Here is a 55,717-nt window from a genome sequence, read left to right on the forward strand (position 1 = left end):
CCGTTTGGTGCCGCTGACTTGTGCGCCCCAGGACCACTGATCCATATTGCCGGTGTAAGTCAGACTCGGCCTGAAATCCAAAGTACCGCTGCCGAGCTGCATGCCGTAATCCATCAGTCCCCCATCCACCTGATGATTGCGCCGGAACTGGATGTCCACGTCGCCGAAAGGGATGCTTAATCCCAGACCCACATGCATATGATGGTGAGGCGAATCAAACAGTTTGAACAAGGCATAGACGCCCATGTCGCCGATACCGCCCGTCTCATGGTCATCCTCGACGTGATGAGGAATATGCACGCCGCTGCCCGGAGGAGAATCGGCATCCGAATCCGGCGGCGCTCCGGCCAGGCGGCGCATCGTCATTTTCATATCGACGTACTGCGGCATCACCATCAGGTTCAGCCAGTCGGTCGGCGCATACATGATGTCGAGCATGTGCATGTGCATGGCCATGCTGTTTGGCGTGAGAAAACAAGGATTGCCGGAGCAGCCGCCCGCCACGATCGCCTGATCGCCGACCGGATTCGAGCCGTTCAGCATGTCGCCGCTCTGGCTGCCGTACATGTAACGGTAACCGAACATCCACTCGCCCGCCTTTTTCAGCATGTGGTCGAACATGACGCCGGCCGGTGCATAGGCTCCGTGCCGGTGAACATGAGCATCATGACCTACATGACCGCCTGCCGCGGCGGCGAGCGCTCCGAGATTGACTTTCAATGCGCCGTTGGCCACCCAATAGTCGAAATCGGCAAAATCGCCTTCGCCGCCCGAGCCCAGCTTCAGGCTGCCTTGATGGGTGTAATATTCAAAGCCCAAATCCAGGGACACGCCTTTGGCAAATTGTTTGCTCAAGGTCAAGCCGCCGCTGAGCGAGCCGAAACCGGAAAGCCGGTGGTCGCTGGAAAAGTTTTGAGGCAATTTGCTGCGATCGAAATTACCCGAATTATAGGCCTGCATCGATATCAGATAAGGCCGGTAAAAATCGGCGGCATCCTGCGTGTAGTAACGCACTCTGGGCGTCAGGGTCCAGCCGTGGCCGAGCGGCTGCGCCCAGTCGGCTTCGAAGGTATGGGAATCGATGCCCCAGTCGTCGTGATAAAAACGGTAACCGAAATGCAGAGCGGCATCGAAAGGATCGATGTACTGCACATAGCGCAAATTGCCGGTCCATTGATTGCGGATGTCAGGGCGCTGCTCCAGCAATGCCTGGACATTGGCGAAATAACCGCCCGGCGGAGCCAGGAACTGCTGCGAAGGATCGATGAAGCCGACCTCGACGACCTTATAGGGATTTTCCTGGTACCCGATGCTGTAGGTATAGCCGAAGCCGGTCTCGATCAGGGCGTTTTTGTTCAGCACCTGCGTCAATCCCAAGCGGGCACTCCAATCCTTGCGATGGCCGTCGATGATCTTCCCTCCTTCGGACGTCAGAGTGATCTGATCGGTATAAGCGCCGGTGTTAATGTAAGGCAGCGCGTCGTGGTCGATTCGGGCATTGGTATCGCTGGCGGTATAGCTCACCCCCCCGGTCAGGGTGGTCAGCTTCTGGTTGAAATCGAGCCGCCCCCCCAGATTGACGAAACGGGACTCGTAATCGCGTTCCAGGGAAATGCCGCCGCCGACGTCCAGCGCCGCCTCGTCCCACTCGTAGCCGAGCTTGAAATCGCCCTGCTTGCGGGTTTCGGGCGAGGCTGAAGACAGCGTATGCACCAGACGGTTGTCGACCTGATTGCTGACGTTGCCAAAGCCGTCCGTCTTCAACACGTTGAGCTGGGAGTCCAGAAACAATTGCCCGTTGATATAAGGCGTCGCGCCGGACACGCCGTCGGGTGACGTGGGACGATTGCCGCGCATGTCCCAGGGAGCGGTCGCAATCGGCGTCGCGCCCGACCAGGTATCCTGGGTATAGTTAAAAGTAAATTTGATCCGGTCCGACAATTTGAGATTGCCGCTGCCTTGCAGAGTATCGACTTCGATGGGACGGAAGTTGCTTTCCACTCCGAACAGATTGCGTTCGCCTTCCTGATAGTGGCCGTATTGGACGCCGAATTCGTCATCCGCCGCCTGAACCGGGGAGAGCGCCAACCCGGGCAAAGCCAGGGCGGCCGCGGTCAACGCCTGTAAGGCGGAACCGGACGAGGCGACCGCATCCTTGAAGCCCTTGCTTCCTTTAGTAGCAGCCACAGCCGCCTCCTTCCGCCGAACTGCCGCCGGCAGACGCTTCGCGGCTTCCGTAATTATGGGCGCGCAGCGCGTTCTGCATCGGATAAGGATCCAAAGCCATCTGCGGCTTGGCCAGATTGCCCCGTTCCCACGGAGCGACCGGCGCGCAGCCCATGAGAGCCATAATCAGAAAAAAAATTAAAAAATACTGCAATTGTTCCGATGTTTTCATGGTTGCCTGTATCGCTGCCCTGATACCTGACTGCCGGCGCGAAGCTTCGGCTTACTTGGAAACTGGGGGATTTTCCGCCAGCAACTGTTCCACCCACTGATAAAGCTCTTTGGTTTCACCGCCTCGAAAACCCTGATGAACGTGACGAACGGTGCCGTCACGGCCAATCAGATACGAAGTGGGCATGCCTTTGACTTCGAATTTTTTGGCGCATTCTCCGTCCCTGTCGGCCGCCAGCATGAAATCAACCGGATACTTCTCCAGAAAGGCCCTGGCGTCGGCGGGATTTTCATCCAGATTCACGCCAATCAACTGCAAGCCTTTATCTTTTAGTTCATTGTGCAGTTGATTCATAAAGGGAAACGATTTGGCGCAAGGGACGCACCAGGAAGCCCAAAAATCCAGATAGACGACTTTACCGCGAAACCGGCCGGTATCGTATGCCGGAGCATCGCCCCCAATCTCGCTTAACGAACAAACGGGCGCCGGCCGTCCTGCGTCGACAGCCCACAGCGTTCGGGAGGAAAGACAAAGAAGGACGGATGCAAAAAATGCGGCAACGGATCGATTCATTGTAATTATATTTTTATGAGTTTTATTTTATTGGAGCGTTTCCCCATCGCCGATAGGGGCGAATGAATTCGCCCTTACGCGGGAGACCGTATATACGAACCGAAAGCTCTAGAACCCACCGCCCGGAATGGCCGATACTCGGGTTATTCCGACGCCTTGCAACCCGAAACGGGACAACGCGGACTCCGTCACGTCCGGTTTGCAGCCCTTGAATTCGAAGCTCCGCCGCCGGCTCTCTCCGGCATGCGAAGAAAAAATAATCTTTCGGGCCGCAGAGCTTCAGGTTCGTCCGTTGGGGATTATGCCGGAGCGCAAAACCGCTTAATTTACCCGTTTGCCGGTCAATGTCCCTTTAGAATAACAAGAGTCCAGAATACCCTTGCGAAGGAACGAGGCTTTCAGGGATTTTGCGGAACCGTCTTTCTTGAATTTTATAACGCCGACCGCTTCAAAGTGATTGTCGGCATCGGCATAATAAGAAGTAACAAACGATGCCGCATTGGCAGCATACGAATCGATCGCTACATCCAGGGTCGCCACAGGAACAGTCAACTCGGCATCCCGATAAGCCGTTATTTGCGTGTCGCTATCGACATGAAACCATAAGTCGACGTCACTGGACGGACTGAATTTTACCGGCTTGGCTCCCGGACAATATTGAGTGCCCGAGGTATTGAGCTGAAAGACCGCTCCCGTAACCCCATCAGTGGGAGACGGGGCGGTCGTGGCGTCGTCTTCCAACACGGCAATCGAGGTATCGTCGCCGGTATGGAGTCCCGCCCCCGTCTTGCAGTGGAATTCCATGGAATAATTCAACGAGCCCGCGCCATCTTTAGTAAGCGTTACGGTATAGGGACCGTCGCCTGCGGTGACCGAAGCCACGTCGCTGTAGTTGCTGTCTCCGCTCACGGTATCGGTGACGGATGCGGACAGACCGTTCCGTTCAACCACCACGCTGAGCAGAGGGGACGAAGGCGTCACGTTAATTATGGAAACTTCAAGGCGTCCCGTAGTAGTATCGCCAGTGGCGCAGGTCACCTGATAAATGTCGGCCGCTCCGGCATCATCGCCCAAGGAGCCGGTCTGAGTATGCGCAAAGGCCAAAGCGCCGTAGCTTGCAAAAGCGGCTGCCGATGCAGCCGACATAAGGTATTTGAATAATTTCTTGTTCATAATAATCATCTCGCGTCATTCCCGGGCCCTGAATTCCCGAGAGAAAGGACATCACCCGGCGCACTCGCCGTCATGTGACATCAACCACTCGTCATCGCATCTCGGTTTTCCTGCATGACCCGTGAACCCATTCCGAGCTTGCTGGCACGAAGTTTCGACTCCTTCCGACGAAGAGAATGCGGCTTACTGAACTGCGAACTCAGGAAACGCAGCCATAACCTGGGGATTTTACCCAATTCAGGCGCTTTTTCATAGAATAATCGGCCTTCGCTCTGTTGCTCCCTGAGCCGCGTGGCCTTAGGCAATTCAGGCTCGACAGTGTCCGGCGCTTTTCGTTTTTTCCACTCTATCCCAAACGGCAAAATCCGGCATTCCTGAAAAATTAAGAACGCCGGATCTTTTTATGCGCGAGATAACGGCCGCTGCCGCTTCCCTTACAGCATCATGCCCTTATTTAGGCCAGTAGCCTTTGATCGGAAGATAGGTATCGATGTCGGTATCGGAAGGTTGAACCGCGATGTCGAATTGATCCGCTTCCGCGCAGGTATTGTCGCTAGTGCGGTTCACCGTCAGAGTCGGCCAGTAGGGACTGGTTTCCGAATCGTGCGGCATGACGCCGATGTCGTTAAACAAAGTGGTCATATGGCCAATCCAGACATCCATACGATTGTCCTTGTCGGTATTTTTGGTTTTGTTGCAATAGTTTGCGATGGCGATGCGAACTTTCAGACTCTTGGCACACGAGTCCGCCTTGAAGGTAGGAGCAGTGATCCGGAAAGGAACCAGGCCGACTGCCGTCGTATCCAGCTTGCCCGAGTTCAATACGATGGCACGGACTCTGCCGTTGGCATCGACAGTTTCGGCCTGTTTCTTGAATACGTTTTTGTCCTGTACCATGCCGGGAGACAGGCCTATAAGTCCGCCATCCGCACCTTCGATGTGATCGGCCAGATTGATCGCCGTCTCGTTGCCGTCCGCATCAATCTTGAATGCTTGAGAATCTTCGTTATTGGGGAACAAGGCCGATTGAGCCGCAACCGGCAGCAACTTCTCGGTGCCTTCGTTGTTGTTGCAGCCATGGGTGATCGTGAATGCGGTATAAAGGCTCTTGCCTTCATCCACCTGATCTTTGACGCCGGTATGGGCGTAAACAGACTGGCCGGCGCCGCAAATAACAGTGGTCAGCGCGCACAAGGTCAATTTCTTCAATTTTCTTGAGTTTCTCATTTGCTCTCCAATGGGATCAGTTTTTATTGTTGTGTCGTTATAAAGCAATTTGCATACGTGAGCTTCAGGATCAATTTCCTATCAAACAGCTCGGACAAATCCACTGCCAAATAACAAAGCACGATATATGCCAAAACGCGCTCCCTCGCCTCCTTGGCCTTATCCCGATGCATCAAACAACCCAACCAGAACACCTATCACATTGATAATAATTAATTTCTTTCCACACCGGGGATCTTGAAAACCGCTGAAAGCAGACTATGATAAAAAGCGGCTGATCGCTGTAAGTCTCTCCGACACAGGAAAAAATTCGTTTGTATTCCTGCCTGTGAGCCAATAAACGTCCATTTTCAAACAGTTAATCCCGTTTTGTCCGGAAATCGAGAGCTTTCTTTTATTTAAGAGAGTGCGGCATATGACGCAAAACAACTGCGTTAAATAACATAGTTTAATTAATTGCAGCAAAAACGCCGGATACCTATGGAGCACCAGTGCGCTCTGCCCTTCGACAAGACTCTCCTGAGCATGGGCGAAGGGCTCGGGGCAAGTTTATCCGGTACCCCTTAAATTTAACGGCCTCGGTCCATTCGTTCCTATCCTATAAAGTTGCCGCGCTCTGCCGAGTACGGCATCGGTCGCTTTTCTAGAGCATTTTCATATTGCGCGGGGCGAATGAATTCGCCCCTACTCCGTAATCGTTACAGAAAAACCGAAAATGCTTTAACGCTCCATATAGTCGTGCCACAGTTGCCCAACCTGCCGGCTCAGCGCGGCCACCTCGGTTTGGTCGATGACCGCGCGGTCGCCCTGCAGAACCAGTTTATGCCCGTAGTCCCGATAAGCGCAGTAAGCGGCTTTAAGAAGATCGGCATTGTCCTTCGAGATAAATCCGATGCCGGCCAGCGCTTCGAGCAGCCTGACGTTGTCGGTATACGTGGTCAGATCCGGCTGTTGATTGGCCAGGCTCAGAATGCCGAACTGCACCAGAAACTCGATGTCGGCAATGCCGCCTTTGCTTTGCTTCAGGTCGAACTTGTCCGTTTCTTTGATGGCCAGAGCGGCGCGCATTTTTTCGCGCATTTCCCGGACTTCGGTTTTTAATTTCCCGGTGTCTCTCGGCAAACTCAAGACTTCGCGCCGGACGGCTTCGTATTTTTTCTTCAGCCCGGGGTCGCCGGCAATGAAGCGTCCCCGGACCAGCGCCTGATGCTCCCAGGTCCACGCTTCGTTCAACAAATAGTTTCTATAGCCGTTGACGTGGTTGACCAGCACCCCGGAATCACCACTCGGCCTGAGCCTCATGTCCACCTCGTACAATACGCCCGACAACATTTTGGTATCGAGCATGTGCCGTACTTTCAATCCCATCCGGCCGTAGAACAGGGCCGCAGGAATCGGCTTGCCGCCGCCGGTCGGCGCATTGCCGTCCTCGGCGTCGTACAGAAAGACCAGATCCAGATCGGAGCCATAGCCCAGCTCGATGCCGCCGAGCTTGCCGAAACCGAGCACCGCAAAACCCATCGCATCGAGGGAACTGCCGGGCGGGCAGCCGTGCTTTTCGGCCAGCATCCGCCAGACCCGCTCGACGACTTTCTCGACAATGCTCTCGGCGATGTAGGTCAGGTAATCGCTCACCACCATCAGCCGCAAGACGCCCATGATGTCCGCGGCGGCCACCTTCAACACCTGCTGATGCTTGAACTGGCGCAACAGAATCATCGTCTGTTCGAGATCCTGAACGTCGACGTCGGTCAGCAGGGCATCCAGTTGCTGCGCCAGATCCTGCTTCTGCAGCGGTTCGAACAGGGAACGGGGATCCAGCAACTCGTCCAGCAGGATGGGATATTGCGCGATGTAATCGCTGATCCAGGAGCTGGCGGAAGTCAGTCGGAGCAACTGGGCCAGTGCGTCGGGATTTTCATAGAGCAAGGCCAGATACACCGTCCGGCCGGCCACCGCTTCGAACAGGCTGAGCATTCTTTTCAGCGTCTCGTCCGGATTGGCGACCTGCCCCATCGAATCGAGCAGGAGCGGCATCAATCGGTCCAGCACCCCGGCCCCCTTGGCGGTCAGGCGCTTGACCGCAACCGAACCTTTAAAGCTTCGAAGCGCCGCCAGCGCCGTCTGAGCATCGTCAAAGCCATGGCGCGAAAGACCATCGACCAGCTCCGCTTCATCGGCCGCGCCGTTCCAGATCCTGGCGCTCGATTGATTTTGCGTTTCCTGACGGGACAGCGAGAAAACCTGGTCGAAAACCTCGTGCACCCGCGCCCGGACCTGATCCAGTGCCTGTTTGAAACTGTCCCAATCCGGATAATGCATCGAATAAGCCAGCGCGTCGCGAGCGGCCTCCGTCCCGGGAAGATCGTGAGTCTGCCGGTCCTGATACTGCTGGATTCGGTTTTCGACCCGGCGCAAAAAGCGGTAGGACGCCTGCAACTGCTCGGCGTCCTGCGGCGTCAGCAGCTCCATCTCCCCGAGAAGCCTCAAGACATCGAGAATGCCTCGGGTCTGCAGGGACTTTTCGCTGCCGCCCCGGATCAACTGAAAAGCCTGGCCGATGAATTCGATTTCCCGGATGCCGCCCGGCCCCAGCTTGACGTTCTCCATGCGGTCCTTGCGCCTTAGCTCCTGGGTGATCTGCGCCTTCAGCGACCGCAGCTCTTCGAAAGCGCCGTAATCGAGATAACGGCGATAGACGAAAGGCCTCAGCATCGCCATCAACTGCTTGCCGGCGTCGAAATCGCCCGCGACCTGGCGCGCCTTGATCATTGCGTAGCGTTCCCATTCCCGCGCCTGAGTCAGATAATAATTCTCCATGCCGTCGAAAGTCATGATCACCGCACCGCTGTCGCCGAATGGCCTGAGCCGGATATCGGTGCGGAAGACGAAGCCGTCCACGGTCGTCTCGTCGAGCACCCTGACCAGGCTGCGGCAAAGCCGGGAAAAAAACTCGCCGTAACTGGTCTCTTTCCGGTCCGGCAACACGCCTTCTTCGGCAAACGCGAAAATCAGATCGATGTCGGACGAGAAATTCAACTCGTGCGCGCCGAGCTTGCCCATGCCGAGCACGATGATGTTCTGGGGCTTGCCGTTGGACAAAAGAGGCGTGCCGTAGCGCCGGCACAGCTCCCGGTAGAGAAAATCCAGCGCACATTGAATGCAGGCGTCGGCCAGCCAGGACAATTCGGACAGGGTTTCGGCCAGATCGGCCCAGCCCGCCAGATCCCGCCAGGCAATCCGGACCATTTCCCGGCGGCGAAAGCGCCTGAGTTCCGCCATCAGTTCGGCTTCGGTTGCGGCCGGTTTGGCGCCCAATCGATTGCGGTAACGGTCCGGGTCGTAGGCGGCCTTAAGATCGCCGGAATCGGCCAGATCGATCAACAGATCCGGCTGACGCAGGCAGCTTTCGGCGACAAACGGGCTGGCACCGAAAACCCGGACCATCGAAGCGCCTATTTCGGGCTCGGGATTGAATTCAAGCTTGTATTCGGCAAGACGGTCGGCCAATGCGCGCAACGAAGCGCTTACGGTTGCCCGCAATGTTTCGGGAAGAACAGTTAATTCGGATTCGGGCAGATTGAACAAGAGAGGCATTCCGGTCGATGAAGGGACGTTCATCATACCCAAAATCGAGAGCGAGTCAAAAGCGTTGCGCTTGTATATAAAGTATATCCGGCTCGGCAAACCCTCCATCCGGTCAAAGTTCCCTTAGGGAAACTCTTACAATGAATCCAGCGGGCTCATCACGCCCTTGCCGCCTTTGTTGAGCACGTGGGTGTATATCATCGTCGTCGAGACGTCGGCATGGCCGAGCAATTCCTGGACCGTGCGGATGTCGTAACCCCCTTCCAATAAATGCGTGGCAAACGAATGGCGGAAAGTATGCGGCGTCGCCGGCTTGGTCGAGCCGGCATCGCGCACTGCTTGTTTCACCGCTCGCTGAATCGCCTGCTCCTGCACATGGTGCCGGCGAACCGCGCCGGTACGAGGATCAGTGGACAACTTATTGGCAGGAAACACATACTGCCAAATCCATTCCTTGGCCGCATTCGGATATTTTCGCTCCAGCGCATACGGCAAATACACCTTGCCGGCTCCCGCTTCCAAATCGCTCCGATGCAGTTCTCGCACTTTCTGCAGATGAGCCTGCAATGGCGCGATCAGCGATACCGGCAGCATCGTCACCCGGTCCTTGAAGCCCTTGCCGTCGCGGATCAAAATTTCCTTGCGTTTCATGTCGATGTCCTGAACTCTCAGCCGCAGACATTCCATGATCCGCATGCCGGTGCCGTACAAAAGGCTGGCAATCAGCCAGTTCGTACCACCCAAGCGCGACAGAATCGCCTGGACTTCTTCGCGATTCAACACCACCGGCAAGCGCTTGGGCGCCTTCGCCTGCTCGACATTGTCCAGCCAAGGCAATTCGATAGACAACACCTCCTTATACAGAAACAACAGAGCGCAACGCGCCTGATTCTGAGTGGAAGCCGAGACCCGGCCGTTGACCGCCAGATGAGTCAAAAACTGTTCCACATCCTTAGCCCCCAACTCTCGCGGATGCCGCTTGCCAAAATGCAGAATATAGCGTTTAATCCAGTCCGTATAGGCCTGTTCGGTACGGATGCTGTAGTGCTTCAGACGGATTTTGTCCTTGACCTGATCGAGCAACTTAGGCGGCTGACCAGAAATGGTATTTGATGTGTCTTGCATAATTTTTAGGTTGTGATAAATTTAGACATATGTATGAGTTACTTAGAATTTTAATTTTATCGAATTATTTAGGCAATCCTTTGACGCAATATTTTGCGTCATTTAGGATGGCTAATTAACGTTGGACGTCGCCATAGCGTAGGTTGCACACGATGATCGGATCTAGAACTCGTTATTCGCTCGCGCAGTATCTCGAACTTCATGAGACGGCTTTTGTTGTGGCTTCGGTGAACAAACACGGCATCCGTTTTTCCACTGAAGAAGGAAGGCTACTTACTGGGCTTATCAACTGCTTCCGTTCCGCGAACGATGAGCAGCTATTGTCTCTTATCGAGGAAATCGCCCGAACCGATAGTGACCTTCGCGCTCGCGTGGAGAAGAAGTATCGGCACGAGGAGCGATTCGGTGATTTACGGCGCTGCTTACAACTTGACGGGTACATCATTGAGAATAAGCGGCTTACGCAGACTGACCCCTCGATCAGTGATGCTCCTCCGCTCGACGACGACCTTCTTATTGAGTTGAATGCTTCTGGCTTGTCTAACGCCGACGAGATCGTGAGAAAAGTCAATTCGTCGTCAGAGCTATTTCGTTCGTCGCCGCACAATTACAACGCATGCCTCAACGACATTCGCGTCGCCCTAGAAACGTTGGCGAAGGCGATCGCGGTTACTCAACAATCAAATTGTTCTCCACCCTACGACAATACTAAGTGGGGTTCGGTCATTGGGTTTCTCAGGATCGTAGGCTTCATCACTCAGGAAGAGGAAAAAGGGCTTGCCGGTGTATACAGCTTTGTTAGCCCGGGGTCGCATCGACCAGTTGGGCTCTCCGAGGAACAAATGGCTCGCCTCGGTCGATCACTTGCGCTCGGCATGTGCTGGTTCCTAGTCAAGAGCTATAAGGCAGCACAGTGAAGCGACGCCCAACCCTTCAGTCAACCGGACCTGCGCGAAAAGCCGCGCAGGCCGGTTACTTCGAACGTTATACATCCGGTTGCAAAAGTACGTCGGCTGGAACACCAAGCGCGTAAGCTCGTTTTGTGGCCCCGATAGGCAACTTTCGCTTACCGTTCACAATTTCGCTATAGTGTCCTTTTTGCAGTCCGAGTATTGCTGCGAATTCACTTTGTGTCAGTCCGTATTGTTCTCGCCTGAATTCCAGCGCATCAGCAATGCTAACACTAACAGCTTTGCCGGCTTGCACCTCGGCAAGAAGACGCAAAATCATTGTAGGTTTCGGTTCGCGTCTATTTAGTTCTACTAAGTTCGTACTCATGTATAACCCGTCATTCAACGCGACGCCAGGAAGCATAGAGGTTTTGTTTAGAGTCCAACTTGGCGCGCGTTAATTTTGCGTTATGCGTCAAGCTGAGCGGCTATAAGCCACGATGGCGAAAATGAGGGTAAGGTGAAGGGAAAAGGGGAAAATAGCCGTAAAGCGATTGTAGACGGTTTTAGACGGTAGTCTGTGGATGCGTGACAATGGGCGTGGTCACGATGGGCGTTTGATCAGGATAGTTAAAAACGCCGTCACGAACGTAGTCCGCAATGATTTTGTCAACGCCGCGAGCGCAAACGGCAGCGAAGGTTAAGCCGGTTTTTTCACAGATGACGTTTAAGCCTTGAATCTGCATGGGCGTGATGGGAAAGCTGGCGCGGGCACGAAAGCCGCCGTTTTTACGTTGTTTGTACATGAAAGGAACCTCGTTAAAGTGAAAAATTGTTATGTTATAACATTGGAAAAAGAAAAAAAAGCAAGGTCATACCAGAATCAGGGCGCTCCGCCCGCAAAGCCAGGAGCCTAACACGGCTTGATTCCCTAAAGTCAAGGGAGGCTTCGCCGTTCCGCTACACTGGCGTTACGCGGACCGCCCTTGACTTCAGGGAACCCGACGCCGTGTTTATCCTGGCTAAGCGGGCGGGGTTGCCCTAGGGGGGCAGGCGGAGCGAAAGCTTAAAGTGCGCTCTAAACGAAAAAGAAACAAAAGCACCTGCTAAAGAAACCGTTACGAAAATTAAGAACCGAAGCGCGAATTAGCACGGGAACGCTGACCATTTTGAGAAGAGCGGATGTAGCCTTCGGAAAGACAATCCTCCATGTACAGCTTGAGCGCCGCCGATGGGCTGATCCGCTGAGCTTTGCACAACTTGGCAAATTGTTCTTTCAAGCCGTCATTGACGCGAAAAGTAAAGGTCGAATTTTCAATCGAGAAATCAGCAAAATCAGTCATAAAAAGCACCTGAGTAAAATGTTAGGAAGACTTCGGAATATCTAACGTAAGTTATTACTTTGTTAGTACAGTGCCTATTATAAAGTAAGTGCAAAAGTTTACAAGGGTTAGTGCAAATGGGAAAACTGTGCAATTATAAGTCATTGAATATAAAGGTGAAAAAAAACGATGTGTCACCCATGAGACAAAGTGCCCGTGTTACAAGGACGGGCACTAAGGCCGCCCCGCCACCGCGCCGGCCGCTAAGGCGGCCGGCTCTGTGTCTGATCGGCCATAAAGCCGACTGGCATAACAAGGGCGTTCGAGCGGACGGCGCTCGAAGAAAAGGCATCGAAAAAAACTACAACGCCGCCGCTCAACTTTGCATTAGGCCGCACAACCGGACCGGTTTAGCCGCCCCGCTCGTTCGCAATTCATTCGGTCCAGCCGTCAACCGCCTGGCAAACAGCAATGGCTTCCCCGCCTCCCAGCGCTCCCTCGCAGCGCACGACTCCGGTCACCACAGTCATCATTGGTCTTGTTGCTGGCTTCGTCACTTCGGGAGTGGTGTCATGGGCCACGCCGGACGGCAACCTTGTCGTGACTTTGGTTCCTGGTTTGGCAGTTGGTCTTGTGTCCTTCAGCCTCGCCTTGTGGTGGTTCCGTCGTAGCAGGGCAAAGTGAGCACACGGTTGTTCGCTTCTCACTCACGTCAACGCCGCGGTGCCTGCGCGGTGCGGCCTAACCAGTCGCTCAAGTTGACGCCCAGCGGCATGCGGGCCTGGCCGCGAGGCCGTGTTGCTTATCATCGGCCTCGCGGCCAGGCCCGCATGCCGCCGGTCGCAACTTAGCTCCAACGTTAGCGTAGCAAGACGAAATATAGGAGACAATCGTCATGGCAATAGTCGTTTCATTCATTAACTTCAAAGGCGGAGTTGGCAAGACTACTTTGTCTGTCGAAATTGCGGCTTCACTCTATAAAAAATTCAATTCTCGTGTGCTCATGATTGACCTTGACCCACAATCAAATTGCACTCTCTATTGGATGACAGAAAAAGATTGGGAAGAGCACATTGAAAACAAAGGCACCTTACTAAATTTCTTTGAGGCTGGCCTAAATGAGAAAGATTTTGATATTTCGTCGATAATTGCAATGCCTTCAAGGTTCAAAAAATCCGCCTGGTATAGCAAATTCGATGAAATAGCGAATAGGGGAATCAAGTTAATTCCGTCCCACATGGAGTTGTTCGGCGTGGATTTAAAACTTGCAACTAAGTTTGGCTTTGATAACCCAAAAGCACAGTTAATGCTTAAAAAGGCGATCAAGCCAATCCAGAATGATTTTGACTTTATATTTATTGATTGTCCGCCAAACTTGTACTTGGCAACACAAAATGGACTTTTTACAAGTGACTATTATGTAATAGTGGCTCTTGCGGAATACCTTTCAACTCTTGGTATAGCTCATATCCAAAAATCAATAAATGACCTATTCGACAAAGCAAATCAGATATTTGAATTTGACCAAAAAGCATTCAACAAGCCTGAGCTTGCGGGCGTGGTATTTAATCGCCTGCGTTACCTAACAGGTGGTACTGGTAACGAAGAAAAATGGCTTAATAAAATACGGTCTGAGTATGGGGATTTGATCTTTGATACAGTTATTCCTCAGTCACAAAAAATCGCTGAACGCCCCGAACAGAGCGAGCCAATCGCACTATCAGATTATGCCGCAGATTCTCAATACTCCAATAGAATTCATAAAGCAGCGGAAGAATTCTACGAACGAATTACAAGGCCATAACGGTGGCAAGCATGACCGAATCAGATAAAACAAAGCTCCAAAGTATTCTCCGGAAAATTGATGCTCTTAAAAAGGAAGTTGAAGAATTGATCGGAGGTGACAATGAAAAGTCAACAAAGAAACCCGAAGTAAGCATAGAGGCTAAGGCATTAATCGAGTCTATTGGCGCGCTCTCCACCAGTGATTTAGAAACTAGACTAAATACTTTAGGCCATAAAGATCTGGGCGATGTCTTTGTTGCTGTTGGTGGCTCTAGTGGAGATAAGCGCAAACCAAAAGCGTGGCTTATAGAAAGAATCATGTGGTTAGCAAAGGAATTTTCCGAAAGCCACAAGTCCATCAGAGAGTCATGAAAACGCTAACAAGTCGGTCAAAGGGACGCGCCGCCCTGTTCCGGTTTTACAGGATGATTGAAAATTCAGGCGCACCGGCTTCGGTCAAAGCCCTCGGCGGCGCGCCCCTTACCGTAACGTTATGCAACCAACCACAAAGCGGAGTCTCAGAATGAAAAACATCAGTATTGTTTCGTTACTTATCGCATCTAGCTTTTCTGGCCTAGTTCAAGCTGGGGCGGTAGAGGATTTGAGTGCAATCTTAAATAATCGTGCAGGTTCGTCTTCCGAGGATCGTCGCTCGGATGTCAAAGGGCCTCTTGGGGTAAAGCTTGGCTGTAAAGGCGATACTCTCGAAGCCAACGTATCAATAACAGGCGTTTCGGGAAAACTGGAAGGCGACACTGCGGTTATGTCTGTCACTTATGGTGGCAAGTACTATCGCCAAGGATGGGATGTTCCGTGTCAGAAGGTGTCATCCAATCTGGGTGGCTTGGAAGAAAGAAGTGTTTCGGGAACGTATTCGTTCCGAGTTACAGGTAAGGCGTTCCAAAAGCCAACAATCACATGGGGGCAAGGTTCAAACTTCGGTGAAGTTGGCGACCCAGGGCATGACTCCAATGTGTTCGCCATTCGCGCTGTACAAAATGCAATTGCAAGCGCATTTTAAACAGCATAACCCGTCGCTCAAGCCGACCCGCTTCCGCTACGCTCCAGCGGTCGGCTTAGCTCTGCGTTATGTGGCCAACAGAATGGGAGCTCATCTTTGCAACTAACCCCCAAATTTAAGAGTGGCAAATTTCAATGTCCACATTGCCAGGTTGCGTCGCAGCAACAGTGGTTCGATGTCAACAGTTCCAGCAAGGCAGCAACTAGTAGTCAGTCACGAAGAAACACAAGGATACAGGCGAGCCAGTTTACGTCGTGCCTGTTGCGTCGTAAATCGCCAATTGACGGGCGTCGCCTTGGTGTTGCGCGGTAGGATATTGGCTTCGACCTCACGCCGGAGGCTCTCTGTGTCCGGTATCCGCTGTGATAAACACATGTTCGACAAGACGGCCAGTTCGATCTCAGCGATGTTTAGCCAACTGCCATGCTTGGGCGTGTAGTGGAACTCCAGCCGTCGCGCCAATTCACGGGCTTGCTCTGCTGGAAAGGCTTCATACAAAGACGCCATTTTATGGGTATTCAGATTGTCCAGCACCACCCGGATCACCGCCGCGTCCGGATAAAGTTCAGCGATATGCTTCATGCTGTGCGCGAATTCGATTTTGGTCCGCCGCGCGGTGATGTCCACCTGCCGAAAACCGCGTTTAGGTTCGCAGATCATCATCAAATCGCAGACGCCTTTCCGTTCATAGCCGGTGTCATAGCGGGCCGGTTGACCGGGCTCAGGCGGGAGAGGTTGGCGGACTTCCGCAATGAGTTGCTTCGGACTTTCGTCGAAACACACAACCGGGCGCAACGGATCGTAGGGTTCTTCATAAAGGTCCAGCACGTCTTCCATCGCCGCGACAAATTCAGCACTCACCTCGGGAATGCACCACTCTTGCTTCTGCCAGGGTTTGAGAGTGTTTTTTTAAAAGCTGACGGATGGTTTCATAGCTGCAACGGTCGGCATACGCTAATTCCACCACTTTGTCCGCCAACAACCGCAAGGTCCAGTGATCATGCCCTGTCGGCGCCTCACTACAAGCCAAGGCGATAATATGGGCGGCCTGCTTCTCCGTCAGTTTTGGGGCACGTCCTGGACGGGGGCGTTCTTTCAGGGCGGCTTCCGGGCCTTCTTCCACACACCGTTGGCGCGTCGTCAACACCATTGATTCCGAGACACCCAAAGCTTGGATAATGTCTTTATCCTGAATACCCGCTGCCGCTTTTAATAAAATTCGCGCGCGTGTCAGATGGCGTGCCGCGGCTTTTCCTTTGTTGATCATGGCTTCCAAGCCACGCTTTTCGTCTTCAGTCAGATTGACTTTGTATTTAAGAGCTGGCATTGCTTGACCTCAATCAGTAACCATCAATGCCACTATAGAGTGACTTACAAGCCCAATATATCCTTTTGATTTAAATTGACTGACTACTAGCATCATTAAACACGTATTCTATGACTACAGAACCCAAATACGAGATTATCAACAGGAAGCTATTGCTAAATTTATTAACGAAGTAGAACTTGCAAATAACAGGCATATGCCCGAGTTTGTTCCAAATGGTTTTTCTGTCGCCACCTGTTCGACATGCGGAAAAATATCTCTCTGGGTTAACGAAGAAATTGTTTACCCAAAGCAAACCCCGGTTGCTCCGCCAAACTCAGATATGGAACAGGAAATTCAGGATTTATACCTTGAAGCTTCTACGATTGCCATAGATTCCCCTAAAGGTGCAACCGCACTATTAAGACTGGCTTTGCAGTTACTTCTCAAACAGCTCGGTAAATCAGGGAATAACATTAACAATGATATTAAGGAGCTTGTTGCTGGAGGTTTAAGTCCAAAAATTCAGCAAGCGTTAGATTTGCTGCGAGTAGTCGGCAATAACGCCGTACATCCCGGTCAGATAGACCTTGATGATGGGCGAGATATTGCCCTAAAGCTATTCCATGTTATTAACTTCATCGCTGATGAAATGATTACTAAGCCAAAAGAGCTCGACTTGCTGTACGCAGACGTCGTGCCGGAAGAAACAAAGCAATACATTAAGGTGAGGGATGGCAAGTGAGGCACCCCATAAGTGCCGCACATAACATGTCGCTCAAAGGGACGCTCCGCTTCGCTGCGCGCCCCTTAGCTTGGCGTTATGCACCATCATCTCCGAGTGCAGTGACAAATGGCTGAGTTAATAGAGTTTGAGACAGAACGACTTCGTTTACGTCAGTGGAAGCCCACCGACCGCGAACCCTTCGCCATGCTCAACGCCGATTCAAGAGTCATGGAGTTCTTCCCTTCGCCACTGACGCGCACAGAGAGCGACGCAATGGCTGACCGTTGCCAATCTCTAATTTCAGAACGCGGATGGGGCTTTTGGGTTGCCGAAACGAAGGAAGCCAGTCAGTTTATTGGCTTTGTAGGTTTGCACATACCGGTAGCCGAACTTCCCTTTTCCCCATGTATAGAAATTGGCTGGCGGCTTGCCTTTCAATATTGGGGCAAGGGTTTCGCCACGGAGGCCGCAAAAGGTGCGCTTCATGTTGGCTTCGAGTTGCTCGGCTTGACCGAAATCGTGTCCTTCACTACCGTTCAGAACATCAGGTCACGGGCGGTTATGGAGCGCCTCGGAATGCGCGCGACCTCCACCTTCGAGCATCCCAGTGTGCCGATTGGTAGCCCGCTTCGTGAGCATTGCTTGTATCAGTTGTCTCGTGAGCAATGGGGAGCATATATTGCATAACATGTCGCTCAAGCCGACCCGCTTCCGCTACGCTCCAGCGGTCGGCTTAGCTTTACGTTGGGCACTTCACTTTTGGAGTACGTTATGAATTCGAGACGATTTGTCGTTGCGGTATTGGCGATATTCATCTTCGCCTTGGTGTGGAATGGGTTTGTCCACATGGTGCTTCTCAAGGAGGCCGGTTCGGCTCTTGAAGGAATAGCACGCCCCGCCGGGGAACGGAATATGGTACTTGGCCTCCTGCTTACCGCAGGGGTCGCAACGCTTTTCGTCTATTCATATATTTCATTTGTCCGTACACCCGGCATCAAACGGGCACTCGGTCATGGTGTATTCTTTGCGCTTCTGGCCGGTCTGTTTGTCGATTTGAATCAGTTCTTCCTATACCCAATTCCAGGCTCATTAGCGGCTGCGTGGTTTCTTTCCGGTTTCATTGAATTCTGCATCTATGGTGCTCTAGTGGCCTGGCTATATCCCATAGCTGCCCAACCCGTCGCTCCAAGGGACGCGCCGCAAGCGGCGCGCCCCTGAGCTTGCACGTTAGGCGTCTCAGAGAGGGCCATGAGCAGTTTTCAAATCGACTACGACAGCGTCGCGGAGATCTATGACCTGTACGTGGCGGCGGACTACGACATCCCGTTCTTCCTGCAGGAGGCAGCGACTGTAGAGGGGCCGGTCCTGGAATTGACCGCAGGCACGGGGCGGCTCTCACTTGCATTGATCCAGGCAGGAGTGCAGTTGACCTGCGTCGACGGGTCCCGGGGGATGCTTGACGTCCTGTCTCGGAAATTGAGGGACCGTGGTCTCAGCGCGGAAGTCCTGTGTGCCAATGTCTGCCAACTTGAGCTTCACACACGCTTTCAGCTGGCGCTGCTGCCGTTCCAATCGTTCATGGAGATCGTAGGCGAGCCGCGCCAGCGCCAAGCACTTTCGGCAGTGTTTGCGTGTTTGGGCGCGGGCGGCCGCTTCATCTGCACGATGCACAATCCCGCGGTGCGCCGAGCCCAAGTAGATGGAACATTGCGCGTCGTTGGGAGGTTTCCGATCCCGGACGGAAGCCTCGTCGTCTCCGGCTTCGAACAGGGCGGACATCCTCTGGTGAAGCGGCTGCAGTTCTTCGAGTTCTTCGGCAGCGATGGACGGCTGCGCTCGAAACAGCTGCTGCCAATGGAGTTCGAATTCGTCGAAAGAGATCATTTCGAGATGATGGCGCGAGACGCGGGATTCCATGTTCTGGGTCTTTATGGAAACTACGATCGCTCTCCGTTCGATCCAGGTCGGAGTCCAGTCATGATCTGGGTGCTTCAGAAGGCAGACGCCCAACCATCCGTTGCAACGGACGCGCCGCAAGCGGCGCGCCGCTGAACGGAGCGTTAGGTCTTCATGGTTACTACAACACATTCAAATAGCTATTGCGAAGCTTGGATAAATGATAAATGGAAAGTGGTGTCGGTACAGTCCGCACGTACACGTCCAGCACTCGTCGTGCGCTGCCTTGAGTGCCATGGCCCAATAGTTCTAATGCAAGCAGGCCGCAATAACACAACCCGAGCACACGCCGAGCATCGACCAGGCCATTCGGGTTGCTCGCTCGGCCATTATTTCGACGGGACACGCACACCACATCCACAACAAGTTGAAGCCCCATCCAATTTTTCGGATGAATTGCCCGAGAATGAAGTTGTCGTTGAGGACGATGAATCTTCTTTTCCAGAAGGAAAAGAGAAATTCAAGCAACATCGCTATCTTGAGCGCGACGGTAAAATTGCTAGGCGGGCAAAAGCGCAACGGCTTGCCAAAACAGGAAAACTTGAGTGTGAAGTTTGCCAGCTAGATTTCGCTGCTAGTTATGGGGAAATTGGTCATGGCTTCATCGAAGCTCACCACAAAACTCCCGTCGCGCAACTAGCTGGATCAAAAAGGACAAAGATTGAAGACTTGGCACTTGTTTGCTCAAATTGCCATAGAATGCTGCATCGAGGTGATTCGCTTTTGACTGTTGAGCAACTCAAAGAAAGGTATTGTAAAAACAAAACCTAACAAGTTGGTCAAAGGGACGCGCCGCCCTAAGGCAGTTTTGAAGGTTGGCTTTTGAATCGGGTTCGGCGGCTTCGCTTGGTTTCCTTTAGCGGCGCGCCCCTTACCTTTACGTTAGCCCTCAATCCGCCCCCCACACATCTCTATCAGGAGAACGACCGATGAGTACCGAAGCAGAATCCGTATCCCCGACATCTCCGTCAGCTAACGCCGATTGGTTCTTACAATCGCTTGTTCGTATGGCCAATGAATCAAGTCTGGAAATTGGCATCACGCTGCAAGTCAGCGGAATGCTCGTGTCCGGGAACCTTGTCAGTGGCAAGCAGTACTTCGAGGGTTTTGCAAACGACTTCGCGAGTCCCTTTGCCAACGACCCGGAAACAGCAAGCGCAATAAAGGATAGCTTCGGCGCTTATGGGGAAATTTACGGCCCGCCGAAGGAGGGCGAACCTGACCGCCCTGCGCCGCAGTTCGTGCATTTGAAAGACGCGCGCTTTTTCAACACTGCTGGTAATCCCATTCCAGGCAACAAAGGTGTGTGGTGGCGAGGGCGCATTTGCGAAGTAGGTGGCTTCTCTTTGGGTAGTCTCAGTGCCAATGCGGGCTAACCCGGCGCTTAACCTCGCTCCCTTCGGTCGCTGGACGCTGCGCGATAAAGCCGCGCAGCGCCGGTTAGCTCTACGTTGGACGTCGCCATAGCGTAGGTTGCACACGATGATCGGATCTAGAACTCGTTATTCGCTCGCGCAGTATCTCGAACTTCATGAGACGGCTTTTGTTGTGGCTTCGGTGAACAAACACGGCATCCGTTTTTCCACTGAAGAAGGAAGGCTACTTACTGGGCTTATCAACTGCTTCCGTTCCGCGAACGATGAGCAGCTATTGTCTCTTATCGAGGAAATCGCCCGAACCGATAGTGACCTTCGCGCTCGCGTGGAGAAGAAGTATCGGCACGAGGAGCGATTCGGTGATTTACGGCGCTGCTTACAACTTGACGGGTACATCATTGAGAATAAGCGGCTTACGCAGACTGACCCCTCGATCAGTGATGCTCCTCCGCTCGACGACGACCTTCTTATTGAGTTGAATGCTTCTGGCTTGTCTAACGCCGACGAGATCGTGAGAAAAGTCAATTCGTCGTCAGAGCTATTTCGTTCGTCGCCGCACAATTACAACGCATGCCTCAACGACATTCGCGTCGCCCTAGAAACGTTGGCGAAGGCGATCGCGGTTACTCAACAATCAAATTGTTCTCCACCCTACGACAATACTAAGTGGGGTTCGGTCATTGGGTTTCTCAGGATCGTAGGCTTCATCACTCAGGAAGAGGAAAAAGGGCTTGCCGGTGTATACAGCTTTGTTAGCCCGGGGTCGCATCGACCAGTTGGGCTCTCCGAGGAACAAATGGCTCGCCTCGGTCGATCACTTGCGCTCGGCATGTGCTGGTTCCTAGTCAAGAGCTATAAGGCAGCACAGTGAAGCGACGCCCAACCCTTCAGTCAACCGGACCTGCGCGAAAAGCCGCGCAGGCCGGTTACTTCGAACGTTAGGGTCTTATGCGTTTTCTTGCCTCAATACTTTTCTGTTTAACCTTGGTTGGATGTGCTTCTGAAAGCACGCAGCTTAATGAGCGCACTAAGTTCTGGAAGTCTGAATTGGCTCATAACATTCCTACAGGAACTCCAAAAGAAAAAGCACTTCAGTGGGGTAAAGAGCATCAGGTAAAGTTTGCCTTCCTAGAAAAACAAAACTGGCTTTACGCTAACGTTGAGCGAGTACCTGATTCTGGTATAGGCTTCCCTTGTTCTGAATGGAACATAATTCTTAAAGTGTTTTTAGGTGCCGATGGCAAGTCTGTTGGTAATGAAGTAAACGCGGTGGGTTCTTGTCTATGAGTAACCCTAACCCATCCATCAAGCGGGACGCTGCGCTGACGCGCATCACCCCTTATGTCAAACGTTAGCCACCCAACAACACGGAGTACCCAATGGGTCAACAATTTAAGGAATTATCCGATAAATATATCCAGTTCATCAAAGGACAAAAAATCTTCTTTGTAGGGACAGCAACCGCAGATAGTCGCGTGAATATCTCACCAAAAGGTATGGACTCGTTTAGGGTTCTAAGCAATTCGCGTATTGCTTGGCTAAATGTAACCGGTAGCGGTAATGAATCGTCCGCTCATGTGCAGCAGAACCCGCGAATGACCATCATGTTCTGTGCCTTTGATGGTCCGCCTCTGATCTTGCGGCTTTACGGAACGGCAAAGGTTGTGCACAGGACTTCTCCCGAGTGGGATGATCTTTTTGGCCGATTTGTCCCATTGCCTGGCGCTCGACAAGTTTTCGACGTCAGAATTGATCTTGTGCAAACTTCTTGTGGGATGGCTGTTCCCTATTTTTCGTATGCCGGTGATCGAGAATTGCTCTCTGATTGGGCAACAAAAAAAGGTGATGACGGTTTGAAGCAATACTGGGAGGAGAAGAACCAAATGAGCATTGATGGCATCCCTACCCACATCGTCGCTAAAAATGGCTAACACATCGCTCCAGCCGACGTCAGGCCGCATCGCGGCCTTCCTCGGCTGAGCTTGGCGTTATGCATAAGGCTCTCCGAGCATTTCTGGCAACAATAGTTGCTCTTGTCAGCGTGCCAGCATATGCATGGCTTGCGGCAGAGCTTGCTGCCTATTACGAGATGTTCTCAACTGGCATGAAATCTCGTGCGGAGCTAGGTGACGACTTGGGGTTTGGCATTCTCTTGTTCATGGTAGTGCCACTGTTCACATTGGCCGGCGCTTTGCTTGTATGGGGCTCTTTTGGTTTCGTACGGGGCGCTCGAAAACCACTCTCACTAACGGGAATACCAATGCATAACATGGCGGTCGACCTCGCTCCCTTCGGTCGCTGGGCGCTGCGCAATAAAGCCGCGCAGCGCCGGTCACCCCTATGTTCGGCAGAAGGAGAAAGACGATGACCGCAAGAAATCAGAAAGAACACGACGCAGAAATTATTGAGCAATTTACCAAGCAGGCAATTCCCTTCACCGAGTTGCCCGGACACTTGGACTCAATCCAAATGCTTATTGAGATGAGCAAGGTTGCTGGCGGTGACCTTGTTCTTGATGTCGCATGTGGGCCTGGGCTCGTCGCTTGCGAATTTGCCAAGGTGGCTCAACATGTTACGGGGATTGATCTCACCAAAAAGATGATCGAGCAAGCCAGGAATCGCCAAAAAGAACTTGGTTTGGTCAATCTCTCATGGGGCATCGGAACAGCATCCCCATTGCCTTACACATCCGCTTCTTTCTCCATCGTCGTTACCAGATACAGCTTCCATCACTTTCTCGAACCGAAGGCAGTTTTGAGAGATGATCAGAGTGTGTAAGCCGAAAGGGGTTATTTTGATCGCAGATGCAGCATTGCCTGCCGACAAAGTTGATGCCTATAACCGCATGGAAAAACTCCGCGATCCATCTCATACCGAAGCGTTGTCATTCGAGTCATGGGAACAACTTCTTCGAGAATCCGGGTTGAGAAATCTTCAGCGTGGAAGCTACAAGGTTCCGATGGAGCTTGAGAAACAACTCAAAGCATCGTTCCCCAATCCGGGAGATGATGAGAAGATAAGGGAGATATTCAGAAACGACATCAATGCCAATTCATTGGGAATGGATGCTCGCTTAGTCGGCAGCGAAATTCATTTTTCGTATCCGATATCAATCTATGTCGGAAACAAATAAGCCGAACAAGGCGATCCATTGCCGCCGGTGAGCTTTAACGTTAAGCCGCATTAATCAGATGAGGAACACATGGGAACTGACAAAGACTGGGAGAAATGGGGCGCTACGGATCCTTATTTTGGCGTCCTTAGTAGTGAACACTTCAGGAAAGAAAATATTGATGACCAAGCACGGGAGGAATTTTTTCTTACCGGCGAGGATCATGTTGCCAGGGTTCTTGATTTGATGTCCGAAAATTTCGACGAAAAGTTAATTTTGCGTAGCGTATTGGATTTCGGTTGTGGCGTAGGACGCCTCGCCATTCCGTTTGCACGTCGAGCGGTTAAATGCGTTGGCGTTGACGTTTCGCCGGCAATGCTCTCCGAAGCGGCAATCAACTCAATGGAAGCCGGAGTACAAAATATTGAATACACCAACTCCGGCAGCGATCTTTCAGAAATCAAAGATCAGTTTAGTTTGGTGCACACCTACCTCGTGCTTCAGCACATACCGTGGAATCGGGGAAGAAAAATAATCCAGCAGCTTGCCGATAAGGTGGAGGACGGTGGTTTTCTTGCTATCCATTTTTTCACGTCAAGCGGTGCGCCTAAAATTGTTCGAGCGCTGGTTCGAATAAGGTACGCCATTCCTCCGGTCAATTGGATCAGAAACCTGCTAAGGCGGCGTCCCATGTTTGAACCGGCCATGCAATTGCACATCTACGACGAAAAAACCATTTCCAGTGATCTTGAAAATCTTGGGTTTGACAAAGTGGTGTCCTGCGTCGAGCCGGACATGGACGGATTCAAGAATATTTTCTTGCTGGCACGCCGCAAAATGCTGTCCAAGCCGGTAACCGGGAATGCCCTGCCCCCACACCATGCGGCATGCGAGTCCGCACCGGGCGGTTCAGCAACGCGATGAGGACCTGGAGCGGCATAGTGCCCTGACGTTTTCGGAAGATTTCTCTACCGGGAAATGGATTCTGAATTCAGCGCCCGGATCCCGATTCCCTGCCTCGATCCGCCCGTTCATGCCGGCCGTCATTTGCTGCGCCAAGGCCAGCCCGATACCCGTCCCGACGGTCTCACGCGTCAGTTCGTTTTCGGAGCGGTAAAAAAGTTTAAATATTTTTTTCAGTTGGTCTTTGGCGATGCCGGGACCGTAATCGCGTACTTTGAACTGAATACGGACGTCGCTTGATCGATGGCAGGACAATTCGATCGTCTTTATATCGGCCTTGGCGGAAAATTTGACGGCATTATCGGCCAGGTTGATCATGATCTGGATAAACCAGTCGGGATTGACCTTGATTCTGGCCTGAGCCGCATCCTCATCGCAGGACAGCTTTAAACAAAAGCCTGCCCGCTCGATTTGGGTTGAAATTTTCGATTGCAGGCTGTCCATGAGTTCGGCAACCGTCAGGCTTTTCAATTCCGGTTTTTTTTCATTCCGGGTCATTTTGGCAAGCTGCAACACATTATTGATCAGCCGGGTCAGGCGCTCGCTTTCATCCAAAATGAAGTCGTAATAGGTCTTTTTCCTGGCTTCATCCACCCAGCCGGCTTGCAGCATCTCGCCGTACATACGGATCGAGGTGAGCGGCGTTTTCAGTTCATGGCTGACGGCAGAAACAAAATCCTGTTGCTGATTCATTAGATTGATCTGGCCGACGCCGAGCCGGTGCATCCAATAAAAGCCGGCCCCAAAAACGACGGTCAGCACGACGGTCAGCCAGATGATGACCCATCCCCCCGGCCCCACCGGAAGCTGAGTAATGCTGAAAACCAGTTGTAATTCGCTCAACGGATCGGACAACCGGTCTTGATAAAGCAGTTCGCCCTGAAGCTCGCTCTGAAGCTCGGCGGCGCTCGACAGATAACCTCGCGGCGCGCGCCCGGCAAAGGCGGACAGGACGTTGCCCTGAAAAACAGCCAGCAAATCGCTCATCTGCGACAGCGCGGTTTCCTGAAACGCCGTGTTGACAGTCTCTTGCAAAAACGCGTCTTTTTCGATCAACAGCCCCTGGATATAGCGCTGGCCGTTCAGCCAGACTTTGCGGAACAGGACAAACTGGCCGCTATCCAGTTGACTGAATTCGAAAGGGTCGACGGCGCTTTCAAAGGTGCGAATACGCAAGGCTTGCGCCTCCGGATGTGCTGCCGATGTAATCGGACGACGGCTCTCTTCCGATGCATAACCGGATGATTTTTTTGCTTCGTTGATCGATTCGGGCAGGGCATTTTGCTCGGTCCGCGCCTTTTTCGGCATCGCCTTGAGGGCCTTAGGGGAATTTTCTTCGTTCTTTGCCTGATCGGCTTCTTTCTGAAAGGTTTGCCTTAATTTGATATCCTCCAGCCGGCCCAATTTGCTTTCTTGTTTGCTTTTTCCGGGGGATAGTTTGTTAAGCTCGTCGAAGACCGCCTGGCCGGCGCCGGCGGAAGGCGCGGCAGGTTTCCGGAGCTCGCCGTCTTCGCCGGATCGGGCAAACGAAGCAGTCTCTTGTTCGTTTTCAACCATTTCCTTGTCCTGCCGCTTGGCCAAATGAGCGCGCATCTCCTGATCATTTTTTCCGGCATCGGCATGCTGATTTCTCACCAGCCGGTTTGCGCTTAATATCTGTTGAATCCGATTCTGCAAGGCGGCCCTTTCAGACAGCTCCCGTTCGGCAATGCCGTAACTCCCCGCTTTTTCGATCTCTTCGGGAAGAAAGGGCGTTAACAGCTTGCCGGCCGCATCCACCTGAAAATAACCGATCAACCCCGGTATTTCCGCTTGAACCGGATACCGGGAAAGCGGCGATCGTTGTAAAAAATTGGCCGTCGGAGCGCCGGCCACGTTCAGAAAGGCATAATCGGTAAACGGGCGTTGCTCTTCGGTATGAATCCATCGCATCAGGTGATTATTGATCCGGCGGGTCAGTTCCTCGGCCATTAACTGATGCTGATGAAAAGTCTCCCATTTCAAGCGGCTGTAGGACTGCTGGATCAATACCGCCGTCGGTATCGCCAGGCTCAGGAAAAACATCAGCAGCCACCGCCGGAGTCTTGCTTTATCCAGGCCTTGCAGGTGATTCCGTTTCATGGCTGTTGCCCGATCAGCCGGTAACCGGCGCCGCGCACGGTGATCAGAAATCGCGGTTCGGCGGGATCGACTTCTATCTTGCGGCGCAATTTGGCGATATGGATATCCACGGTACGGGTTTCGATGTCCAGATGATTGGCATATCCCCACACTTTGCTGAGCAACTCCTCGCGCGAAACCGGCCGGTTCGCGTGACCGTGCAGATATTGCAGAATCTCGATCTCGCGCCGGGTGAAAGAGAGCGCTTGCGGCCCGCGCCTTCCCGACAGATTCCGGCAATCGATCGACAGCTCGCCTCCCAGTTGTATCGAGGGATCTTGCGACAAGCCCTGACGGGTTCGGCGCAAGACCGCCTGCACCCGGAGCACCAGTTGCGCCACCGAAAACGGCTTGGCGACATAATCGTCCGCGCCCAGCGACAAGCCTTCGATGATGTCTTCATCGTTGCTTTTTGCCGTCAGCATGATGACGGCCAGATCGCGGTTCTTTTCCCGAATCCGGTTGCAGATCTCAAAGCCGTTCATGCCCGGCAGCATGACGTCCAGCAGGATCAGGTCGAATTTTCCGCTCAAAGCCTTGGTCAGGCCCTCCGTGCCGTGGCCGGAAAAATCGACGTCGTAACCGTGATAGACGAAGACGTCGATCAGCCCGGTACGGATGGCGGCTTCGTCTTCAATAATCAGAATGCGTAATTTACGGGACATCGCAACCCTCGGGCCGGAACACACGGACAGTGTAGCAAGCCTATAAAATTTATGAGCGACCGCAGTGTAAATTTTTTGTAAAACCTGCGCCGAAGGTTTTACCGAACCGTGCCTGTTTATTGTGACTCCGCGCGCATAGACTGAACGATTGATCAGCATCGTTCCAGTGGCCGAAACCCATTGTGACTCCGCGCGCATAGACTGAACACCGTCAATCATTTACGCACGAGGTCAGATCATGGCTTTAATTACAAGACTGGGGAGGCTTTTCCGGGCCGACCTGCATGCGGTGCTGGACGCAATCGAAGAACCGGCTCTGCTGCTCAAACAAAGCATCCGGGAAATGGAAGAATCCGTTGCCGCCGACGAACAGCAAATTCGCCAATGGGAATACGAATGCCGGCAACTGGCGGGTAAACGCGACCGGCTGGCGGCATCGCTGGACGATCTGGAAGAAAAGTGCGCGCTCTGTTTTAAATCCAATCAGGACGACCTGGCACGGTCTTTCATTAAACGCAGGCTCGAAACGCAGCAGGCGATGCAGTTGCTTGGGGAAAAAATAACGACCATGCAGGAAAAAATGTCCCGTTTAACTGATCAGCTCGCGGAACATCACGTGCAATTAACGGCGATGAAGCAGAAAGCCGAAGTCTTTCTGGAAGAAGGCGCCTTGAACACGACTCATCGGGAAAACCCATCGGTGTGCGTCCGGGATGAAGACGTGGAAACCGCTTTCCTTTCTGAAAAACAAAAATGGAGCGACTCATGAAAAAGCCGACATTTTGGGAAGGCGTCGTTGTCGCGTTGTCGGCCAGCCTCGCCGGCGCCATCGGATTTTTTGCCTTGTCCTTCCTGTTTGCGGAAGACATGGCAATCCGTCTGGTCATCAGCGGATCGGCTTTTGTCTACAGCCTTTACCTGCTCAGCCGCAGCGGGAAACGCATCGGCCGGATCACGGTGGTGCTTTCATGGTGCCTCCTGTCCGCGGCGGTCTGGCTGTTCTTTCCGTCCCTGATTCTGTTTTTAATGCTGAATGTCCTTCCGATCTGGCTGATTCGCTCGCTGTATTTTTATAGCCGCCTGTTTCCAGCCCTGGCCGATTTGGGTTTATGCCTGGCCGGCGTCGCGTCGGCGTTCTGGGCATTGCATTACACCGGCAGCCCGTTCCTGACGTTTTGGTGCTTTTTCCTGATCCAGGCGTTGTTCGTTGCCATTCCCCCAGGAAACAAGCCAACGTTTGCCGATGAAACGGTCTTCTCGAACAGCGAAGCGGAATTCAAACGCGCCTACCAGGCAGCGGAAGCGGCCGTGCGCAAACTTTCAACACTACCTTAGGAGAAATGCTGATGAAAACCAGACTCTTGACCCTCGGACTGTTTGCCGCGACCGCTGCGACGGTCGCCTTTTACCCGGCAGTCCGGCAGGCCGTCGCCACGACCGCAAAACCGGTCACAACACCATCCAAAGGGATTAATCCGGCTACGATACCGCCGGTGGCCGCCGCCAATCAACGCCCGCAAATCGAGGTGGTATTCGTTCTCGACACCACCGGCAGCATGAGCGGACTGATCGCGGCGGCCAAGGAAAAAATCTGGTCGATCGCCAGCACCATGGCCTCCGCGCAAACCGCGCCGGACATCAAAATGGGGCTGGTGGCCTACCGCGACCGCGGCGATGCTTATATCACCCAGACCATTCCTCTCTCCGGCGACCTGGATTCGATGTATGCCAAGCTGATGGATTTTCAGGCCGATGGCGGCGGCGACGGTCCCGAAAGCGTTAATCAGGCTCTTCACGATGCGGTGAATAAAATCACCTGGAGCCAAAGCCCCACTATCTACAAAGTCATCTTTCTAGTCGGCGATGCGCCGCCGCACATGGATTACCCGGACGACGTCAAATACCCGGTTACGGTCGCGTTGGCCAGACAAAAAGGCATCATCGTCAACGCGATCCAGTGCGGGCAAGACCGTAGCGTTACCGCCGATTGGCAGCAAGTCGCCAGTCTGGGGCAAGGCAGTTATTTTCAGGTCGGGCAATCCGGCAATGCGGTCGCCATTGCGACGCCGTACGATAAAAAACTGGCGGAGTTATCCGCCCAATGGGATAAAACGCGCCTCTTCTACGGCAATGATGAAGAAAAGGCGAAGCAGGCGGAAAAAGTGGCCGCGACCGAGAAACTGCATAAAGAAGCCAGCACCGAATCGCAAGCGCGCCGGGCAACCTTTAATGCCTCCCCCAGCGGTAAAACCAATTTTCTCGGCGAAAACGAACTGGTCGATGCGGTCGCCAGCGGCCGGGTAAAGCTGTCCGGTCTGCCGAAAAAATCCCTGCCGGAAAGCCTGCAAGTCCTCTCGCCTGCCGCCCGGGAAGAATTTGTCGGCAACGCGAAAAAGGAACGGAGCGAGCTGGCATCCGAAATCAAAAAACTGTCCGAGCAGCGTAACGATTACTTGCGGCAGAAAGTCGTTGCCGAAGGCGGAAAAAAGGATTCGCTGGATGCCCAATTGTTCGGCGCCATCCGCCGGCAAGCCAAAGACAAGGGGTTGGTTTACGAGGCTGACAGCGCTAAATATTAAGGACTGTTTCAAGTGCCGCTTTTGACCGGATTCCGCAAGTCTGTAGCCGCTCGAGGATATTCATGACGGCTGACAAGATATCCTTTTCCGATTATTATTGATGATTTACATTATAACGAACGGGCAACGCAAAACGAGAATCAACAATATCGTGCACCGGTATCAAAACACTCGGTTGAACGTTCCGGTCGGATGCATCCGACCGCCGCGCCGGGGGACCAACACGGACCCGTCATTTCATTCAGGAGAATCCATGAACACTTTTGGCCAGCATATCTGTCCGTATGTCGATGCCGAGCTGCGTGCGGCCGTTGAAGCCGAAGCGCAGGGTCGGGCCGAGGAAGCGTTCGCGTGCCTTGAACGGGCTCATGTGTTGGGTCAAGCTTCCACCGTGCAGCATGTACGCGTTCACTGGCGGATGTTCGCGTGGGGCTGGCGCCGGCGTAACGTTCGCGAGTGTTTTGGGCAACTCCTTCGCATCGTCGGCGCCGCCCTGCTGACTGCTGCCGGTCTGGTACCGGAAGGCAATACGGGCGGATCCGGTATAAGCCCCTTCAAACCGCTCCCTGTGGCGCCAGAACTCCAGACCATTCTGCAGCGGGTACGCTCGCAGATGCGGTAGTCCGAGACGGTATAGTTTCAGGAGAGTCGAATGATCTATAAAGGCAGTTGTCATTGTAAAGCCGTGACGTTTGAGGTTGAAGCCGCCGAGCATTTAGAGGTCGAGAACTGCAACTGCTCAATCTGCTCGAAGGCCGGTTTTCTTCATCTAATCGTGCCATTGAATCAATTCAAGCTCATCAGTGGAGAGGAAAATTTAACAACCTATATGTTTAATACCGGGATCGCAAAGCATACCTTTTGCCGTGTGTGCGGCATCAAACCATTTTACATACCCCGATCGAATCCCGACGGTATCGATGTCAACGCCCGCTGTCTCGATACCAAACCGCTATCCCTACAAATAATTGAATTTGACGGGCAAAATTGGGAACAGAATGCCCACAAAATAGCTCACAAAAGCCTGGACTCAGGGAGGCTGGCGTAAACGCAGCCGCTTTCTGTTCGATCTGCCAGGACTCATGAAATAACGCGATGACCCTGCCCCGCATACGAATACCCTTGCCACGCTTTTCCCACCTGTGATACAACTTGTCCGGGCAGCATATTTGCCCGTCGGAAAAACGAGGGATGACTCATCCCGTGCATCCGGCCGAAAGCGCGGCTCGAATCGATCGTGGCTTACCTTTCCGGTCGACCTCCATGCTCAATCGTAACCAGAATCGACTGCGATGGAATTCCGGCTTCGGCCCGAAAAAGGCCGAAGCTGCCGGCAAACTTGGCTTTTGCCGGGATTCGAGAATCATTGAAAATAAAACCTTAACGAAGCGCTCCGGCAGCCGTTGACTTCCTGTCGGCGACTCAAGAGGGCAGGTAGGAGAATCCAATGCCGAATGAAAAAAAGACTGTCGCGGTGGCGGCATCCGAAGTCGTCCCGAGAACTCAGCCTTCGCTCTATCCGGAGCCGTTTGCCTCCCGGGTGAACGGACGCATCAAGCGCCAGCTCGGAGAGGTCTTCGGACTGACGAATTTCGGCGTGAATCTGACGCGCCTCGAGCCCGGCTCCATGTCGGCGCTCAGGCACTGCCATTCCCGGCAGGATGAATTCATCTATATCCTCGAAGGCGCCCCCACCCTGATAACCGATGCCGGAGAGATCCGGCTGGCTCCCGGAACGTGCGCAGGATTCAAGGCCGGAGAAGGCGACGGCCATCACCTTGTTAACCATACCCATGAGGCTGTCGTCTATCTCGAGGTAGGCGACCGCTCTCCCGGCGATGGCGCCTTTTATCCTGACGACGATCTCGAGGCCTGCTTCGTGGACGGTTCCTGGATTTTCCGGCACAAGAACGGCGAGCCGTACCGGTGAACGGCCTAATTGTTGGATTATTCTTGAGGATCGGCAGATATCCCGGCCTGCCCTCGGCTTGACCAGAGGCTTTTAAACCCATGACTCCCGAGCAGACCGCTCTCATTTACGACCGAATCGCTCAACACTGGGACTGCTCCGAATTCAATAACAGCAATGGTATCGGCCAGCACGAACGGGCGTTGCGGTTTGTTTCCGAATTCGGAAGCGCGATCGACATCGGCTGCGGCGGCAGCGGCCGGATAATCAATCTGCTGCAAAGCCGGGGATTTACCGTAGAAGGCCTGGATTTATCCGAAGAGATGCTGAAGCGTGCCCGAAGGCACCATCCCGAAGTACGGTTTCACATGGCCGATATCTGTTCCTGGCGCTTCCCGAAGCGTTACGACTTTATTACCGCGTGGGACAGTATCTGGCATGTGCCCCTTTCCCGGCAGCCTGGCGTGCTCCGCAAACTCTGCGACGGACTCACTCCCGGCGGAGTGCTGATTTTCACGACCGGCGGGGTCGAAACGCCCGATGAAGTCACCAATCCGTGCTTCGGCCAGCCGTTGTATCATGCGGCGCCCGGAATTCCGGCGATATTGCGCATCCTGGAAGAGGCCGAATGCGCGTGCCGGCACCTGGAGTACGACCAGTTTCCCGAAAAGCACGTCTACATCATTGCGCAGCGGGCCTGACATGAGCCCGCATACCAATTTTATATCGGCACAGCGGAATCCGCCTTTATGACTACCGTTACCGAACACTATGAAAATCATCTGGCTCCTGTCTACCTGTGGATGGCAGGCGGTTTCGACGCCGCCGTTGCCCGTGGCGAAAGCGAGATCGACGCCGTTTGTCCGCAACCCTCGAACGGCTGCACCGCGGTGGATCTCGGCGCGGGCTTCGGCATGCACGCCGTTCCGCTGGCTCGTCGAGGTTATTCCGTGACGGCTGTCGATAGCTCGCCAACACTGCTCGAAGTATTGCAGGAGCATATCGGAACGCTGCCGATTCGAACGGTGAAGGATGACCTGCTGGCTTTTCAAAAACATCTGGATGCCGAAGCCCGGCTCATCCTGTGCATGGGCGACACACTGACCCATCTTCCGGAACAGGCTTCCGTCGAACGGCTGTTTTCTCTTGTTGCAGAATCATTGCACCGGGACGGTACGTTCATTACCACCTTTCGGGATTACACGTCCCCCCTCGCCGGAACGGAGCGCTTCATTCCGGTAAGAAGCGACGATCAGCGCATTCTGACCTGCTTTCTGGAATACTTTCCCGATTACGTGGCCGCACATGACGTGCTTCAGGAACGGATGGGTTCTGCCTGGCAGCTACGGGTCGGCGCTTATCGGAAACTCAGGCTCTCGCCGGCCTGGGTAGCCGCGGCGCTGGAAGACAGAGGGTTTACCGTTCGCATCGAGCCCGGGCTGGCCGGCATGGTTCGCGTGGTTGCGGGCAAGAGATCGTTCCCCGAGCAGCGAGGAACAGACCCAAAGTCGGGCACTTGACCTACCCTCTAAGCCCATGCCGACCGATACGCAGATGACCGGATCGGTTTCTTGCCGTGAAACATTCAAGGAAGATGGCAATTCTCCGCCTGTACGCGCAACCCGACCTCGACGGCAGCCCGATTCTTTCTCTGCCCGAGGCCGAACGCCTTTTTGTAAGGACGGCGGGTCATCCCAAATCAACTATTGATCAGATAATTGTTGAATCGGAGCGTGGAGATTAAAGCCACCGAAAGCCCGATCACCCGGCGGCTTTGCTTAACTCAGGTTAATCAGTAATCATGAAGGCATTGGTCGCCGTTGCCGACTGACCGTCCGGATTCGTGACGGTCATACTCTCGCTGCCCGTAGTTGCCGACAAGGAAAGATCCGCCTGGACCGAACAGGACGTACTGGTACAGCTTACCGACTGAATCGTGATGCCGGTGGCAGGGCTGATCGTCACGGTCGACGTCGAGCTAAAATTGGTGCCGGTTATCGTGAAGGTCTGCGTGTTGTTTCTAGACACAAACCGGGGAGAGATGCTCGTGATCGTGGGCGTTCCAGCCGTATCAGCCGTAGTAATGGCCCCTTCAATCACCGTCCACGGGTTGAGGTCCGTGGTAATCGTGCTCACCACGGTCAGGCTCGCGGTATCGATGATGGAAACGGTGCCGCCGAGCGGATTGGTGACGTAGAGCTTGCTGCCGTCGTGGTTAAGCTCGACCCAGTAAGGCCCCGTATCGGTCGGAATCGATTGCGTACTCCAATCGCTTATATTAATCACGACCACGCTGTTGGCATTAGCCACCGCGACATACGCACGAGCGCCATCGGGTGAGACGGTGATTGCCCAAGGGGTTGAGCCCAATGTAATAGTCTTTACCACCGCATGCGTCGCTGTATCGATTACCGTTGACGTGCCGCCTGTGGTGTCGGAAGTTAAAACATACTTGTTGTCTGGAGTGACCGCGACATACGAAGGATTCGTGCCCACCGCGGTGGTCCAGGCAACCGTCTGGGTTGCGGTATCAATGGCGGAAACCGTGTTGGAACCGTAGTTGGCCACATAAACCTTAGTTCCGTCGGGCGATACTCTGATGTTGCGTGGAGCCGAGCCGACGGTGATCGTTTTCTTGACGGTATCCGTCGAGGTATCGATTACCGAAACCGTGCCGCTGCCGGTATTGCCGACATAGACGAAGCCGCCGGTATAAACCATGAAACGAGGCGCACCTCCCACGGCAATGGTTTTGGTTACGGTATTGGTCGTGGTATCGATCACCGAAACAGTGCCGTTATCCTTGTTGTCGACGTACAGCTTATTTGCCGTCGGATGATAGATCATGAATTCCGGCTTGGTACCCACCGTAATGGTGGCCAGCACGGCTCTCGTTGAGGTGTCCAGTACCGAGACGGTTCCCGACGTCTGGTTGGAGGCATACAATTTTGTTCCATCGGGGGATAACACGAGACGCAATGTGACGTTACCTACCGTGGTATGGCCGATTTCGGTCCCGGAGTCGGGGTCTATAAAGGTCACAACCCCTGGATCCCATTGATTCGCAACGTAAGCCTGATAGGTCGTTGCCGCGTTGGCGGCAAAAACACTCCCCATAACTAAAGCAAGACATAACAGCCTGGCGGATAGATTTTTCATTTTATTCTCCTAAGATAAAGTTGGATTTGATCAATATTCATTACTCCCTTTACCTATAAATTAAAGTCAATAAGCATAGGGTTGACGGTTGAAACTCGGATCCTCCCTGCTTGGCGAACTTGTTGCTTTGTTTGACGTCCTAAAACAATAAAAATTGGAAGACCATACCGACTCGTCAATCGGTATACGTTCTAATTGCTTCGACTCATGCTACGATACCGGTCCCTTGCTTTTAATTGCCGAGCGATGGATCTTCTCGGAACCTTGGCTATCGGGTGCCAACGAACGGGTACTCCTTTCAATTTAACCATACCTGAACCGAACTCGTTGCCGTACCATGCCCCTTCTTTGAATTGGGCGTACCATAAGGTCTCGTCCGCGTAATCGGAATCATGTCGAAACATAACGAAAACATATTCGTCATTGTCCGGTAATTGCTCGTTTGCGCTTATCCAGCTCATGTTGGCTTCCTGCCCAGTTTCAAAAAGCTGATCGGTATTCCTTTTCTCCGCTTAAGAAAACAATTGATTCTCATAAAGCAATTGACGAGTTTGGCTTTAATCAGGGAGGGACAGATCCGTTTCGAAGCAGGTGCCGGACGATTCAGTATTTCGCACGGCCGAATCGGCAGAACTTAGGCTAAATCGCATTGCTCGGCCCAAACGCCGCCGACCCACGCTACGTGAAAGTCCCCCTTTGAGGGTCGGTAAATACACAATCCGAATCCATCGGTCAGCAAGTAATCGCCTTTGGCAAAGGTATAACCGGGCAATCGCAGTTGGTCAAACTGGACGGCGGGGCGGTAGTTGACGACCTCCAATGCCTCAAGGCTGCCCGGGCATGCGATGTCTTCCTGTATTTTTTGCTCGATGGATTTCATTGTGGCTCTACGACTGCTTAAAAAGTGGACCCCAAGAAGCGTTGCTGATGACATTTCTCATCGGAAAAATCGGGCTTCGCATTGTTTAGCCTGGGCATTAGGCGCGTGAACCGTTAATCGACGAGATTATTTACGTAAGCGCGCCAACGGTAACTGAATGACCACGTCATCGTCATCGGGTAGGCCTTGTTTTGTTTCTATGTCCAGGATTTTCACTCTACAGGAATTTTGTGGAGGCTCGATTCCTATTTTTTCCAACGTGCGAATTCGAAGAGTGATCATCGCTTTCAGCGTTTCCAGGGCTTTTTTCTCGGTCGGCCCTTTCGCTACGCAACCAGGTATATCGGGACTGTAGGCAGAAAACTGTTTGGTTGAACTGTGATAGATGGGTTGGACTATGGCTACTAGTTTCATTCTCGCTCTCTCTAATGAATTACTCGACTGCCGGCTCCATTTCTTTCTGATTCCGCTGATTTTTTCCTTTCTCAGGAGATTTTTCTAGAGCATAAACTCTACCTATTCCATTAAGAAGTTATAAATGTTTAATAACGATAATTTCCCTATAGAGAATAGGTATATAAAATAACCATTTGAAAAAAGTATGGATTCCCTGGCCGGCTCATTCCGGCAGCAGATTTTCGAACGCTGCACGTTCCTGCACCGTAGCCCGGCACGCCCGCACCAAATTGGTTCAAAACCATCGCCATCCCTAGTAAAACGAATCTCGCAAGCAGATTAAATGAATAGCAAAACGCCATGAAATGGATGAATTTCTTATTGTGGTGCAGTTATTGCATTAGTGAGGGCACATGGTATTGCATGTCCAAAGAAGTTCTTTTAATTGAACTGCACTTGTTAATTTATCAAGCGAGAGAAAAACGATGTCTTATTTAGTTCCCTCAGAATTTGTCACTAAAATGGTGGATGCCGGTGAATCCAAAGTCTTCATGTCGACCCGGGACACGGTGATCAGAGCCTATATGGCCGGAGCCATCCTGGCGTTGGCAGCGGTCTTTGCGGTTTCGATGTCCGTACAGACGGGCTCTCCGCTGATCGGCGCCATACTATTCCCCGTCGGTTTTTCCATGCTGTATTTGCTGGGCTTCGATCTGCTGACCGGGGTATTTGTGTTGACGCCGCTGGCCTGGATCGACAAACGCCCGGGGATAACGATCGGCGGTATTTTAAGGAACTGGAGCCTGGTCTTCGTCGGCAATTTTCTGGGCGCTCTGACCGTGGCGGTAATGATGTCGATCGTCTTCACTTTCGGCTTCTCGACCGAGCCCAATGAAGTCGGCCAAAAAATTGCCGGCATCGGCGAAGCGCGTACGCTCGGCTATGCCAAATACGGCGCAGCCGGCATGCTGACGCTGTTTATCCGGGGCATGCTGTGCAACTGGATGGTATCCACCGGGGTGGTCGGAGCGATGATTTCCACCACGGTCAGCGGCAAGGTGATCGCCATGTGGATGCCGATCATGCTTTTCTTTGCGATGACTTTCGAGCACTCCATCGTCAACATGTTTCTTTTCCCCTCGGGTCTGATCATGGGCGGCAAATTTTCGATCATGGATTATCTGATCTGGAACGAAATCCCGACCGTGCTGGGCAATCTGGTCGGCGGCCTCGCCTTCACCGGGCTGACCTTGTATTCGACGCACGTAAAGACGGCGCCGAAACGTTCCGCGCTCTGAGCTGCGGTCAAACCACAGGCCCCGGCCGATCTCTCGGCCAGGCCGCTTCCGACCGTTGAACGCTCTGATGGCCAGTCAATTAAAAATTTCGGTGGGACAATACTCCGACCCGGGCCGCAAGGAAGTCAACCAGGATTTTTACGGTGTTCATATCCCGAAAGAACCCCAGTTGAGTGCTAAAGGGATTGCCGTTGCCCTGGCCGACGGCATCAGCAGCAGCGAGGTGAGCCAGATTGCCAGCGAAGCCGCGGTGACCAGTTTTCTGGAAGATTATTTCTGCACTTCGGAAGCCTGGTCTGCCGAGAAGTCGGGATACCGGGTATTGACGGCGATCAACTCCTGGCTGCATGCGCAGACCCGGCAAAGTCCCTACCGTTACGATAAAGACAAAGGTTACGTCTGCACCTTGAGCGCTCTGGTGATCAAGTCGGCCACGGCGCATCTCTTTCACGTGGGCGATACGCGCATCTATCGTTTGCGCGGCAGCGATCTGGAGCAATTGACCAGCGACCATCGTTATTGGGTGTCGCAGGAGGTAAGCTATCTTGGCCGCGCTTTAGGCGTCAATCCTCAGATCGAAATCGATTATCGGGCGCTGCCGGTGGAAACGGGCGATCTATTTATCTTGGCGACAGACGGTGTCTACGAATATGCCGGCCTTGATTTCATTATCAAGGCCGTTCAGGATCATCAAAATGACCTGGAGACGGCTGCAAAAGCCATTGCCGACGAAGCCTACGGGCAAGGCAGTCCGGATAATCTGACCACTCAGATTATCCGGATCGACAGCTTGCCTCGCCTGGATGCGGACGAGCTTTATCGCCGGTTTACCGAATTGCCGTTTCCTCCGATGCTGGAAGCCCGAATGGTCTTCGACGGGTATAAAATCGTCAGGGAAATCCATGCCAGCAGCCGCAGTCATGTGTATCTGGCCGTGGACAACGGCACCGGGACGCCCGTTGCCATAAAAACTCCCTCGATCGATCTTCGGAGCGATCCGGCCTATCTGGAAAGATTCCTGACGGAAGAATGGATCGCCCGGCGCATCGACAGTGCCCATGTACTAAAACCGTGCGCACCGGCGCGCAAACGCAATTATCTTTATTTCGCCACCGAGTTCGTCGAAGGCCGGACCCTGACGCAGTGGATGATCGACCATCCGAGACCGGATCTGGAAACCGTGCGCGGCATCGTCGAACAAATCGCCAAAGGTCTGCGCGCTTTTCACCGGCTGGAAATGCTGCATCAGGATCTGAGACCGGACAACATCCTGCTGGACAGTACCGGCACGGTCAAGATCATCGATTTCGGCGCGGTCAAAGTGGCCGGCCTGATGGAAATGGCTTCTCCCTTGCAGAAAAGCCATCTTCTCGGCACCGCCCAATATACCGCGCCGGAATATTTTCTGGGAGAAAACGGAACCACCCGTTCGGATCTGTTTTCCCTGGGGGTGATCGCTTATCAAATGCTGTCGGGAAAACTGCCTTACGGAACCGAAGCCGCCAAAGCCAGAACCCGGGCTGCGCAAAAGAAATTGAATTATTGCTCGGTACTCGACGACGACCTGGAAATTCCGGCCTGGGTCGACGACGCGCTCAGAAAGGCGGTGCATCCGAACCCGTATCAGCGTTATGAGGAATTATCCGAGTTTATCCATGACCTGCGCCACCCGAACCCGGCGTTTTTAAATAAAACCCGTCCGCCGCTGATCGAACGCAATCCGGCGGGCTTCTGGAAAAGCGTTTCCTTCATCCTGGCCATGACCGTTGTCGTGTTATTGTTCAAGTTAACCCATCCATAGAGGCATGTAAAAAATGAAAACCGCACCGACCCAAACCCCGTCCTGCTGCAAAGCCGATTCGCTGCTCACCAAGGAACAGATGACCGAGCGCATCATTTCCGCCAAAGTTAAAAAACAACTGACCTGGACCGCGCTTGCCGAACAAGTCGGCGTCGACGAGGTCTGGCTGGCCTCGGCATGCCTGGGCATGAACAGCATGAAGCACGATCTTGCCGAAAAGCTTTGCGCCGTTCTGGAATTGCCCGCCGAAGTTCTGACCGCCCTGACCGTGTTTCCTCATAAACGATGGTCGTTCGAGATACCGCAGGATCCGCTCATTTACCGGCTTTATGAAATCGTCGGCGTTTACGGGGAAACCTTGAAAGAAGTCATTCACGAGAAATTCGGAGACGGCATCATGAGCGCCATCGATTTCAGCATGACGGTCGGCAAAGAAGAAAACCCGGCCGGCGACCGGGTCGTCATTACCCTGAACGGCAAATTTCTGCCTTATAAATCCTGGTGATTTCTACCGCCGGATCGGCGGACCGAGAGTGTTTGATCATAAGGCCCGCTCCTTCCGCTAAGGATTAAAAAAGCCGTAGTGTTCCATTCCTTCCAACAGGCCCATGGCATAAGGGTACTTGGCAAAATAGACGTGTTCCGTATCGCCGAGTATCGACAATTCCTCGCGATTGCGGTTGGCGGCCACGACGCCGAGGGTATTTCCGCGCAACATGTCTTCATCGGCCCCGGAACCGCCCATGACCAGAATTCGCTCCAGCGGAATCTGCCATTGCTGGGCAATATAGCGCAAGGCCTTGCCTTTGGAAGCCCGCGCCGGGACAAGATCAAAAAATTGCCCGAACGAAAGCGTAGGATTTACGGAAAATTCGTGCTGCCTCAAAATCGCCAGAATTTCTTCCATGGGCGGGGCGATGTCGCCGTTGTAATAATAGGATAATTTAAAGCGGCTCTGCTCGGTCTTGGCTGGCGTCAACCCCTCTATGCCCGGAAGCTCGCCGATGACGCGGCGCAAGGCGTGCGGTGTCCATAAATGGTCGATGTGCCGCGTCCAGGCAATATCGGCGATCAATTGAGGAGCATAATAAATTTCGGTGCCGAGGCTGGTAATAAGAATATCGGGCGTCGGGATCCGATATTTTTTCAACACGGCCAGCGCCGAATCCAGCCTCCGCCAAGTGGCAACCCCGAAAAGAAATTTTTTGCGTTTGTCGCGGATAAACTGAATGAACCTGCACAATGCCTCGGCATCGCCGAGCAGTGTCTGGTCAAGTGCCGTAAAAATGGCCCGCGTCCGGAACCGGTCGCCGGTTGCCACGGCAGGCGTTTTCGGAAGCCGTTCTCGCCGCTCCGTCAACGGCTGAACTTTTTGCAGATAGGCTTGCGCATGAGCGTCCCAGGAGTAAAAGCAGGCGACATTTTTTAACCCGCTGGCGGAAAATTCCCGCCAGATATCGGGACTGTCGAGAATCGTCAACAACGCCTCGGCCAAGGCCGATTTAGCCAGCGGATCGACCAGCAAGCCGTTACGGCAATTGCCGATAATATCTACAGGACCGCCATTTTCCGTAGCAACCAGAGGCAATCCGCTGGCGGCCGCTTCCAGCAGCGTTAAACCGAAAGGCTCGGTTAAGGCCGGATTGATAAAAACACCCCGGGACGCCGCCGCGAGACGGTAAATTCCGGCAACGTCTTTGGCGTTATGGTGTTTCGGCAGGGCAATTCGTCCATACAAATCGTAACGGTCCGCAACCAGCAGCAGCTCCGTCAGAACCGTTTGCGGCCCTTCGCTGAGCTCCCTGATATCCTCCCTATTCCCGGCAATGATCACAAGATTGGCCACTGCCTGCAACCGGTGCGACTCGCCGTAGGCTTCGACCAGACCCACGATATTTTTTCGCTCGTCCGGCCGGGATAGCGCCAATATCATGGGCTTGTCCGGCTCGTGCAGAAATTTTTTTATATTTTTTGCGAATGCGAAGTCTATGTCCCCGGAAGCGGGAGGGTAAAATTGTTTGAGGTCGGTGCCCGGCGGTATGACCGCCATCCTGTCCGGAATATAACAGTCGTAGAGCTCGTATTGCTCGGCGATTTCATTTTGAGTGCTGGTAACGACCAGGTCGGCGTTGGTCAGCGTGTCTTCCTCGGCCCCGATGCGGCGGGAAATATGGTAGCGCTGCTCGATTTCCTCCATCGAGAATCCCACGGCAAGCAATTGGCGGAGTTTCTCCCGCCCCAGGGAATGGCCGGTGTAAATTAGCGGCAGTCCCGTCAAATGAGCGAGCCGAACGCCGACATAGCCGGCATCAGCGTAATGACTGTGCAGAATATCCGGTAGACAAGGCTGCTTATGGAGCCACTCGAGTAAATTATCAACGAAACAATCCAGATGGTCCCATAACTCTTCCTTACGGATATACTCGTCGGGACCCGCCTGGATGCGGACTATTTGAGCGTTATCCGCCAGCGGCTCATTTAAAGCGGCGTAATCGGAAGAGACTTCCTCGGATGTTATCCGGCGCGTGACCAAATCGACGCGCCCGACATTCGGTTGTTTTGCCAAAGCCTTGGCCAGCTCGACGACGTACTTGGTTTGACCGCCGGTATCCGCATCGCGCCCCAGCTCCAGATCGCGGCTGCGGATCAAGCCGTGAATGCTGATCAAGACGATATACAGCGGTTCGGTTCGAGTATTTCCCATCATAAGTTTTACTGTCGATCCCGGCCTTATCGAATAAAACCTTGTCCGGCGCCGGTTCAAGCAAATTTGTTTCCGAAGCGGAAGCCAATTCCCTGAACTCTGTCCGCGCAGATCGCGAAGCTCGGTTATGTTTTGCAGACTCGATCAAGCAATTCCCAGCGGTAAGGATTGCGCCGCAAGAAAAGGCCTGGATGATATCGACAAAAATTCTGAAGTCAGCGAAAAGTTCGGAAGGTCCTTAATGTGCCTGTTTCATTACCGTTAATGAAACAATAATGAAACAAACATGAAATAATCGACCGCCTACCGGTTTACCCGGCTAAGGTCGGGTTGCCGGCGCCTTTTCGGAGAGTCATTGCCGAAATTGAGCTGCCTGGACCATTCCTGATTTGTTGCTTGTACGAGCAAATCTTCAAAAGTATAAAAACCGATCGGACAAGCCTGCAATTGGGAAAGAGCAAAAGCCGCTCCCGTCCCGAAAGCTTCGCGCCGTATCGATGAATGGGACAGCCGGACGGTTTGATGCGGAAATCCGAAAATAACTTCGTGTTCGCCGATAATTCCGCCGATTCGCAACGAGGTGACCCGGTTGCTTTCCATGCCCAAATTTTCCGCGATTTTCAGGGCAGTACCTGAAACTTCCGGTTTTTCCTTGAAATGTTGCTCGATGATTTCAACGTCGGCGAAAGGCGCGACTTTGCGCAACAGATTGGCGGCTACCATCAGGAAATTGATTCCCAAGGTGATGTTAGGGGAACACATGACACGGGTATTCCGACCCAGGCTTCGAACATAAGCCAGATCACTTTCCGAGTAAGAAGAGATCGCGCTTACCAGCATAATCCGGTGCTTACGAATTATTTCGCCGTACAGGCGGACAGCTTCCGCCGAAGAAAAGTCCACTACTGCATCGACCGGATACCGGTCAAATATCGCCTCGAACGATTGCTGTTCCATCCCGATGATGGGAATGGCTGTTTCCGGATGCGTTCGCACACTTGCGCCGGCGGTACGCCGGGCAATCCAGCACAATTCGAAACGCGGATCCTTACTTAATACATTGGCAACGGCTTTTCCCGTTTTGCCATAGCCGACAAGACCAATACGTATTTTATAGGTCAAGAAAAATCTCCTTTGGTACCCATCCCCCGTTGGGACGTTCATCAAACACAATATATTGATAAATGGACAATTTTGACCGGGTGATCATGTGTAACAGCGGTTGCTTCCAAGGGGATGTTAACACGTCAAAGCAAATTAGACCAAACTTGTACGGCTTTATTTAGATAATGAAAGGACACTCCGAAGAACGTTCGGCTGAAAATTGTCCGAGAGAAATCGCAGAAAAATTTTGGCCTGGGGTTGTTTTCTCATTTAAACTCACGGCTTCACAATAACAAAAATCAGACAAGCATAGGAGCCTCTCTATGGAAGCCTATCCTTCCGAACTTCTGCTGATCGCTTTTGTCGCGATGCTTGCACCGCTTGTGGCCGAGTTGCCCAGCGGTGCCCGCTTGCCTGTCGTGGTTCTCGAAGTCGTTTTGGGAATCATCATAGGCCCCTATATGCTTGACCTGGCCAAACCGGAAGGCATGATCGGGACACTGGGAGAGCTCGGCCTGGCTTTTCTGCTATTCATGGTCGGGCTTGAGATCGATTTCGACAAGATTCGCGGCAAACCCCTGTCATTGGCAGTCGGCGGCTGGCTTCTCTCCCTCTTCGCGGCCACGATTTGCATGTATTTCTTCAATGTCATTGGCTTGATTCAAAGTCCGCCATTGCTGGCGGCAGTCGCATTGTCCACCACAGCCTTGGGCGTATTGGCGCCTATTTTACGAGACCGTGGAGAGTTGGACTCTTCTTTCGGAACCTACATGGTTGCAGCCGCCGCAGCGGGTGAATTCGGCCCGTTGATCATCATTTCACTTTTGCTGATTCCCGCCCATGACACTGTTCTCCACGGTCTGTTCATGGTGACTTTTATCATCATCGCATTTGTCGCTGCGAATATTGCTCTCAATGCGCGCACGTCACGAATGATTGAAATCATGAAGCGTACTATGCAAAGCAGCGGTCAGCTTCCCGTGCGGATTTGCATACTGCTCCAGATTTTGTTTGTCGCGCTCGCCGCCAAATTCGGTTTAAATATCGTCATGGGCGCTTTCGCTGCGGGTATGGTGACCGGACTTGCCATTAAAGGAAAGGAGGGAGAAACACTGCGGCAAAAGCTTGACGCAATCGGCTACGGCTTTCTGATCCCCATATTCTTCATCGTTGCGGGCATGAAATTCGATGTCAGCGCCTTATGGTCCGCACCTCTGGCTCCGGTACAAGTAGCTCTATTACTGGGCTTGCTGGTCCTGGTGCGCGGAGTTCCTCTGGTCTTATATAAAAGCGAACTGGCCCCCGAAGAGAAACTGCCCTTTGCATTTTATTCCGCCACGGGCCTCCCCTTGATTATGATCATTAGCGAAATAGGCGTTTCGTCCGGGCATATGCGGCCGGACAGAGCGGCCATTCTGGTCAGTGCGGGCATGCTTTCGGTCCTGTTATTCCCGGTCCTGGCAGTGAAATTACGCGGAAAGATGAAATGGCCCTGGCAATAATTTCGAAAAGCAACTTGCTTGAAAACAATAGCCGTGGGTGTCTCGAAAATTCCTAGATTTTTTCGCCATACCGGGTCAGATAACGACGATCTCATTCCGATCAAGTACTTCGCCTATCGCGCAGGCCTCCCGAACGCCGTTTTGACGAAGGGCGTTCAGGCATTTTTCCGTCTGACCCGGCGGAACCGAAAACAAAAGGCCGCCGCTGGTTTGCGGATCGAACAGCGCCGGATGGGTTCGAGGAGTCACTTCCCTGCTCAACAACGGCTTGAGGGACCGGTAGTTCCGTTCGGCGAGCGACGCGGCATAGCCTTTGGCGAATAATTCGGCAACGCCGTCGAACAGCGGAATTGCCCGGTAGTCGATGGCGATGCCCAGCGCGCCGCTGCCGCCTCCCATCATTTCGAAGGCATGACCCAAGAGACCGAAACCGGTGACGTCGGTGCAGCCGGCCACGTCGAAAGAGCGAATGACGTCCAGGGCAATCCGGTTCGATTGCCCCATGCTCGACAACGCCGCCTCGACCCACTTTCCGTTCGCCTGCGCCAGCATGTTCGCCGCAAAAATGACGCCGGTGCCGATCGGCTTGGTCAGAATCAGGCGGTTGCCTGTTCGGGTCAGCCGTTTTCGGAGCACCCGCTCCGGCTCGACTTCGCCCTGGACGGCGACCGCAATCGCCGGTTCCGCGCCTTCGCCGGTGTGACCGCCGACGAGCGCGGCCCCGTCCTCCTTCATTACGTCGAGCACGCCGCTCAGCACTTGAACAATATCCTCCCGCTGAATCCTTTCGGTGGCCGGACCAAGGGTCAGGCCGACTTGCGCCGTTTTGGCGATGCCGCCCATCGCATAGACGTCGCTGAGCGCATGCTGGGCGGCAATCCGGCCGAACAGGAACGGATCGGACAGGAACGAACGGAATTGATCGAGGCTTTGCAGGCACAGCCTGTGTTCGCCGAAGCGGGTCAGGGCGCAGTCTTCGCCGTCCTTCGCTCCGAGCAGCACCGCATCGTTCCGGGGGATCGGCAACCGGTCGAGGGCCTGAGTCAGGACCGAAGCGGCCAGTTTGCTGCCGCAGCCGCCGCAGGTGTTGTCCTGCCAGTCTTCCGGAATCAGGCTGGCGATAGGGCGCGGCATCGTCCGCTCGACACGGCCGGGATGGACGTCGAAGGTGCGGGCTTGAAAGCGCCGCATGAAGTGCCGGTCGATCCGGTCCTTGACCCGCCACAACAGCGACGGCCCCAGCCAGCGCAGGATCGAAGCATTGCCCTGATGCACGACGGCCTTGCGCTCGCCGACGGTAATCAGCGACAGTACATGTTTTTTCGGACGAAAGGTTTTCAATCCGGACCGGCGGGTAAAAAAAGCGAAGATGTTATGCGTCAACACCGGCCCCTGCCGGACCGCATAGACGCCGGCCTTTTTCAGAGGCGACGGCAAAAAATGAATGCAGTCGCCGGCGGCAAAAAGAGCGTTGTTGCCTTCGACCCGCAAGTGTTCGTCGACTTTTAAAAAACCGTCCCGATCGACCGGCAGCCCCGAACTTTCAAACCACGGCGGCGCGGCCGCCTCGGTGGCGATCAATACGCGGTAAAATGCCTGCGTATCAAGCCGGTCTTGAGCATCCTTGAGCAGCAGGCCGTCTTCCTGAAGCCGCACCACGTCGGTGTTCGGCAAAACTCGGACGTCGGCCTTCCGGAGCGCTGCGGACAAGTGCCGCTGCGCGCGCAGGTCCCGGGCCGACACCAGATATTCATGCCGATGGATCAGGCTGACCTCGGCGTTCCAGCCGTTTCGATCGATCAGCATTTTCAGGATGATCGCGATTTCGACGCCTGCGGCGCCGCCGCCGACCATGGCCAAAGACAATGGCCGGGACCCTTGATAAGCTTTCAGTTCCGCGATCAGCCGGTCCCAATGCCCGATGAACCGGGAAATCGGTTTGAGCGGAATCAGTTTGGCGTCGGACTCCCCGGCTGAACTCTCGATCGGCCTGGGCGCGATGCCGACGTTGATCGAAGCGCAGTCGTACCGAATCTCCGGGCGATTCTCCAGCCGGATTCTTTTTCGTTCGGCATCGATGCCGGTGATTCTGGCCCGGATGAAGCGATGGCCGAGTTCTTCGCAAAGCCGCCTGAGATCGAAATGGCAGTCTTCATAATCGTAATAGCCTGCAAGATAGCCGGGCAGCATGCCGGAATAAGGCGCATGGGTCTGGTCGGAGATCAGCGTGACTCGAAGCCCCGCGATCGGCTTCATCGCCAGCTTTTTCAGCACCTGAATGTTGGCGTGCCCGCCGCCGAGCAGCACCAGGTCCGAAACGATCGGCGCCGAGGTTCTATTCATGCTGCAACTCCTGCAAAAACGCCAGACAGTCCTCCCACAGCCCCTGAAACAGCGTCTTGCGCGATTTCAACGATAGCGAGTACAGATACTGTTTGTCGTAATAAACGGACAAGAGACGCTCGATCCAGTCCAGGTGCGCCTCTCTGCCTTCTTCGGTCATCGCATCGGCGGCAAACGCTTCTGCTACGAGCCGCCGGATCCGGTCGCATTCCAGGCCGCCGAGCTTGTTTCCGATCCGTTCGACGTTCCGGAGAAAAGCCTGAGACAACTCGTCCGCAGCCATGCCCCAAACCAAAGGCCGCCGGACGTATTCCTGATAAATGGCCAGGGCCCGCTGCCGCGGCGGAGCTTCGATCCGGACCATCGGCGCTCTGGCCATGCGCGCATGGAAAGGATCGGGCACGTAGCAGCGTCCGATGTTGGGACTTTCATCTTCCAGCACGTAGCCTGGCGCAAGCGGGTATAATGCCTGCGCCAGGCTGTTTTCGAAAGTGGCCTGCTGCGGCTGACGGCCATCGAAATGCGCTCCGAAGGCGCTGCCGCGATGACGGGCCAGGGCTTCCAGATCGACGATGCGCTCAAGCCGGCGCAGCAGGCGGGTTTTACCGGAACCGGTCATGCCCGACAGAACGACGAACGGCGCCGGATTTTCCAGCGTTTTTAAGGCTTCATGCCGCAAAGCCTTATACCCGCCCTCGACTCGCAGCACCTCATGCCCGCTTTGCACAATCCAGTCCTGCGCGATGCGCGAGCGAAGCCCTCCGCGCCAGCAAAAAAGCAGCGCCGCTGCGCCGGGATGGCGCAGGATCTCGGCGCACCAGCGGCGGATCAGCGCTTCTTTATAGTCGCCGCTGACCAGCCGGTGACCCAATGCTTTCGCCGCTTCCGAGCCTTCGTTCTTGTAAGTCAGCCCGACCCGATGACGGTGCGCGTCGGAAAGAATCGGGATATTGACCGTATGCGCAAAATGGGCCTTTTCATATTCGCCCTCCGACCGGACGTCGATCACGGACAGGTTGCCGTTGGCGGCAAGAAGCGCAAAAGCTTCGTCGGCAGGAATCGTCGGATGCGGAACCATGATGATAACAATGGAAATTGAAAGAGTTTACGCTTTTTTCCGGAAATCCTGAGATAAATTGCTGTCTGACGGGTAATTTTTCAACAACCGGTCATGAAATTGATATGCATCGAATCAGGAAAATCCTATTCTTCATACTTATAGGAATGACGGCCATCGTGATGGCCAGTTTTATCGTTCCGGAACGGATCCAAATTCCGGTCGGGGGCGCCACCCCCGCGGATTGGAACAAGGACTCGTTCTGGTACGAGCCTTGGGGTGTCTCGGGCGTCCATAAAGGCATCGATATTTTCGGCAAAAAAGGCACCCCGGTCCTTAGCGCCGTGGACGGGATCGTCCTCTATACCGGCCGGATTCCGGTCGGGGGCAACGTCGTCATCGTTTTAGGTCCGAAATGGCGTTTTCATTATTATGCGCACCTGGAAACGATCGGCGTTTCCGCCCTGACTCCGGTAAAATCCGGCCGCCCCCTCGGCACTCTGGGCGACAGCGGCAATGCCAAAGGCAAGCCGCCGCACTTGCACTATGCGATCGTCCGGCTGTTTCCGGCCTTCCGGGCGGCAGTCGGCTCGACCCAAGGATGGAAAAAAGCGTTTTTTATCGATCCCAACGCGTATTTGACGGGTAAAATGTAAAGGATCGGACGGGCTGTCGGGATTCCCGAGGAATGGCATTGGAAAAACCCTTGCTGTACCGAACGATACGCTTAAACACGGCTATCATTGCCCTTCCTTTCGGCGCACTCGAGGCGAGCATGAAACAAATAAAAAATATCTGCATTTATTGCGGCTCCGGCCACGGTCGGCTACCGGCCTATGCGGAGGCGGCCCGCGCCCTGGCCCGGTCGCTGGTCAAACGCAACATCGGCCTGGTCTACGGCGGCGCCAGCGTCGGCCTCATGGGCGTGGTGGCGGATCAGGTGCTGCAACTCGGCGGCCGGGCGGTCGGCGTCATACCCGAAGCACTGGTCCGGAAGGAAGTGGCACACCATCATTTGACCGAGCTGCACGTTACCCAGTCCATGCACGAACGCAAGACGCTGATGGCCGAGCTGTCCGATGCGTTCATCGCGCTTCCCGGAGGGCTTGGAACGCTGGAGGAACACTTCGAGATATGGACCTGGGCACAGCTCGGGATTCACAACAAGCCCTGCGGCCTGCTCAATGCCGAAGGCTATTACGATCCTTTGATCGCGTTTCTGGAACATGCGACCGCGGAGCAATTCGTCGGTCGGACGCACCGCGCCATGCTGCTGGTCGAGCAGGAGGCCGATGCGTTGCTGGACCTGATTGCCGATTACCAACCGCCGGCGGTGGCCAAGTGGGTCGACAAGGACGAGACCTGACAAGGAAAGTTTTAAATATCCGCCAGATTGCCTTTGGTTTCCAGCCAGACTTTCCGGTCCGTGGCGCGCTTTTTGGCCAGCAGCAGATCGAGCTGGCCGGTGGTGTCGTCGTCCTCGTCGACGGTAAGCTGCACCAGCCTCCGGGTATCGGGATTCATCGTGGTCTCGCGAAGCTGGCCGGGATTCATTTCGCCGAGGCCTTTAAAACGCTGGACATTGATCGTGCCCTTGAGCTTTTCGGCCTTGATCCGGTCCAGCACGCCGAGCCGCTCGGCTTCATCGAGCGCGTAAAACACCCGCTTGCCGACGTCGATCCGGTAAAGCGGCGGCATCGCGACGAAGACATGGCCGGCCCGGACCAGCGCATTGAAGTGCTGGTAAAACAGAGCGCAGATCAACGTGGCGATGTGATTGCCGTCGGAGTCGGCGTCGGCCAGGATGCAGACCTTGCCGTAGCGAAGATTGCGCAGGTCGCCGGAGCCCGGTTCAATGCCCAGCGCGACGGCGATGTCGTGCACTTCCTGAGACGCCATGACCTGATTCGAATCGACTTCCCAGGTGTTCAGAATCTTGCCGCGCAGCGGCATGATCGCCTGAAAGTCGCGCTCGCGCGCCTGCTTGGCCGAGCCTCCGGCCGAATCGCCCTCGACCAGGAACAATTCGGTTCGGGCAATGTCCTGCGCCGAACAATCGGCCAGTTTGCCGGGCAGCGCCGGTCCTGCGGTGATCTTTTTGCGAATGATCTTTTTACTCGAGCGAAGCCGTTTTTGCGCGCTGGCAATGATGACCTCAGCTATTTTCTCACCCTCGGCAGGATGCTGGTTCAGCCAAAGGCTGAAGCTGTCCTTGGCGACGCCGGAGACGAAGGCGACGCATTCGCGCGAACTGAGCCGCTCCTTGGTTTGCCCGGAAAACTGCGGATCTTCCAGCTTGACCGAAAGCACGAAATGACAGTTTTCCCAGACGTCTTCGGGAGCCACCTTGACCCCGCGCGGCAGAATGTTGCGGATGTCGCAAAATTCGCGCATCGCTTCGGTCAGGCCCGCCCGAAGCCCGTTCACGTGGGTTCCTCCCTGGGCGGTCGGCACCAGGTTGACGTAGCTTTCGGCGAGCATTTCCTCCGGGTTTTCGACGGCCCAGATAATGCCCCATTCGACCGCCTCGTGTTCCGCCGCCATCGCCCCCATGAAAGGCTGCTCGGGAAAAAATTCGATGTCGCCGATGCGGTCCAAGAGATATTCCTTCAGACCGTCCTGATAACACCAGGTATATTCTTCCTCGGGCTGCTCGACCTTCAGGCTGATCTTCAGACCGGGGCATAAAACCGCCTTGGCGCGCAGGACCTGCTTGAGCTTCAGCACCGACACCTTGCTGGAGTCGAAATATTTCTCGTTGGGCCAGAATTTAACCGCCGTGCCGGTATTGTTTCGGCCGACGGTGCCGGTTTCGGTCAGTTCGGAAACCTTGTCGCCGTCGGCGAATTCCATCCGGTATACCTTGCCGCCCCGCTTGACTTCGACTTCCAGTTTTTCCGACAAGGCATTCACCACCGAAACGCCGACGCCGTGCAAGCCCCCGGAAAACTGGTAATTCTTGTTGGAAAACTTGCCTCCGGCATGAAGCTGGGTCAGGATCACCTCGACGCCGGGAATGCCCTGCTCTGGATGGATGTCGACCGGCATGCCTCGCCCGTTGTCGCTGACCAGCACCGAGCCGTCCTTGTAAAGAACCACGTCGATGCTGTCGGCATGGCCGGCCAGGGCCTCGTCGACGCTGTTGTCGACCACTTCCTGCACCAGATGGTTGGGACGGGTGGTGTCGGTGTACATGCCCGGCCGCTTGCGCACCGGTTCCAGGCCGCTTAAAACTTCAATCGCCGCGGCATTGTATTCACTTTTCATAATGGCTGATGACTTTTAACTATGCAGTACATGGGGAAGCCAGGCCGCCTGAGGCCGTCCTCTTCCGCTATAAAAATTCCCATTCCCGGAGGCAGGCCGCCTGTCCGTGGTAACGGCCCTCGGCATCGAGCAAATTCCAGACCTCGGAATTTTTAATCAGAAACCGTTTGCCCGACGACTGGGCAATTCGGATTCCCTGATAATGATCGATATACCCTTTTTGCCTGACTTCCGCCAATAGCTTGTCCCTTTCTGCCTGCGCCAAGGGTTCGGCGGACAGCCTGGAAGGCACTCGGGACAATTCTTCCCAGCTTAATTCAAAGAGCGACAGCGCCTGCAGGTTTCCGTAATTGAACATCGGATCGTCCGCCGTGTCGTGGGAGAGAATGGCAAGAGGAGCATGAAACAACAGGCGGGCAAACTCTTCGTCGGAACCCGCTCCGGGAATCAACTCCCGTCCGAGCAATCGCCGGTAACTCTGCCTGAAAAGGCTTGCATGCTCGATCTGAAAACGGTTGGCCGGACCAGGATAATCCATTCGACAGAATAAAAGAAAAAAGAAGGAAATCGGGGGATTGCGCGGAACTTCAGCGCTTTGGCCCTATTATAAAGGATTCGGCACCGTTTATGAATGCACGCCCGCCTACGGGATGAAACGATTCAACGCCGCCAAAATCGGGACCATCCGGCTCATAGCTTTGAACAAGGCCCGCTACTTCACAGCCGGACAGTGTCTCTCCCTTCCTTTTCGTGGCCTGTCCGCTTCACTCGTTACCGGGCAGCCTGGACCACCGATTCCGGCTGCTTCTGCGTTAAATCGGCGCGCTCCTGGCCGCTGGAACCGTACCTTTCAAAGCCCTGAGCAATCAGCAGCACGACGACCCGCCGGTTTTTAAAGCGTCCTTGTTCGGTCTCGTTGTCAGTGACCGGATGGTATTGGCCGTATCCGATCGCAGACAACCGGACCGGATCGATGCCGTCCTTGATGAACTCCTGTACCACGCGGGTGGCCCGCGCCGAAGACAGTTCCCAGTTGGACGGAAACTCCGGCGTACTGATCGGATTCGTGTCGGTATGCCCTTCAATGTTAATTGTATTGGGCAGAGCTTTGAACTCCTTGGCGATTTTTTGCAGCAAGGGTTTCGCGCCTGCCGCCAGCTCCGCATCGCCGCTTAAAAACAACAGCTCGCTGTTCAACTCCAATTCAATCCAGTAATCTTTTTTCTTGATCGATACCAGATTCTCGTCGACCAGCGGCCCCAGAGATTTGGTCAACAGATCCGACACCATAGCCAACTGCCTTTTTTCGTTGGCCAGATCGAAACCGGTCGCCATCTCTTCCAGAACCGGATTCGGCTCCGATGCGGCAATGACGGCGTTGGCCTGGGCGGCGGCCTGAACCGCCACAATTTCTTTCAACTGCCGGTTTTTTTCATTGAAGGCGGTCTCCAGGGAGGAGGAAAAGGCTTTGTATTTTTCTTCATTGACCGCCGAAATCGAATACATCACCACAAAAAATGCAAATAGAAGGGTGACAAAATCGGCATAGGATACCAGCCATCGATCGTGATTGTGAATCTCTCCGGGTGATTTTTTCCTGCGGCGGCTCATAATGTCGGACAAATAGGAGGTTGATGGATATCCATGCTGTCAAAATTGAAAATCGCCAAGCATCTGTTCCGGGCGAAAACGTTATTGTAGTTTTACATCGGCATCCTGCAGATAACCTTCCAGTTTTAATTTGATATTCCGCGGATTTTCTCCCTCGGCGATGGAAGTAATGCCTTCGGTGATCATTTCTTTGGACTGAGTATTCGCATAAACGTACGTTTTCAGTTTGCTGGCGATGGGTAAAAAGATCAAGTTGGCCGAACCCACGCCGTAAACCGTCGCCACGAACGCGGTCGCGATGCCTGCGCCCAGCAGTTTCGGCTCGGACAGATTTTCCATGACGTGAATCAACCCCATCACGGCCGCCAGCATGCCGATCGTCGGCGCATATCCGCCCATGGCGTCGTACATTTTGGCCGCTTGCAAATCGAACGCTTCTTTGGTGTTCATCTCCAATTCCAGAATGTCGCGGATTTCTTCCGACTCGTTGCCGTCCACCAAAAGCTGTAGCGCCTTCTGTGTGAACGGATCGGTCTCTTCATCGATCTCGTCTTCGAGCCCCAGCAAGCCTTCTTTGCGCGCCAATATGCTCCACCGGACGATTTTGTCTATTTGCTCTCGGAAATTCATCGGCTTGGGCAAAAAAACCCAGAGGAACATCTCAAGGCTTCTAATAAATACAAGAGGCGGAAATTGCAGCAGAGTGGCGCCGACGGTGCCGCCGAACACGATAATGAAAGCGGGACCATTGACCAGGGAACTGAGCTGGAGCCCTTCCAGGAAGTTGCCGAAAAGAAGGGCGCAGGTGCCGATCAGAACGCCTATGATGCTTAATATGTCCATTTTATAATTCAATTACTTGCCGATAAAAAGCCCGCGGCAAAGGCTGTCCGACGATAGGCTCCGGTCATGAGTTTTTATATTGAAAAACAGTCGTGTCCGGTCGGGAAAAAAATATCGTGATGAGTGCAATTACCCAAACCTTGTTTATTTTTGCTTCACTTTAGCCCCTGAAAACCCGGGAAACCGCTTGTCCCGGCTGCAACTGAGTGAAGCAAAAAGCCTTCCTGGTCTTTTTTTGAGCTTTTTCCTCTTTTGCCGACCCTTGATTCTCGCCGATTCAATTCACAGGAATTTCGATAATGGATAATATTCTTGAATTTTAGACAGTGACTGCGGAACTGCAAGAAAACTCGGGTATAAAAGCCTTAGGTCAGTTTCTTGACTCTTTCCGAGGGGCTGATCACGTCCGTCAAACGAATACCGAATTTTTCGTGAGTCACCGCCACCTCGCCATGGGCGACCAATGTGCCGTTCACGAAAACGTCGAGAGGCTCCCCGGCATAACGGTCCAACTCGACAATGGAACCGGGTTTCAATTCCAGCAGTTGTTTGATGTCTACCTCGGTCCTGCCTATTTCGATCGAGACGGCAACCGGCACGTCGAGCACAAGATCAAGGTTTAATTCATTCGTTTCCGCTTCTCTGGAAGAATGTTCCTTGTTGTCCGTCAGGGTCAATTCTTCGAATACGACGCCTTTGATTCTTTGCTCCTGTCGGTGGGCGATACCGGGATCCTGTTCTTTGCTCATCTTTTTTTCCAGCTTGAAGGTTGTTGCTCATTCTCTGATGCGTGTCCGGTTTGCGGTACCGGCTTGGATAATGACGCGAATCGATTCACTTTCGGGTCTAACCCGGGCGAAACCATTCATCCCTGTACGTCGTTTGAAAGGCTCTAATCCATTCCGGCGCCGATCCTGTCGACGATCTGCAGCGCATTACGGCCTCCGGAGACGCCTGCCTTGCCCTCGTAAACGGGTATGCCGTGAACGCTGAGAACGACGGCATTCGGCTCGTCAATCGGTATCACATCGCCTTTTTTTAACCGCATGACGTCTCCGATCGTCATCTTTTTTTCAGCCAAAAGACCGATCATGCTAATCTCGGTGCGGAGAATCTGTTGGCGGAAGGCCGTTCGCCAGCGGTCGTGTTCTTCCGTATGGCCGGCGGGCGGCTTGCTCAGCAACTCCTTGACGGACTCGATCATCGAGTAAGGCATGGCGATACTCAAATCGCCTTCGCTTCCCTTCAATCGAATGCGGTTCATTGAAATCACTGCAATGTCGTCGGGCCGGACGACATCGGCACAGCTCGAACGGGTTTCCGAGCCCAGATAGTCGCAATTCAGAGGCAAAACCGGCTCCCAGGCTTCTTTCAAATCCTTGAGCATCCGATCGATGAATAACCGGATGACCCGCAGCGTGACGGAAGAAACCGGTTGTTTATCGATGGCTCGGTTGACTTGCACCCCGCTCCCGAAATACAGGTCCACCAGGCTGAACACCAGACGCGGGTCCAGCGCAATCAGCGCCCTGCCCGGCAAAGGAGAAAGCCGAGCCAGCGCAAAAAAAGTCTGGAGAGGCAACCCCTGGGTATATTCGGAAAACTGCTGAACCTGTATGCCGGAGCTTTCTACTTCGACGGCAATGCCTAAAAAATCGGACAGCGAATTTCTGCATTCTACGGAAAAACGCTCATTGATCCGGTCCAGAATCGGCATCCGTCCGCGAATGATTCTTTCGCGGCTGTTGAAATCGTAACTTCTTACCCGGTCCTCGGGCTGCCACTCTTCAGCCGGCGTGACGTCTGCCGCCGGCTCCGCGAAATCAAATTCATCGATGCCGCTCAGCAAGGCATCCAATTCTTCCTGGGTAAACGAATCGCTCATAATATTACATGG

At 53.8% G+C, this 55,717-nt stretch carries 57 protein-coding genes (1 of these 57 running past the window's edge); 30 read left to right on the plus strand and 27 right to left on the minus strand.

Annotated elements, in window-relative coordinates:
• The 7 genes from A3OW_RS0111520 to A3OW_RS0111565 form a co-directional block, all read right to left on the minus strand.
• On the minus strand, window positions 1-2,187 hold the 5' portion of the coding sequence (locus tag A3OW_RS0111520) for a DUF3570 domain-containing protein (RefSeq protein WP_020563594.1). Its footprint begins 360 nt before the window's first position; the window shows 2,187 of its 2,547 coding nt (coding positions 1-2,187); its start codon is at window positions 2,185-2,187; its stop codon lies beyond the left edge, outside the window.
• Window positions 2,174-2,398, minus strand: coding sequence for a DUF4266 domain-containing protein (locus tag A3OW_RS0111525; RefSeq protein ID WP_020563595.1), 225 nt, complete (start codon window positions 2,396-2,398; stop codon window positions 2,174-2,176). Before A3OW_RS0111525 ends, A3OW_RS0111520 begins: the two co-directional genes overlap by 14 nt.
• A 51-nt stretch (window positions 2,399-2,449) precedes the next feature.
• Window positions 2,450-2,971 (minus strand): TlpA family protein disulfide reductase, encoded by a 522-nt coding sequence (locus A3OW_RS0111530; RefSeq protein WP_020563596.1) that lies wholly within the window; start codon window positions 2,969-2,971, stop codon window positions 2,450-2,452.
• A gap of 321 nt (window positions 2,972-3,292) precedes the next feature.
• Entirely contained in the window at window positions 3,293-4,144 is an 852-nt protein-coding gene (locus A3OW_RS0111540) for a hypothetical protein (protein ID WP_033411711.1), read from the minus strand.
• 450 nt (window positions 4,145-4,594) lie between these two features.
• Window positions 4,595-5,371 (minus strand): hypothetical protein, encoded by a 777-nt coding sequence (locus A3OW_RS0111550; protein WP_020563600.1) that lies wholly within the window; start codon window positions 5,369-5,371, stop codon window positions 4,595-4,597.
• 720 nt (window positions 5,372-6,091) lie between these two features.
• Window positions 6,092-8,995, minus strand: a complete 2,904-nt coding sequence (gene glnE / locus A3OW_RS0111560; RefSeq protein WP_408605653.1) for a bifunctional [glutamate--ammonia ligase]-adenylyl-L-tyrosine phosphorylase/[glutamate--ammonia-ligase] adenylyltransferase — start codon at window positions 8,993-8,995, stop codon at window positions 6,092-6,094.
• Between the two features lie 99 nt (window positions 8,996-9,094).
• Window positions 9,095-10,084 carry an integron integrase gene (locus tag A3OW_RS0111565; protein ID WP_026223519.1) on the minus strand — a complete coding sequence of 330 codons (990 nt, stop codon included), beginning with the start codon at window positions 10,082-10,084 and terminating at the stop codon, window positions 9,095-9,097.
• A gap of 152 nt (window positions 10,085-10,236) precedes the next feature.
• Here A3OW_RS0111565 and A3OW_RS0111570 point away from each other — a divergent pair, with 152 nt between their 5' ends.
• Window positions 10,237-11,001, plus strand: coding sequence for a hypothetical protein (locus A3OW_RS0111570; protein WP_020563604.1), 765 nt, complete (start codon window positions 10,237-10,239; stop codon window positions 10,999-11,001).
• Window positions 11,002-11,068: 67 nt separating this feature from the next.
• Here A3OW_RS0111570 and A3OW_RS24820 read toward each other — a convergent pair whose 3' ends face one another.
• The 4 genes from A3OW_RS24820 to A3OW_RS28610 form a co-directional block, all read right to left on the minus strand.
• Complete coding sequence (locus A3OW_RS24820; RefSeq protein WP_157385878.1) at window positions 11,069-11,362, minus strand: helix-turn-helix domain-containing protein; 294 nt, start codon at window positions 11,360-11,362, stop codon at window positions 11,069-11,071.
• Between the two features lie 178 nt (window positions 11,363-11,540).
• Window positions 11,541-11,780 carry a hypothetical protein gene (locus A3OW_RS0111580; protein WP_020563606.1) on the minus strand — a complete coding sequence of 80 codons (240 nt, stop codon included), beginning with the start codon at window positions 11,778-11,780 and terminating at the stop codon, window positions 11,541-11,543.
• A 321-nt stretch (window positions 11,781-12,101) separates the two neighbouring features.
• Complete coding sequence (locus A3OW_RS24825; protein WP_020563607.1) at window positions 12,102-12,317, minus strand: hypothetical protein; 216 nt, start codon at window positions 12,315-12,317, stop codon at window positions 12,102-12,104.
• A 413-nt stretch (window positions 12,318-12,730) separates the two neighbouring features.
• A complete protein-coding gene (locus A3OW_RS28610) occupies window positions 12,731-13,003 on the minus strand; it encodes a hypothetical protein (protein WP_232422376.1) in 273 nt (90 codons plus the stop codon).
• A gap of 188 nt (window positions 13,004-13,191) precedes the next feature.
• On the opposite strand from A3OW_RS28610, the gene A3OW_RS0111595 reads away from it, so the two are divergent.
• From A3OW_RS0111595 to A3OW_RS0111605, 3 genes are all read left to right on the plus strand, one after another.
• Window positions 13,192-14,100, plus strand: coding sequence for a ParA family protein (locus tag A3OW_RS0111595; RefSeq protein ID WP_020563609.1), 909 nt, complete (start codon window positions 13,192-13,194; stop codon window positions 14,098-14,100).
• 11 nt (window positions 14,101-14,111) lie between these two features.
• Entirely contained in the window at window positions 14,112-14,453 is a 342-nt protein-coding gene (locus A3OW_RS0111600) for a hypothetical protein (protein WP_020563610.1), read from the plus strand.
• A gap of 151 nt (window positions 14,454-14,604) precedes the next feature.
• Window positions 14,605-15,102 carry a hypothetical protein gene (locus tag A3OW_RS0111605; RefSeq protein WP_020563611.1) on the plus strand — a complete coding sequence of 166 codons (498 nt, stop codon included), beginning with the start codon at window positions 14,605-14,607 and terminating at the stop codon, window positions 15,100-15,102.
• Window positions 15,103-15,315: 213 nt separating this feature from the next.
• Here the strand turns inward: A3OW_RS0111605 and A3OW_RS27145 are convergent.
• Window positions 15,316-16,429, minus strand: a protein-coding gene (locus tag A3OW_RS27145) for an IS630 family transposase (RefSeq protein WP_085984322.1) whose coding sequence is annotated in 2 segments (ribosomal slippage) — window positions 15,316-16,003 and window positions 16,002-16,429 — 1,116 coding nt in all. Because the reading frame shifts where the segments join, the coding sequence is not laid out codon by codon here.
• 196 nt (window positions 16,430-16,625) lie between these two features.
• Between A3OW_RS27145 and A3OW_RS24830 the strand changes: the two genes are divergently transcribed.
• The 12 genes from A3OW_RS24830 to A3OW_RS26445 all read left to right on the plus strand — a co-directional run bounded on the left by A3OW_RS24830 (window position 16,626) and on the right by A3OW_RS26445 (window position 24,503).
• A complete protein-coding gene (locus tag A3OW_RS24830) occupies window positions 16,626-17,153 on the plus strand; it encodes a DUF4145 domain-containing protein (RefSeq protein WP_033411715.1) in 528 nt (175 codons plus the stop codon).
• Window positions 17,154-17,261: 108 nt separating this feature from the next.
• Complete coding sequence (locus A3OW_RS0111625; protein WP_020563613.1) at window positions 17,262-17,822, plus strand: GNAT family N-acetyltransferase; 561 nt, start codon at window positions 17,262-17,264, stop codon at window positions 17,820-17,822.
• 84 nt (window positions 17,823-17,906) lie between these two features.
• Entirely contained in the window at window positions 17,907-18,353 is a 447-nt protein-coding gene (locus A3OW_RS0111630) for a hypothetical protein (protein WP_020563614.1), read from the plus strand.
• Window positions 18,354-18,383: 30 nt separating this feature from the next.
• Complete coding sequence (locus A3OW_RS0111635) at window positions 18,384-19,187, plus strand: class I SAM-dependent methyltransferase (RefSeq protein WP_020563615.1); 804 nt, start codon at window positions 18,384-18,386, stop codon at window positions 19,185-19,187.
• Window positions 19,188-19,205: 18 nt separating this feature from the next.
• Complete coding sequence (locus A3OW_RS27150; protein WP_083918203.1) at window positions 19,206-19,862, plus strand: HNH endonuclease; 657 nt, start codon at window positions 19,206-19,208, stop codon at window positions 19,860-19,862.
• Window positions 19,863-20,020: 158 nt separating this feature from the next.
• Window positions 20,021-20,467 carry a gas vesicle accessory protein GvpU gene (gene gvpU / locus A3OW_RS0111645; protein WP_020563617.1) on the plus strand — a complete coding sequence of 149 codons (447 nt, stop codon included), beginning with the start codon at window positions 20,021-20,023 and terminating at the stop codon, window positions 20,465-20,467.
• A 106-nt stretch (window positions 20,468-20,573) separates the two neighbouring features.
• Entirely contained in the window at window positions 20,574-21,338 is a 765-nt protein-coding gene (locus tag A3OW_RS0111650; protein WP_020563604.1) for a hypothetical protein, read from the plus strand.
• Between the two features lie 77 nt (window positions 21,339-21,415).
• Window positions 21,416-21,754: a hypothetical protein gene (locus A3OW_RS27855; protein WP_026223521.1), complete on the plus strand. Its 339-nt coding sequence runs from the start codon at window positions 21,416-21,418 to the stop codon at window positions 21,752-21,754.
• Between the two features lie 92 nt (window positions 21,755-21,846).
• The gene (locus A3OW_RS0111660; RefSeq protein WP_020563618.1) at window positions 21,847-22,398 is read left to right on the plus strand and encodes a pyridoxamine 5'-phosphate oxidase family protein; all 552 of its coding nucleotides are present in this window, start codon (window positions 21,847-21,849) and stop codon (window positions 22,396-22,398) included.
• A gap of 433 nt (window positions 22,399-22,831) precedes the next feature.
• Complete coding sequence (locus A3OW_RS28295; protein WP_198291314.1) at window positions 22,832-23,245, plus strand: class I SAM-dependent methyltransferase; 414 nt, start codon at window positions 22,832-22,834, stop codon at window positions 23,243-23,245.
• 16 nt (window positions 23,246-23,261) lie between these two features.
• Window positions 23,262-23,600, plus strand: coding sequence for a hypothetical protein (locus A3OW_RS28300; RefSeq protein WP_198291315.1), 339 nt, complete (start codon window positions 23,262-23,264; stop codon window positions 23,598-23,600).
• Between the two features lie 69 nt (window positions 23,601-23,669).
• Window positions 23,670-24,503, plus strand: a complete 834-nt coding sequence (locus A3OW_RS26445; protein WP_020563620.1) for a class I SAM-dependent methyltransferase — start codon at window positions 23,670-23,672, stop codon at window positions 24,501-24,503.
• Here the strand turns inward: A3OW_RS26445 and A3OW_RS0111680 are convergent.
• The gene (locus A3OW_RS0111680; protein ID WP_020563621.1) at window positions 24,489-26,663 is read right to left on the minus strand and encodes a sensor histidine kinase; all 2,175 of its coding nucleotides are present in this window, start codon (window positions 26,661-26,663) and stop codon (window positions 24,489-24,491) included. The genes A3OW_RS26445 and A3OW_RS0111680 overlap by 15 nt on opposite strands.
• On the minus strand, window positions 26,660-27,367 hold the full coding sequence (locus tag A3OW_RS0111685; RefSeq protein WP_026223522.1) for a response regulator transcription factor: 708 nt from the start codon (window positions 27,365-27,367) through the stop codon (window positions 26,660-26,662). The genes A3OW_RS0111680 and A3OW_RS0111685 overlap by 4 nt, the downstream gene beginning before the upstream one ends.
• Before the next feature lie 238 nt (window positions 27,368-27,605).
• Here A3OW_RS0111685 and A3OW_RS0111690 point away from each other — a divergent pair, with 238 nt between their 5' ends.
• The 8 genes from A3OW_RS0111690 to A3OW_RS0111730 all read left to right on the plus strand — a co-directional run bounded on the left by A3OW_RS0111690 (window position 27,606) and on the right by A3OW_RS0111730 (window position 33,375).
• The gene (locus A3OW_RS0111690) at window positions 27,606-28,136 is read left to right on the plus strand and encodes a PspA/IM30 family protein (protein ID WP_020563623.1); all 531 of its coding nucleotides are present in this window, start codon (window positions 27,606-27,608) and stop codon (window positions 28,134-28,136) included.
• Window positions 28,133-28,702, plus strand: a complete 570-nt coding sequence (locus A3OW_RS0111695) for a hypothetical protein (protein WP_020563624.1) — start codon at window positions 28,133-28,135, stop codon at window positions 28,700-28,702. The genes A3OW_RS0111690 and A3OW_RS0111695 overlap by 4 nt, the downstream gene beginning before the upstream one ends.
• A gap of 11 nt (window positions 28,703-28,713) precedes the next feature.
• Window positions 28,714-29,946 (plus strand): vWA domain-containing protein, encoded by a 1,233-nt coding sequence (locus A3OW_RS0111700; RefSeq protein ID WP_033412477.1) that lies wholly within the window; start codon window positions 28,714-28,716, stop codon window positions 29,944-29,946.
• Between the two features lie 253 nt (window positions 29,947-30,199).
• Window positions 30,200-30,568: a DUF3703 domain-containing protein gene (locus A3OW_RS0111705; RefSeq protein WP_026223523.1), complete on the plus strand. Its 369-nt coding sequence runs from the start codon at window positions 30,200-30,202 to the stop codon at window positions 30,566-30,568.
• A gap of 30 nt (window positions 30,569-30,598) precedes the next feature.
• Complete coding sequence (locus A3OW_RS0111710) at window positions 30,599-30,994, plus strand: GFA family protein (protein WP_020563627.1); 396 nt, start codon at window positions 30,599-30,601, stop codon at window positions 30,992-30,994.
• Between the two features lie 399 nt (window positions 30,995-31,393).
• A complete protein-coding gene (locus A3OW_RS0111720; RefSeq protein ID WP_020563629.1) occupies window positions 31,394-31,876 on the plus strand; it encodes a cupin domain-containing protein in 483 nt (160 codons plus the stop codon).
• A gap of 80 nt (window positions 31,877-31,956) precedes the next feature.
• Window positions 31,957-32,556, plus strand: a complete 600-nt coding sequence (locus tag A3OW_RS0111725) for a class I SAM-dependent methyltransferase (RefSeq protein WP_020563630.1) — start codon at window positions 31,957-31,959, stop codon at window positions 32,554-32,556.
• Between the two features lie 48 nt (window positions 32,557-32,604).
• The gene (locus A3OW_RS0111730; RefSeq protein WP_020563631.1) at window positions 32,605-33,375 is read left to right on the plus strand and encodes a class I SAM-dependent methyltransferase; all 771 of its coding nucleotides are present in this window, start codon (window positions 32,605-32,607) and stop codon (window positions 33,373-33,375) included.
• A 268-nt stretch (window positions 33,376-33,643) separates the two neighbouring features.
• Here A3OW_RS0111730 and A3OW_RS24855 read toward each other — a convergent pair whose 3' ends face one another.
• From A3OW_RS24855 to A3OW_RS0111755, 3 genes are all read right to left on the minus strand, one after another.
• Window positions 33,644-35,014 (minus strand): YVTN family beta-propeller repeat protein, encoded by a 1,371-nt coding sequence (locus A3OW_RS24855; protein ID WP_157385879.1) that lies wholly within the window; start codon window positions 35,012-35,014, stop codon window positions 33,644-33,646.
• A 634-nt stretch (window positions 35,015-35,648) separates the two neighbouring features.
• The gene (locus A3OW_RS0111750) at window positions 35,649-35,894 is read right to left on the minus strand and encodes a hypothetical protein (protein ID WP_020563635.1); all 246 of its coding nucleotides are present in this window, start codon (window positions 35,892-35,894) and stop codon (window positions 35,649-35,651) included.
• A 126-nt stretch (window positions 35,895-36,020) separates the two neighbouring features.
• Complete coding sequence (locus tag A3OW_RS0111755) at window positions 36,021-36,308, minus strand: type II toxin-antitoxin system HicB family antitoxin (RefSeq protein ID WP_020563636.1); 288 nt, start codon at window positions 36,306-36,308, stop codon at window positions 36,021-36,023.
• A gap of 467 nt (window positions 36,309-36,775) precedes the next feature.
• Between A3OW_RS0111755 and A3OW_RS0111760 the strand changes: the two genes are divergently transcribed.
• The 3 genes from A3OW_RS0111760 to cynS all read left to right on the plus strand — a co-directional run bounded on the left by A3OW_RS0111760 (window position 36,776) and on the right by cynS (window position 39,894).
• The gene (locus tag A3OW_RS0111760) at window positions 36,776-37,588 is read left to right on the plus strand and encodes a formate/nitrite transporter family protein (protein ID WP_026223524.1); all 813 of its coding nucleotides are present in this window, start codon (window positions 36,776-36,778) and stop codon (window positions 37,586-37,588) included.
• Between the two features lie 67 nt (window positions 37,589-37,655).
• Entirely contained in the window at window positions 37,656-39,389 is a 1,734-nt protein-coding gene (locus tag A3OW_RS0111765; protein WP_033411719.1) for a bifunctional protein-serine/threonine kinase/phosphatase, read from the plus strand.
• Window positions 39,390-39,402: 13 nt separating this feature from the next.
• Entirely contained in the window at window positions 39,403-39,894 is a 492-nt protein-coding gene (gene cynS, locus A3OW_RS0111770) for a cyanase (protein ID WP_020563639.1), read from the plus strand.
• 57 nt (window positions 39,895-39,951) lie between these two features.
• Here cynS and A3OW_RS0111775 read toward each other — a convergent pair whose 3' ends face one another.
• Complete coding sequence (locus A3OW_RS0111775) at window positions 39,952-42,096, minus strand: HAD family hydrolase (protein ID WP_020563640.1); 2,145 nt, start codon at window positions 42,094-42,096, stop codon at window positions 39,952-39,954.
• A gap of 300 nt (window positions 42,097-42,396) precedes the next feature.
• A complete protein-coding gene (locus A3OW_RS0111785) occupies window positions 42,397-43,215 on the minus strand; it encodes a 4-hydroxy-tetrahydrodipicolinate reductase (protein WP_020563642.1) in 819 nt (272 codons plus the stop codon).
• Between the two features lie 305 nt (window positions 43,216-43,520).
• On the opposite strand from A3OW_RS0111785, the gene A3OW_RS0111790 reads away from it, so the two are divergent.
• Window positions 43,521-44,699: a cation:proton antiporter gene (locus A3OW_RS0111790; RefSeq protein ID WP_020563643.1), complete on the plus strand. Its 1,179-nt coding sequence runs from the start codon at window positions 43,521-43,523 to the stop codon at window positions 44,697-44,699.
• A 75-nt stretch (window positions 44,700-44,774) separates the two neighbouring features.
• On the opposite strand, the gene selD is transcribed toward A3OW_RS0111790, so the two are convergent.
• Window positions 44,775-47,042 carry a selenide, water dikinase SelD gene (gene selD / locus A3OW_RS0111795; RefSeq protein ID WP_020563644.1) on the minus strand — a complete coding sequence of 756 codons (2,268 nt, stop codon included), beginning with the start codon at window positions 47,040-47,042 and terminating at the stop codon, window positions 44,775-44,777.
• A complete protein-coding gene (gene mnmH / locus A3OW_RS0111800) occupies window positions 47,035-48,120 on the minus strand; it encodes a tRNA 2-selenouridine(34) synthase MnmH (RefSeq protein WP_020563645.1) in 1,086 nt (361 codons plus the stop codon). Before mnmH ends, selD begins: the two co-directional genes overlap by 8 nt.
• 161 nt (window positions 48,121-48,281) lie before the next feature.
• Between mnmH and A3OW_RS0111805 the strand changes: the two genes are divergently transcribed.
• Together A3OW_RS0111805 and A3OW_RS0111810 are read left to right on the plus strand one after the other, a co-directional pair.
• A complete protein-coding gene (locus tag A3OW_RS0111805; protein ID WP_232422449.1) occupies window positions 48,282-48,755 on the plus strand; it encodes a M23 family metallopeptidase in 474 nt (157 codons plus the stop codon).
• Between the two features lie 119 nt (window positions 48,756-48,874).
• Window positions 48,875-49,465 carry an LOG family protein gene (locus A3OW_RS0111810; protein WP_026223527.1) on the plus strand — a complete coding sequence of 197 codons (591 nt, stop codon included), beginning with the start codon at window positions 48,875-48,877 and terminating at the stop codon, window positions 49,463-49,465.
• Window positions 49,466-49,476: 11 nt separating this feature from the next.
• On the opposite strand, the gene parE is transcribed toward A3OW_RS0111810, so the two are convergent.
• The 6 genes from parE to fliM form a co-directional block, all read right to left on the minus strand.
• Window positions 49,477-51,366 carry a DNA topoisomerase IV subunit B gene (parE, locus tag A3OW_RS0111815; RefSeq protein ID WP_020563648.1) on the minus strand — a complete coding sequence of 630 codons (1,890 nt, stop codon included), beginning with the start codon at window positions 51,364-51,366 and terminating at the stop codon, window positions 49,477-49,479.
• Between the two features lie 67 nt (window positions 51,367-51,433).
• Window positions 51,434-51,904, minus strand: a complete 471-nt coding sequence (locus A3OW_RS0111820; protein WP_020563649.1) for an MEKHLA domain-containing protein — start codon at window positions 51,902-51,904, stop codon at window positions 51,434-51,436.
• 233 nt (window positions 51,905-52,137) lie between these two features.
• Window positions 52,138-52,977, minus strand: a complete 840-nt coding sequence (gene motD / locus A3OW_RS24860; RefSeq protein ID WP_020563650.1) for a flagellar motor protein MotD — start codon at window positions 52,975-52,977, stop codon at window positions 52,138-52,140.
• An 81-nt stretch (window positions 52,978-53,058) separates the two neighbouring features.
• Window positions 53,059-53,820: a flagellar motor protein gene (locus A3OW_RS0111830; RefSeq protein ID WP_026223528.1), complete on the minus strand. Its 762-nt coding sequence runs from the start codon at window positions 53,818-53,820 to the stop codon at window positions 53,059-53,061.
• Window positions 53,821-54,185: 365 nt separating this feature from the next.
• The gene (gene fliN, locus A3OW_RS24865; RefSeq protein WP_020563652.1) at window positions 54,186-54,569 is read right to left on the minus strand and encodes a flagellar motor switch protein FliN; all 384 of its coding nucleotides are present in this window, start codon (window positions 54,567-54,569) and stop codon (window positions 54,186-54,188) included.
• Between the two features lie 143 nt (window positions 54,570-54,712).
• On the minus strand, window positions 54,713-55,705 hold the full coding sequence (gene fliM, locus A3OW_RS0111840; RefSeq protein WP_020563653.1) for a flagellar motor switch protein FliM: 993 nt from the start codon (window positions 55,703-55,705) through the stop codon (window positions 54,713-54,715).
• Window positions 55,706-55,717 lie beyond the last annotated feature (12 nt).

Source organism: Methylosarcina fibrata AML-C10 (assembly GCF_000372865.1).
Lineage (GTDB): Bacteria > Pseudomonadota > Gammaproteobacteria > Methylococcales > Methylomonadaceae > Methylosarcina > Methylosarcina fibrata.

What these genes read in the sequence shown, in the direction of transcription:
- A3OW_RS0111525 (WP_020563595.1), bottom strand. Translation starts at nt 2,398, where the DNA reads ATGAAAACATCGGAACAATTGCAGTATTTTTTAATTTTTTTTCTGATT.
- A3OW_RS0111530 (WP_020563596.1), bottom strand. Translation starts at nt 2,971, where the DNA reads ATGAATCGATCCGTTGCCGCATTTTTTGCATCCGTCCTTCTTTGTCTT.
- A3OW_RS0111540 (WP_033411711.1), bottom strand. Translation starts at nt 4,144, where the DNA reads ATGAACAAGAAATTATTCAAATACCTTATGTCGGCTGCATCGGCAGCC.
- A3OW_RS0111550 (WP_020563600.1), bottom strand. Translation starts at nt 5,371, where the DNA reads ATGAGAAACTCAAGAAAATTGAAGAAATTGACCTTGTGCGCGCTGACC.
- glnE (WP_408605653.1), bottom strand. Translation starts at nt 8,995, where the DNA reads ATGATGAACGTCCCTTCATCGACCGGAATGCCTCTCTTGTTCAATCTG.
- A3OW_RS0111565 (WP_026223519.1), bottom strand. Translation starts at nt 10,084, where the DNA reads ATGCAAGACACATCAAATACCATTTCTGGTCAGCCGCCTAAGTTGCTC.
- A3OW_RS0111570 (WP_020563604.1), top strand. Translation starts at nt 10,237, where the DNA reads ATGATCGGATCTAGAACTCGTTATTCGCTCGCGCAGTATCTCGAACTT.
- A3OW_RS24820 (WP_157385878.1), bottom strand. Translation starts at nt 11,362, where the DNA reads ATGAGTACGAACTTAGTAGAACTAAATAGACGCGAACCGAAACCTACA.
- A3OW_RS0111580 (WP_020563606.1), bottom strand. Translation starts at nt 11,780, where the DNA reads ATGTACAAACAACGTAAAAACGGCGGCTTTCGTGCCCGCGCCAGCTTT.
- A3OW_RS24825 (WP_020563607.1), bottom strand. Translation starts at nt 12,317, where the DNA reads ATGACTGATTTTGCTGATTTCTCGATTGAAAATTCGACCTTTACTTTT.
- A3OW_RS0111595 (WP_020563609.1), top strand. Translation starts at nt 13,192, where the DNA reads ATGGCAATAGTCGTTTCATTCATTAACTTCAAAGGCGGAGTTGGCAAG.
- A3OW_RS0111600 (WP_020563610.1), top strand. Translation starts at nt 14,112, where the DNA reads ATGACCGAATCAGATAAAACAAAGCTCCAAAGTATTCTCCGGAAAATT.
- A3OW_RS0111605 (WP_020563611.1), top strand. Translation starts at nt 14,605, where the DNA reads ATGAAAAACATCAGTATTGTTTCGTTACTTATCGCATCTAGCTTTTCT.
- A3OW_RS24830 (WP_033411715.1), top strand. Translation starts at nt 16,626, where the DNA reads ATGCCCGAGTTTGTTCCAAATGGTTTTTCTGTCGCCACCTGTTCGACA.
- A3OW_RS0111625 (WP_020563613.1), top strand. Translation starts at nt 17,262, where the DNA reads ATGGCTGAGTTAATAGAGTTTGAGACAGAACGACTTCGTTTACGTCAG.
- A3OW_RS0111630 (WP_020563614.1), top strand. Translation starts at nt 17,907, where the DNA reads ATGAATTCGAGACGATTTGTCGTTGCGGTATTGGCGATATTCATCTTC.
- A3OW_RS0111635 (WP_020563615.1), top strand. Translation starts at nt 18,384, where the DNA reads ATGAGCAGTTTTCAAATCGACTACGACAGCGTCGCGGAGATCTATGAC.
- A3OW_RS27150 (WP_083918203.1), top strand. Translation starts at nt 19,206, where the DNA reads ATGGTTACTACAACACATTCAAATAGCTATTGCGAAGCTTGGATAAAT.
- gvpU (WP_020563617.1), top strand. Translation starts at nt 20,021, where the DNA reads ATGAGTACCGAAGCAGAATCCGTATCCCCGACATCTCCGTCAGCTAAC.
- A3OW_RS0111650 (WP_020563604.1), top strand. Translation starts at nt 20,574, where the DNA reads ATGATCGGATCTAGAACTCGTTATTCGCTCGCGCAGTATCTCGAACTT.
- A3OW_RS27855 (WP_026223521.1), top strand. Translation starts at nt 21,416, where the DNA reads ATGCGTTTTCTTGCCTCAATACTTTTCTGTTTAACCTTGGTTGGATGT.
- A3OW_RS0111660 (WP_020563618.1), top strand. Translation starts at nt 21,847, where the DNA reads ATGGGTCAACAATTTAAGGAATTATCCGATAAATATATCCAGTTCATC.
- A3OW_RS28295 (WP_198291314.1), top strand. Translation starts at nt 22,832, where the DNA reads ATGACCGCAAGAAATCAGAAAGAACACGACGCAGAAATTATTGAGCAA.
- A3OW_RS26445 (WP_020563620.1), top strand. Translation starts at nt 23,670, where the DNA reads ATGGGAACTGACAAAGACTGGGAGAAATGGGGCGCTACGGATCCTTAT.
- A3OW_RS0111680 (WP_020563621.1), bottom strand. Translation starts at nt 26,663, where the DNA reads ATGAAACGGAATCACCTGCAAGGCCTGGATAAAGCAAGACTCCGGCGG.
- A3OW_RS0111685 (WP_026223522.1), bottom strand. Translation starts at nt 27,367, where the DNA reads ATGTCCCGTAAATTACGCATTCTGATTATTGAAGACGAAGCCGCCATC.
- A3OW_RS0111690 (WP_020563623.1), top strand. Translation starts at nt 27,606, where the DNA reads ATGGCTTTAATTACAAGACTGGGGAGGCTTTTCCGGGCCGACCTGCAT.
- A3OW_RS0111695 (WP_020563624.1), top strand. Translation starts at nt 28,133, where the DNA reads ATGAAAAAGCCGACATTTTGGGAAGGCGTCGTTGTCGCGTTGTCGGCC.
- A3OW_RS0111700 (WP_033412477.1), top strand. Translation starts at nt 28,714, where the DNA reads ATGAAAACCAGACTCTTGACCCTCGGACTGTTTGCCGCGACCGCTGCG.
- A3OW_RS0111705 (WP_026223523.1), top strand. Translation starts at nt 30,200, where the DNA reads ATGAACACTTTTGGCCAGCATATCTGTCCGTATGTCGATGCCGAGCTG.
- A3OW_RS0111710 (WP_020563627.1), top strand. Translation starts at nt 30,599, where the DNA reads ATGATCTATAAAGGCAGTTGTCATTGTAAAGCCGTGACGTTTGAGGTT.
- A3OW_RS0111720 (WP_020563629.1), top strand. Translation starts at nt 31,394, where the DNA reads ATGCCGAATGAAAAAAAGACTGTCGCGGTGGCGGCATCCGAAGTCGTC.
- A3OW_RS0111725 (WP_020563630.1), top strand. Translation starts at nt 31,957, where the DNA reads ATGACTCCCGAGCAGACCGCTCTCATTTACGACCGAATCGCTCAACAC.
- A3OW_RS0111730 (WP_020563631.1), top strand. Translation starts at nt 32,605, where the DNA reads ATGACTACCGTTACCGAACACTATGAAAATCATCTGGCTCCTGTCTAC.
- A3OW_RS24855 (WP_157385879.1), bottom strand. Translation starts at nt 35,014, where the DNA reads ATGAAAAATCTATCCGCCAGGCTGTTATGTCTTGCTTTAGTTATGGGG.
- A3OW_RS0111750 (WP_020563635.1), bottom strand. Translation starts at nt 35,894, where the DNA reads ATGAAATCCATCGAGCAAAAAATACAGGAAGACATCGCATGCCCGGGC.
- A3OW_RS0111755 (WP_020563636.1), bottom strand. Translation starts at nt 36,308, where the DNA reads ATGAAACTAGTAGCCATAGTCCAACCCATCTATCACAGTTCAACCAAA.
- A3OW_RS0111760 (WP_026223524.1), top strand. Translation starts at nt 36,776, where the DNA reads ATGTCTTATTTAGTTCCCTCAGAATTTGTCACTAAAATGGTGGATGCC.
- A3OW_RS0111765 (WP_033411719.1), top strand. Translation starts at nt 37,656, where the DNA reads ATGGCCAGTCAATTAAAAATTTCGGTGGGACAATACTCCGACCCGGGC.
- cynS (WP_020563639.1), top strand. Translation starts at nt 39,403, where the DNA reads ATGAAAACCGCACCGACCCAAACCCCGTCCTGCTGCAAAGCCGATTCG.
- A3OW_RS0111775 (WP_020563640.1), bottom strand. Translation starts at nt 42,096, where the DNA reads ATGATGGGAAATACTCGAACCGAACCGCTGTATATCGTCTTGATCAGC.
- A3OW_RS0111790 (WP_020563643.1), top strand. Translation starts at nt 43,521, where the DNA reads ATGGAAGCCTATCCTTCCGAACTTCTGCTGATCGCTTTTGTCGCGATG.
- selD (WP_020563644.1), bottom strand. Translation starts at nt 47,042, where the DNA reads ATGAATAGAACCTCGGCGCCGATCGTTTCGGACCTGGTGCTGCTCGGC.
- mnmH (WP_020563645.1), bottom strand. Translation starts at nt 48,120, where the DNA reads ATGGTTCCGCATCCGACGATTCCTGCCGACGAAGCTTTTGCGCTTCTT.
- A3OW_RS0111805 (WP_232422449.1), top strand. Translation starts at nt 48,282, where the DNA reads ATGGCCAGTTTTATCGTTCCGGAACGGATCCAAATTCCGGTCGGGGGC.
- A3OW_RS0111810 (WP_026223527.1), top strand. Translation starts at nt 48,875, where the DNA reads ATGAAACAAATAAAAAATATCTGCATTTATTGCGGCTCCGGCCACGGT.
- parE (WP_020563648.1), bottom strand. Translation starts at nt 51,366, where the DNA reads ATGAAAAGTGAATACAATGCCGCGGCGATTGAAGTTTTAAGCGGCCTG.
- A3OW_RS0111820 (WP_020563649.1), bottom strand. Translation starts at nt 51,904, where the DNA reads ATGGATTATCCTGGTCCGGCCAACCGTTTTCAGATCGAGCATGCAAGC.
- motD (WP_020563650.1), bottom strand. Translation starts at nt 52,977, where the DNA reads ATGAGCCGCCGCAGGAAAAAATCACCCGGAGAGATTCACAATCACGAT.
- A3OW_RS0111830 (WP_026223528.1), bottom strand. Translation starts at nt 53,820, where the DNA reads ATGGACATATTAAGCATCATAGGCGTTCTGATCGGCACCTGCGCCCTT.
- fliN (WP_020563652.1), bottom strand. Translation starts at nt 54,569, where the DNA reads ATGAGCAAAGAACAGGATCCCGGTATCGCCCACCGACAGGAGCAAAGA.
- fliM (WP_020563653.1), bottom strand. Translation starts at nt 55,705, where the DNA reads ATGAGCGATTCGTTTACCCAGGAAGAATTGGATGCCTTGCTGAGCGGC.